The sequence below is a fragment of the Ruegeria sp. CDSA141 genome (assembly GCF_059612005.1).
In genome coordinates this window covers 1-43,231 of the sequence record NZ_JBXWPT010000024.1, presented here as the reverse complement: position 1 = coordinate 43,231, position 43,231 = coordinate 1, and the positions used below count along the sequence as shown (strand labels likewise).

42 protein-coding genes and 2 tRNA genes are annotated in these 43,231 nt (G+C 56.1%); 21 read left to right on the top strand and 23 right to left on the bottom strand.

The genetic code is table 11. From position 1 onward, the window contains the following. Positions 1-263: 263 nt before the first annotated feature. From AC2FLP_RS20445 to AC2FLP_RS20425, 5 genes are all read right to left on the bottom strand, one after another. On the bottom strand, positions 264-713 hold the full coding sequence (locus AC2FLP_RS20445) for a MarR family winged helix-turn-helix transcriptional regulator (protein WP_496685944.1): 450 nt from the start codon (positions 711-713) through the stop codon (positions 264-266). Continuing rightward, entirely contained in the window at positions 703-1,803 is a 1,101-nt protein-coding gene (locus AC2FLP_RS20440; protein WP_496685946.1) for an Acg family FMN-binding oxidoreductase, read from the bottom strand. Before AC2FLP_RS20440 ends, AC2FLP_RS20445 begins: the two co-directional genes overlap by 11 nt. Positions 1,804-2,016: 213 nt before the next feature. Continuing rightward, positions 2,017-2,694, bottom strand: a complete 678-nt coding sequence (locus AC2FLP_RS20435) for a GntR family transcriptional regulator (RefSeq protein WP_496685949.1) — start codon at positions 2,692-2,694, stop codon at positions 2,017-2,019. Then, a complete protein-coding gene (locus AC2FLP_RS20430) occupies positions 2,691-3,722 on the bottom strand; it encodes a Gfo/Idh/MocA family protein (RefSeq protein WP_496677124.1) in 1,032 nt (343 codons plus the stop codon). Before AC2FLP_RS20430 ends, AC2FLP_RS20435 begins: the two co-directional genes overlap by 4 nt. Continuing rightward, a complete protein-coding gene (locus AC2FLP_RS20425) occupies positions 3,719-4,807 on the bottom strand; it encodes an isocitrate/isopropylmalate dehydrogenase family protein (RefSeq protein WP_496685951.1) in 1,089 nt (362 codons plus the stop codon). Before AC2FLP_RS20425 ends, AC2FLP_RS20430 begins: the two co-directional genes overlap by 4 nt. A 135-nt stretch (positions 4,808-4,942) precedes the next feature. Between AC2FLP_RS20425 and AC2FLP_RS20420 the strand changes: the two genes are divergently transcribed. From AC2FLP_RS20420 to AC2FLP_RS20380, 9 genes are all read left to right on the top strand, one after another. Beyond that, positions 4,943-5,950, top strand: a complete 1,008-nt coding sequence (locus tag AC2FLP_RS20420; protein ID WP_496685953.1) for a Bug family tripartite tricarboxylate transporter substrate binding protein — start codon at positions 4,943-4,945, stop codon at positions 5,948-5,950. A 57-nt stretch (positions 5,951-6,007) separates the two neighbouring features. Beyond that, complete coding sequence (locus AC2FLP_RS20415; RefSeq protein WP_496685955.1) at positions 6,008-6,757, top strand: hypothetical protein; 750 nt, start codon at positions 6,008-6,010, stop codon at positions 6,755-6,757. Positions 6,758-6,761: 4 nt separating this feature from the next. Continuing rightward, positions 6,762-8,273: a tripartite tricarboxylate transporter permease gene (locus tag AC2FLP_RS20410; RefSeq protein ID WP_496685957.1), complete on the top strand. Its 1,512-nt coding sequence runs from the start codon at positions 6,762-6,764 to the stop codon at positions 8,271-8,273. After that, positions 8,273-8,560 (top strand): putative quinol monooxygenase, encoded by a 288-nt coding sequence (locus tag AC2FLP_RS20405; protein WP_117870790.1) that lies wholly within the window; start codon positions 8,273-8,275, stop codon positions 8,558-8,560. The genes AC2FLP_RS20410 and AC2FLP_RS20405 overlap by 1 nt, the downstream gene beginning before the upstream one ends. Continuing rightward, positions 8,557-9,354 (top strand): N-acyl homoserine lactonase family protein, encoded by a 798-nt coding sequence (locus tag AC2FLP_RS20400; protein WP_496685960.1) that lies wholly within the window; start codon positions 8,557-8,559, stop codon positions 9,352-9,354. The genes AC2FLP_RS20405 and AC2FLP_RS20400 overlap by 4 nt, the downstream gene beginning before the upstream one ends. Then, entirely contained in the window at positions 9,351-10,628 is a 1,278-nt protein-coding gene (otnK, locus tag AC2FLP_RS20395; protein WP_496685962.1) for a 3-oxo-tetronate kinase, read from the top strand. The genes AC2FLP_RS20400 and otnK overlap by 4 nt, the downstream gene beginning before the upstream one ends. Next, positions 10,625-11,266, top strand: a complete 642-nt coding sequence (gene otnC / locus AC2FLP_RS20390; RefSeq protein ID WP_496685965.1) for a 3-oxo-tetronate 4-phosphate decarboxylase — start codon at positions 10,625-10,627, stop codon at positions 11,264-11,266. Before otnK ends, otnC begins: the two co-directional genes overlap by 4 nt. 130 nt (positions 11,267-11,396) lie before the next feature. Then, positions 11,397-12,002 carry an IS1595 family transposase gene (locus AC2FLP_RS20385; RefSeq protein ID WP_117870781.1) on the top strand — a complete coding sequence of 202 codons (606 nt, stop codon included), beginning with the start codon at positions 11,397-11,399 and terminating at the stop codon, positions 12,000-12,002. Between the two features lie 19 nt (positions 12,003-12,021). Continuing rightward, entirely contained in the window at positions 12,022-12,642 is a 621-nt protein-coding gene (locus tag AC2FLP_RS20380; protein WP_496685968.1) for a class I SAM-dependent methyltransferase, read from the top strand. Positions 12,643-12,737: 95 nt separating this feature from the next. Here AC2FLP_RS20380 and AC2FLP_RS20375 read toward each other — a convergent pair. The 3 genes from AC2FLP_RS20375 to AC2FLP_RS20365 all read right to left on the bottom strand — a co-directional run bounded on the left by AC2FLP_RS20375 (position 12,738) and on the right by AC2FLP_RS20365 (position 14,528). Further along, positions 12,738-13,495 (bottom strand): IS5 family transposase gene (locus tag AC2FLP_RS20375; RefSeq protein ID WP_496685971.1). Its coding sequence is split into 2 segments (ribosomal slippage): positions 12,738-13,159 and positions 13,159-13,495, totalling 759 coding nucleotides; the frame shifts between segments, so codons are not numbered across the junction. A 47-nt stretch (positions 13,496-13,542) separates the two neighbouring features. Then, on the bottom strand, positions 13,543-14,391 hold the full coding sequence (locus AC2FLP_RS20370; RefSeq protein WP_496685973.1) for a DUF6538 domain-containing protein: 849 nt from the start codon (positions 14,389-14,391) through the stop codon (positions 13,543-13,545). Positions 14,392-14,452: 61 nt separating this feature from the next. Continuing rightward, positions 14,453-14,528, bottom strand: a tRNA-Thr gene (locus tag AC2FLP_RS20365). Between the two features lie 175 nt (positions 14,529-14,703). Between AC2FLP_RS20365 and AC2FLP_RS20360 the strand changes: the two genes are divergently transcribed. Further along, positions 14,704-15,579 carry a hypothetical protein gene (locus AC2FLP_RS20360; RefSeq protein WP_299902040.1) on the top strand — a complete coding sequence of 292 codons (876 nt, stop codon included), beginning with the start codon at positions 14,704-14,706 and terminating at the stop codon, positions 15,577-15,579. 267 nt (positions 15,580-15,846) lie between these two features. Here the strand turns inward: AC2FLP_RS20360 and AC2FLP_RS20355 are convergent, their stop codons facing one another. The 4 genes from AC2FLP_RS20355 to AC2FLP_RS20340 all read right to left on the bottom strand — a co-directional run bounded on the left by AC2FLP_RS20355 (position 15,847) and on the right by AC2FLP_RS20340 (position 20,189). Then, entirely contained in the window at positions 15,847-16,566 is a 720-nt protein-coding gene (locus AC2FLP_RS20355; protein WP_117870741.1) for an alpha/beta fold hydrolase, read from the bottom strand. Continuing rightward, entirely contained in the window at positions 16,563-18,104 is a 1,542-nt protein-coding gene (locus tag AC2FLP_RS20350) for an ABC transporter permease (protein WP_299902034.1), read from the bottom strand. Before AC2FLP_RS20350 ends, AC2FLP_RS20355 begins: the two co-directional genes overlap by 4 nt. After that, entirely contained in the window at positions 18,101-19,156 is a 1,056-nt protein-coding gene (locus tag AC2FLP_RS20345) for a quaternary amine ABC transporter ATP-binding protein (RefSeq protein ID WP_496685978.1), read from the bottom strand. Before AC2FLP_RS20345 ends, AC2FLP_RS20350 begins: the two co-directional genes overlap by 4 nt. 67 nt (positions 19,157-19,223) lie before the next feature. Next, entirely contained in the window at positions 19,224-20,189 is a 966-nt protein-coding gene (locus AC2FLP_RS20340; RefSeq protein WP_299902027.1) for an ABC transporter substrate-binding protein, read from the bottom strand. 268 nt (positions 20,190-20,457) lie between these two features. Here AC2FLP_RS20340 and AC2FLP_RS20335 point away from each other — a divergent pair, with 268 nt between their 5' ends. After that, positions 20,458-21,342, top strand: coding sequence for a LysR family transcriptional regulator (locus tag AC2FLP_RS20335; RefSeq protein WP_299902025.1), 885 nt, complete (start codon positions 20,458-20,460; stop codon positions 21,340-21,342). A gap of 51 nt (positions 21,343-21,393) precedes the next feature. Here AC2FLP_RS20335 and cuyB read toward each other — a convergent pair whose 3' ends face one another. Next, positions 21,394-22,098 (bottom strand): cysteate racemase, encoded by a 705-nt coding sequence (cuyB, locus tag AC2FLP_RS20330; RefSeq protein ID WP_496685982.1) that lies wholly within the window; start codon positions 22,096-22,098, stop codon positions 21,394-21,396. A gap of 6 nt (positions 22,099-22,104) precedes the next feature. Continuing rightward, positions 22,105-23,118, bottom strand: a complete 1,014-nt coding sequence (cuyA, locus tag AC2FLP_RS20325; protein WP_299902020.1) for a D-cysteate sulfo-lyase — start codon at positions 23,116-23,118, stop codon at positions 22,105-22,107. 122 nt (positions 23,119-23,240) lie between these two features. On the opposite strand from cuyA, the gene AC2FLP_RS20320 reads away from it, so the two are divergent. From AC2FLP_RS20320 to AC2FLP_RS20310, 3 genes are all read left to right on the top strand, one after another. Next, complete coding sequence (locus AC2FLP_RS20320; RefSeq protein ID WP_496685985.1) at positions 23,241-24,134, top strand: LysR family transcriptional regulator; 894 nt, start codon at positions 23,241-23,243, stop codon at positions 24,132-24,134. Between the two features lie 157 nt (positions 24,135-24,291). Continuing rightward, positions 24,292-25,629 carry a serine hydrolase domain-containing protein gene (locus AC2FLP_RS20315; RefSeq protein WP_496685987.1) on the top strand — a complete coding sequence of 446 codons (1,338 nt, stop codon included), beginning with the start codon at positions 24,292-24,294 and terminating at the stop codon, positions 25,627-25,629. A 181-nt stretch (positions 25,630-25,810) separates the two neighbouring features. After that, entirely contained in the window at positions 25,811-28,603 is a 2,793-nt protein-coding gene (locus AC2FLP_RS20310) for a bifunctional aconitate hydratase 2/2-methylisocitrate dehydratase (protein WP_496685990.1), read from the top strand. Positions 28,604-28,810: 207 nt separating this feature from the next. Here AC2FLP_RS20310 and AC2FLP_RS20305 read toward each other — a convergent pair whose 3' ends face one another. The 3 genes from AC2FLP_RS20305 to AC2FLP_RS20295 form a co-directional block, all read right to left on the bottom strand. After that, entirely contained in the window at positions 28,811-29,332 is a 522-nt protein-coding gene (locus tag AC2FLP_RS20305) for a GNAT family N-acetyltransferase (RefSeq protein WP_117870719.1), read from the bottom strand. After that, on the bottom strand, positions 29,329-29,883 hold the full coding sequence (locus AC2FLP_RS20300; RefSeq protein WP_496685995.1) for a helix-turn-helix domain-containing protein: 555 nt from the start codon (positions 29,881-29,883) through the stop codon (positions 29,329-29,331). The genes AC2FLP_RS20305 and AC2FLP_RS20300 overlap by 4 nt, the downstream gene beginning before the upstream one ends. 118 nt (positions 29,884-30,001) lie before the next feature. Beyond that, positions 30,002-31,018, bottom strand: coding sequence for a Fe(3+) ABC transporter substrate-binding protein (locus AC2FLP_RS20295; protein WP_299902004.1), 1,017 nt, complete (start codon positions 31,016-31,018; stop codon positions 30,002-30,004). 430 nt (positions 31,019-31,448) lie between these two features. On the opposite strand from AC2FLP_RS20295, the gene AC2FLP_RS20290 reads away from it, so the two are divergent. Then, positions 31,449-31,712 (top strand): hypothetical protein, encoded by a 264-nt coding sequence (locus AC2FLP_RS20290; protein ID WP_496710071.1) that lies wholly within the window; start codon positions 31,449-31,451, stop codon positions 31,710-31,712. A gap of 18 nt (positions 31,713-31,730) precedes the next feature. Here AC2FLP_RS20290 and ykgO read toward each other — a convergent pair whose 3' ends face one another. Both ykgO and AC2FLP_RS20280 read right to left on the bottom strand, forming a co-directional pair. After that, on the bottom strand, positions 31,731-31,856 hold the full coding sequence (gene ykgO, locus AC2FLP_RS20285) for a type B 50S ribosomal protein L36 (RefSeq protein ID WP_008755722.1): 126 nt from the start codon (positions 31,854-31,856) through the stop codon (positions 31,731-31,733). Positions 31,857-31,946: 90 nt separating this feature from the next. Then, positions 31,947-32,021, bottom strand: a tRNA-Val gene (locus AC2FLP_RS20280). Between the two features lie 148 nt (positions 32,022-32,169). Here AC2FLP_RS20280 and AC2FLP_RS20275 point away from each other — a divergent pair. Further along, positions 32,170-33,030 (top strand): N-formylglutamate amidohydrolase, encoded by an 861-nt coding sequence (locus AC2FLP_RS20275; RefSeq protein ID WP_496686000.1) that lies wholly within the window; start codon positions 32,170-32,172, stop codon positions 33,028-33,030. A 2-nt stretch (positions 33,031-33,032) separates the two neighbouring features. On the opposite strand, the gene AC2FLP_RS20270 is transcribed toward AC2FLP_RS20275, so the two are convergent. Beyond that, on the bottom strand, positions 33,033-34,286 hold the full coding sequence (locus AC2FLP_RS20270) for a DNA polymerase IV (protein ID WP_496686002.1): 1,254 nt from the start codon (positions 34,284-34,286) through the stop codon (positions 33,033-33,035). Between the two features lie 341 nt (positions 34,287-34,627). Further along, the gene (gene pyrF / locus AC2FLP_RS20265; protein WP_496686005.1) at positions 34,628-35,338 is read right to left on the bottom strand and encodes an orotidine-5'-phosphate decarboxylase; all 711 of its coding nucleotides are present in this window, start codon (positions 35,336-35,338) and stop codon (positions 34,628-34,630) included. A gap of 293 nt (positions 35,339-35,631) precedes the next feature. On the opposite strand from pyrF, the gene AC2FLP_RS20260 reads away from it, so the two are divergent. From AC2FLP_RS20260 to clpB, 3 genes are all read left to right on the top strand, one after another. Beyond that, the gene (locus AC2FLP_RS20260; RefSeq protein ID WP_496686007.1) at positions 35,632-36,462 is read left to right on the top strand and encodes a tetratricopeptide repeat protein; all 831 of its coding nucleotides are present in this window, start codon (positions 35,632-35,634) and stop codon (positions 36,460-36,462) included. Positions 36,463-36,555: 93 nt separating this feature from the next. Then, the gene (locus tag AC2FLP_RS20255) at positions 36,556-36,873 is read left to right on the top strand and encodes a hypothetical protein (protein WP_117870702.1); all 318 of its coding nucleotides are present in this window, start codon (positions 36,556-36,558) and stop codon (positions 36,871-36,873) included. A gap of 127 nt (positions 36,874-37,000) precedes the next feature. Continuing rightward, positions 37,001-39,619: an ATP-dependent chaperone ClpB gene (gene clpB / locus AC2FLP_RS20250; protein WP_496686010.1), complete on the top strand. Its 2,619-nt coding sequence runs from the start codon at positions 37,001-37,003 to the stop codon at positions 39,617-39,619. 47 nt (positions 39,620-39,666) lie between these two features. Here clpB and AC2FLP_RS20245 read toward each other — a convergent pair whose 3' ends face one another. Next, on the bottom strand, positions 39,667-40,203 hold the full coding sequence (locus AC2FLP_RS20245; protein WP_496686012.1) for a hypothetical protein: 537 nt from the start codon (positions 40,201-40,203) through the stop codon (positions 39,667-39,669). Positions 40,204-40,323: 120 nt separating this feature from the next. Beyond that, positions 40,324-41,139, bottom strand: coding sequence for a cyclase family protein (locus AC2FLP_RS20240; RefSeq protein WP_299901981.1), 816 nt, complete (start codon positions 41,137-41,139; stop codon positions 40,324-40,326). A 330-nt stretch (positions 41,140-41,469) separates the two neighbouring features. Between AC2FLP_RS20240 and msrP the strand changes: the two genes are divergently transcribed. Further along, positions 41,470-42,372 (top strand): protein-methionine-sulfoxide reductase catalytic subunit MsrP, encoded by a 903-nt coding sequence (gene msrP / locus AC2FLP_RS20235; RefSeq protein ID WP_496686015.1) that lies wholly within the window; start codon positions 41,470-41,472, stop codon positions 42,370-42,372. A gap of 4 nt (positions 42,373-42,376) precedes the next feature. Beyond that, complete coding sequence (msrQ, locus tag AC2FLP_RS20230; RefSeq protein ID WP_299901978.1) at positions 42,377-42,991, top strand: protein-methionine-sulfoxide reductase heme-binding subunit MsrQ; 615 nt, start codon at positions 42,377-42,379, stop codon at positions 42,989-42,991. The last annotated feature ends 240 nt before the right edge of the window (positions 42,992-43,231 follow it).

Below are 43,231 nucleotides of genomic sequence, written 5' to 3'. Positions count from 1 at the left end.
GAAATCAGTTTACCCCTGTCAGGCTTCAAGGCTTCAGGTGCCATGTTGCGCGCTATTCCCGTCGCTGACGAAATCACCACAGTTGGGGTCGTAGCGTAGGCCGGGATCTAACCAACTGTTCGTGGCGTTCGACGGCGGCGCGAAGATTGTGACATTTAACTACACGCCCACTTTGCCTGAAGGATCACCGTCGCTTCCCCCAGGCGGAGATTGCATGATGTTTAAGAATTTGGCTTCGTATTCTAGCTAACACCGGTTTTTGCCTAGTCCCGTTCGCTGTCCAAAGCTTCGCGTATGAGCGTCAGATTCGGCAACGAATTGTGAAACGGATCGAGCCCGAGTTGGAACAAAATTGGAACCAGGGCTTCCGAAATCCGCTCCATACAAGCTTCCAAAAACTCCGCGCCTTGCGGCGTGGACCGGACAATTTTTGAACGCTTGTCATTGGGGTTGGCTTCAAGGGTAATCAGAGCATGATTTTCAAGACTGGAGAGCATGTGCGTCATCGACGTCTTGGGCACTTGAAAAGCGTTTGATAGCTGTAGTGGAGTTTCTCCCTCGGGACGCCGGACCAGGTGGCCCAATATGCCAAATTGGGTTGCGGTCATTCTACCAGGTAAGAACGCTTCAAGCTTGGCCGAGATCAGCTGATTGATGATCCCGACCTCGGTGAAGAACCGGTAAACTTCGTTGGTCTCATCTTCAGGCTTCATTCAGAATTCGTGTCTCCAGCGGCCAGCGGGGGGTGGCAATTGGCTCGGGTCCATACCCCAAACGCAGCAACATTTGCACCGCGTGGCCCGGTGACGCAAGAAGCTCATGCGCCAGAGCGTATTCATCGGCCATCTCGGGATACTCCTGAAGTACCTGACTGACGGGGTGAACGCCCAAGCCCATTTCGGTTGTCTTTAGGTAGAAACGCATCAACTGACGTCCGGCATCGAGTTGATCGCTTCGCGTATTTGTGGCTGTCGTGAGGACTGCGTATTGTGGCGTCGCGTCTAGCATGGCGAAGTAGCCTCGCATGTGTGACTGAGTGCCTGGGTGGTCAACATTCATAAGGGTTTCATTGTCCAATAGGCCGGTAAGTCGCAGCGTTTCCAGCATGGGATCGCGTAATTCTATCCCGTCTGGGTTGGCGTTGATTTCAGCTTTCCCGATCCGCATCAGGTCGACGGATTCTTTCAGGGTCTGCGGCGTTCGCATTTCGATTTCAAAAGCGCGTTTCGTAAGGTCTCGAACACGGGCCACTAGATCCTCGTCGGAAATCAGAGTGGCATAGTTTTCAAGGACCGACGATTCCGCCTCGGACAGCCGCTGTTCAGTGTACGGTTCTTTGTTTGAATGTCGGTTAAGGATTTGATCTGAGAGTGGATCGGATGTCCCGCCAGGAACAAACAGTGCTTCTGCGATAGGTCCTTCATTCCCATCTGGCAGTAACTTGACCTCGGTATCAAATCCCTGCGCACCTGCCGCCAGGACCATGGTCTCAACAAATGCGCCGAGGCCAATAAAGAGTTGGCGGTGGTAAGGATCGGTTTCTGGGAGCTCGCGATCAGTATCACGGTGGATGCGCACTTTGTCTTGTCCAACCAACTCGACCAGCCAAGGTTGCAAGTTGTGTGGATTGGGGGCGAGAATTGCGTAGGACAAAGCGGTTTTGCGCGGGTCGTCATACGGTTTTGGCGTCCACGGAGCCAGCGCGTCATGCGGCGTGCGTGTAGCGAGGAACCCAACCGCACCAGTTGCCGCCAAAATCGTGCCTCCGCCTAGAACTTTTAGAAAACGTCTTCTGTTTGGCATTTTGACTCTCCAATAGTACGATATCGAGCTAAATAGTACGAAATCGTACTACTTCAACCCCAGTCGACGCAGTGATTGGATGAGTGATTTGAAAAAAGTAAATCAGAACAGCCGGACGCAACCGTGGCCTGCCGTGGGAGACAAGTATTCGGAGCGCCCTTAATGCCGGAAATAGGCAGTTATTTTAGTTGACTAACGACCGTCACGAGAAGATCAGAGGCTGTTGAGCCGATGTTTTTCGAGTATCCCGCAAAGCATAGCCTGTGCTTGCAGCCTGTGTTCTCGATGACGTTCACGGGCGACATCCGGTCGGCCTTCACTAATCGCTTGGAAAACAACCCGGTGATCTTCATTGGATTTGACGGGCAGGGGCCTGATGAACAACGTCGTTGCGCGCGCGCGACGTACCTGGTCGCTCATCATGGCAACAATCGCTTCGGCCCGTTTGTTGCCGCCCAACCGAACGAGCTCCTGGTGAAACAACTCGTCGGCCTTGGCCCAGGCTTCAAGGTCTTCGGCTTCGATGGCTTGGTCCATCTTTGCAATTGATCCAGCAAGTACCGCCAGTTCATCTTCTGAATAGCCCGCTTCGGCAGCGCGCTGTGCTGCGAGACTCTCGAGTTCCGTCAGTATGTCGTAAATTTCACGCATATCGTCTGATGAAACAGGCAGTATCCGCACTCCTTTGCGGGGCCGCATTTCCAGCAACCCCTTGCTTTCCAACATAAGCGCAGCTTCCCGTATCGGGGTGCGGGACATGCCAAGGGTCTCGGCGAGTTCCGATTCCAGATGGTCAGTTCCGGCTGCAAGTTCGCCGGACAGGATCATCCGCCGCAAATCTCTTACAGCGCGTTGCGTATTGGAAAGAGTTTTTGCGTCCTGATCCTTCACGGCGTCTCCAGGTTGATCTTTCGTCCCTCCGCAGCCGAGAGATAGATGTTCTCTTCGATGCGGATCACGTCCAAATAGTCTCGAGCCGTGTTTTCCAGCGGCGTGCCCTTTACAAGGCCTGAAACGACGTGACTTTGCAAGGCGTGTACGCAGTCTCCTCCAAACCCATCATGATCGCTCGGAGGTAAAATCTGCTGTCGCTCCTGTTTTCCAAAAGCGCGGAGGTCAACTGAACCGTCGCCGCTAAGAACCAGTGATCCTTCCGTTCCTTCGATGAGAGCTTCGCCCATGGTCTGACGCAGGTTTTCGGCGCTGTGGTCAAGGCACCTGTTCCCATCGAACAGAGCTTTCAAACCTTTGGGGTGGTCAAACAAGATGTAGCCTGCGTCCTCGCCCGCGATTACGGAGTTAACTTGGCGCAAGTCCGCGTAAACAGCACTGGGCGCATCGAACAGAAACCGGAACGTGTCAACCCAGTGAACCGCTGTTTCATGAACAAGGAAACGAGGCATGTCCTGAAAGTACGGCTGCCGGTCAAGGTAGGCGTGTAGACCCTGTCCGTCACCGGGTCGAAGTCTGAAAGTCGCTTGTAGAGGAGTTCCAATTCGACCCTCGGCCATCGCCTCTTTGATTGCTCGATACCAAGGCTGGAAGCGAAAGTTCTCGTGTATAACAATAGTTGCCCCAGCCGCTTCAGCCTCTGAAACAATGATCTCAGCTTCATCCAAAGACATGCAGAAAGGTTTTTGGCAGATCAACCACTTTATCCCAGAGCGCAGTGCCGTCCGGATGGTGTCGGCCTGCGCCACAGGTGGAAGGATGATGTCCACGAGATCTGGCTTTTCCGCCTCCAGCATTTTTGACAGATCATCGTAAGCCGCCAGTCCTGTTTCTTTCGCCTTGTTGATATCACGGTTGCAGGATGCAATCGGAACCGCTCCAGGCATTCGGGACCAGCTTTCGTAGTGGAACCTACTGAAATACCCCGCACCCACACACGCGACCCTGATGGCTTGTTGAGTATTCATGCCCGCAATTCTTCCAATACCGATGAGGCTGCGTCCTGCGTTCCGGCGGTGCCACCTAGGTCACGCGTCAGGTTCTGTCCGTTCGCAGTCACCTTTTCCACGGCTTCACGCAATCGTTCGCCGTCGTTGGACAGGCCTAGGTGATCATGGGTCAAACCTAACCATTCAAGCATCATTGCTGCGGACAGGATCATCGCAAAAGGGTTAGCAATACCCCGTCCCGCAATGTCCGGAGCGGAACCATGGCAGGGTTGGAAAACAGCGTGGTTCAACCCGATATCCGCTGATGGCGCAAGTCCAAGACCGCCCATGAGACCCGCACCAAGGTCGGAGAGGATATCTCCGAACATGTTCTCAGTAACCAAAACATCGAATTCCCATGGCTTTTGGACCATCCATAGAGCGGTGGCATCAACATAGGCATGGTCAGCTTTCAAATCGGGATGGCGTGCAGCCTCCACGTCAAAGATAGATCTGAAGAATGCAAAGGCCCTGAAAACATTGGCTTTGTCGACACATGTAACCCGTCCTTGGCCGCGACCGGATGCCTTGCGGTTCTTGGCGAGTTCAAACGCGAAACGGAACAGTTTTTCGGATACCTCACGAGTGATCAGCAGAGTTTCACGTGCTTCGTGTTCGGAAACTTCGCCAGCGCCTTGCGTGAAGAACAGTCCTTCTGTGCTTTCGCGTATCAAGACAAAGTCGATCTCTTTTCCGGGAGGCAGCGCCAAAGGGGTCATTTGTCCGCTGCTTACTTTTACAGGACGCACACCAGCAAAAAGTCCCAGTTGCTTTCGCAGATCAATTTGCGGTGAAATCTCGGTTCCGTCAGGATATCGAACATCCGGCAAGCCCATTGCAGACAGCAGAATTGCGTCCGCATTGCGTGCAGTTTCGAGTGATCCAGCCGGAAATGATTCTCCAGTTTTGGCGTAGTGGCCTGCGCCAGCTGGTGCGTCTGTAAACGCCAGCTCGTAGGTTGGATTTCTTAGCGAGAGTTGGTGCAGAATTTCAAGCGTAGGGGCCATAATTTCCGGGCCGATCCCGTCCCCGTGGAACACCGCAACATCGTAAATCATTTTCATTCTGGCCCGCTTCCTTCCCGTTTCGCATTCATAGCGCGATAGCAGCTTCCACTACAGTCCGTTGACAATGCATTCTTTAATGTATACGCAATTAAATGCAATAATAAACGCAAAGTTGTTTGGGAGGACTTGGAAATGAAACTAAAGCTAGGGCGGTTGGCCGCCGCAGCCGTGATGGCGACCGGGATTGCAGGGGCAGCTGCTGCGCAGGATTACCCCTATCGTGACATCACCACAGCTGTGGTCTGGGGGGCCGGTGGCGGCACGGACACGATCAACCGAATGATCATGGCCGAGATGGAAAAAAACCTTCCGGTCTCGATCAATGTGATCAATCAAACAGGTGGCGTCGCAGGTTCCAATGGCATGGTCTACGTCATGAACCAACCAGACGATGGCTATACATTGGTTGGTTTGTCAGAGTCTAACGTTACCGCCGCTGTGCAGGGCGGTTGGGACAAGAAATTTGACTTTTGGTATCCGTTTATTGTCGGTGGATCGCCTGATCTGATTTCGGTTCCGGCGGACAGCCCTTACAATACCCTGGAAGAACTGGTCGACGCTGCAAAAGCTGCTCCTGGCACTATTCCAGCCGCGGCTTCCGGCGCGGGTTCGATCCACCACTTGAACCTTCTGGCAATCGAAAAAGGGTCCGGGGCAGAATTCAAGTTTGTTCCATACAAAGGCTCGGCGCCAGGGCAGGAAGCTGCGATAGCGGGCGAGGTCGCATTGGTCGTAACCTCTCTGGCTGAGCAGGCGCCTTTGATCGAGGGCGGTCAGTTGAAACCGCTCGCGATGCTGACGCCCGAGGACGCGCAAATCGCAGGAGCTACGGTGCCATCTGCCTTTGGCATCTATGACGGTCTCGATCAGTATCTTCCACTCAAACAGGCCATCGGTTTTGCAGTTCACAGCTCAGCTGGTGACGACGTAAAGGCCGCGCTTGGCGATGCCTTTGAGCAGGCGATTGCGTCTGAAACTGTCGCTGAATGGGCTGCGGCAAATAATTACGACGTCGGTGGTCAGCACGGTGAAGCGGCTCAAGAACTGTTTGCGAACCTCGAGGCTACTTTTGCCTATACCTTGCAGGACCTTGGCGCTGCCACCGTCGATCCGGCCTCGCTGGGTATCGAGAAGCCCTAATCCGATCAATTTTGAAGGGGCGCGCTTGATTGCGCCCTTTCCCTCAGGAGGCAGGCAATGGACAAACCTGACGATACACTGATCATGCGGGCACGCGATTTCTGGGCATCGATTGGTCTGATAGCAATTTCCACCTTTTTCCTTTGGAAGACGTCGGACATCCCGCTTTGGGGTGAAAACCGCGCAGGTGTAAGTGGATCTGATTGGTACAACTCGGCTGCAATTGTACCGTTGTTCATCTTCGGTGGATTGCTTGGCTTGTCCTTCGTTTTGCTGGCAATTTCGATCCGCTCTGGTGGGGCCCAAAACGCGCTCACGGCTTTGGGGATCGGATGGGATAAGTCGGAAGCCTATCGAGCTTCAACAATAGGCCTGATCCTTCTTGCATATGTCGTCGGACTGGTTCCCAGAGTGGACTTCATTTTGTGCTCGGGGTTACTGATTACAGCTTTGACTCACGGGTACTACGGCGGCCATGCGCGGCGTTCTTTGGTGGCCTGTATCGCAGTTGTCTCTGCCGGACTTTTTGCGTTCGCCATATTTCCCGCGCAGGCGGACTGGAATGCACACGGTGATGATTGGTTTACACTGGTCCTATGGGTCTCGCTAACACTTGTGGTGTTGACCAAAGCGGCTTCAGAACGGCTTTTGCGGTTCGTACCACTGGTCGCGATACTGGCCCCTTTGATTCTCGTTTGCGCGATGGCCTTTGTTTTCCGACAGAACGTGCCCGCGCGCGGTGGGCTGATCTTCAAGCAAATCGAATACCACTACTACGTGACGCTTCGTCCGCTATGGAAAGATTGACCGGATGGATTTTATCCTTTCGCAACTGGCTGGATTTGGGACCGCATTCGTGGGCCTGGCAGTAGACCCGCTGACCTATCTGTATTTGATCGCTTCCGTGTTCCTAGGCATCACGTTTGGCGCATTGCCCGGCTTGACGGCAACCCTGGCAGTGACGATCCTGACGGGTTTCTTCGGCAACAAAATCCCGCTGGACTATTCGCTCATCGCTTTGCTCGGGGCCTACGTCGGCGCGATTTACGGCGGCTCCTACCCATCTATTCTGCTGAACATACCTGGCACAGCAGCCAGCGCCGCGACGGCCATGGATGGCTACCCTCTGGCCAAAGCAGGCCGAGGCGGCGAAGCCCTAGGGCTGACCACAACGGCCAGTTTCATTGGCACAGTTATCGGGACCATCACGCTTTTGATATTTGTCTGGGCACTGCTTTTGGTTTCAAAAAACATCGCAAGCCCGGAGAAAGCACTGCTGGCCCTCTTCGGCATTCTGCTTTCTGGCACTTTGATGAGCGAAGATTTGGTGATTAAGGGATGGATCGCCGGTTTGATCGGGCTCGCGATGTCCATGGTGGGTCTCGACCCTCTGTTGTCCGAGCCGCGCTATACCTTCGGCTGGTCTTACCTGATGAGCGGATTTCAGGTCGTGCCAGTTTTAATGGGGGCCTTTGCCATTCCCCAAATCATCGACGGTTTAAGGCACGTTGAGGCTGGGAACGTTCTGGCCCTTAAAGGCCGTATTCTTCCAAACCTTCGCTCTATTCGACGTTACTTGCCGACCATTGGCCGTTCAGGAGTGATCGGGACCGGGGTAGGAGCGCTTCCCGGCGTGGGCGAAGATGTCGCCGGTTGGGTCAGTTACGGTGTCGGCAAGACCGTATCTGCCGAGGGCGACAAGTTTGGAAAAGGCTCTTTGGAAGGTCTGCTGTGTTCTGAAACAGCAAACAACGCCTGTATTGGTGGCGCGCTGATCCCACTTTTAGTGTTAGGCATTCCCGGTTCACCACCCGCCGCGGCTTTGATGGGGGCCTTCAAGATCAACAACGTGATCCCGGGCCCCACGATAGACCCCGAGATCATTCTGCGCGTGGTTGCAATCCTGGTGCTGGCATCCCTGACAATGTTCTTGATGGGCCTGTTCACTGCTCGGGTTTTTATCAAGATACTCGCCATACCGCAGACCATCTTCTTGCCAGTCGTGATGGTTCTGACAACAATCGGGTCTTTCAGCGTCGGTGGTGGCATCAATGATCTCTACCTGATGCTTGGTGTCGGCGCCGTCGCCTATTTTATGAACCTGATGAAGTACCCAATCGCGCCGTTGGTTATTGGAGTTGTTTTAGGCAGCTTGTTTGATGAAACCTTCCGCCGGTCGCTGTTCTTGTCGGATGGGGATCTTTCGGTCTTCTTTTCGCGGCCCGGTGCGGCCATTCTGATGGTGCTCAACATTGGTTTGATCCTCAGCCAATTGCCTGTCGCAAAGCGCGCTTTCTCGCGTCTGAAAGGACTTTCCGTCTGATGTTTGTGGTTACTGTCACCTTCACTCTCATGCCCGGTACGAGAGACACCTTTTTGCCGCTGATGGTCGAAAACGCTTCAACCTCTTTACGTGAAGAATTCGGATGCCAGCAGTTTGACGTTTGCCTCGGCGACGATCCCGAGACGGTGTTCCTCTATGAGGTATACGATGACGCTGCCGCGTTTGGCGCTCACCTCGAAAGCGCGCACTTCAAGACTTTCGATGCGGCGGTTGCTGATATGATAAAAGCCAAAGTTGTTCACCAGTATACCGAGGTCATCCGATGAACAATTGGGAGATTCACGCCGTCAAGTATGCGGATCGCAATGCCCGCACTCGACGCGACAGCTTCATCTTGGATGACAATCACGACGCACCTCACGCGATGGACTATTTCGTTTGGGTATTGAAGCGCGGCAACGAAGTCATTCTGGTCGATACTGGTTACGATTCCGAAGAGGCAGCCGCCCGTGGTCGTCCAATTGCGATGGACCCACGTGAGGCTCTGCGCCCCTTGGACATCACGCCGGAAGCGGTGACAAACATCATCGTGACCCATCTTCACTATGACCACGCAGGAGGGCTGCATATGTTCCCGAACGCCAAGTTGCATATTCAATCGGCGGAAATGGCCTTTGCCACAGGTCCCTGCATGTGCCATGACCACCTGCGTGCGCCTTTCACAGCCGGCCATATCTGCGAGGTCGTAAAGCGTCTTTATTCAGGCAAGGTCGTGTTTTACGATGGAGAAGCCGAGATAGCAGATGGGGTGACCGTGCACTGTATCGGCGGGCATTCGCGTGGGTTGCAATGTGTTCGTGTAAGAACAGCAGCCGGGTGGATGGTTCTGGCCTCGGATGCCTCGCATTACTACGAGAATTTCATGGAGCGCAAAGCCTTTCCCATCGTCGTCGACCTGCAGGACATGATGGATGGTTTCGAGACACTCGAGAGGTTGGCCTCGCATCCTCGACTTATCGTGCCCGGCCATGATCCACTTGTGCGTGAGGTTTTTCCCGTCGGTGCGGCGCCGCATATCCATAGGTTGGATCCTGGGCCAAATAGGGACATCGAACTATGAAAATCGGTGTCATAGCCGATGACTTTACCGGTGCGAGTGATATCGCGAACACCTTAGCGAAGGGCGTAGAGCCGGAAGGTGGGTTACGAACGGCTCAATTTCCAGGTATTCCGACGACCCCGGCTGAGAAGGAGATCGAAGCGGGTGTAATCTCGCTCAAAAGCCGCACAGCACCTATCGAGGAAGCGGTAACGGACAGCCTGCGGGCTCTGCGGTGGCTCGCGGACCAAGGATGCCGCCAGTTCATCTTCAAGTATTGCTCGACCTTTGATTCCACGGCAGAAGGGAATATCGGCCCCGTTGCGGAAGCACTGGCCCAAGAACTGGGTGCGCAAAAGGTGGTTTTCTGCCCGGCCTTTCCGACAACGGGACGCACGGTCTATCACGGTCATCTATTTGTGCTCGGTAAGCTTTTGCACGAGTCAGGGATGGAAAATCACCCTCTTACTCCGATGACGGATGCCAATATCAGGCGATGGTTGCAGTATCAGACTGAAGAAGCGGTTGGGTTGGTGCCAATTGACACTGTGAAGCAAAGTTCAGAGGAAATTGCCGCTGCTTTGCAGAAGGCCGACGAACGATTTGTAATTGGCGATGCGATTTCGGACGAGGATTTGCTGGCCTGGGGCGAGGCACTTATGGATGCCCGGCTCATTACAGGGGGGTCCGGGATAGCATTGGGTCTACCCAGAAACTTCTTAAGAGAGGCTTCATCAAAAAGTACTGGCAGTTTGTTCACCGGTGCTGCAGGGCCTGCCGCGATCCTTGCTGGGTCGTGTTCCGGTGCGACCCGTGGGCAGATACATGTACATGCCGAATCCCATCCGAGCTTCGCCATTGATGTTCCGGGTGTCATGTCCGGGGATGTGACCACGCAAACGCTTTTGGATTTCTTTAAAGTGCATCCGGGTCAGGCGCCGCTCGCGTATTCATCGGGAAGCCCGGATGATGTGCGAGCGATCCAAAATCAATTTGGTCAGGAAGCTGTAGCAAACAGGCTGGATAATCTCTTTGCAGAAACTGCACGGGAACTTGTCCAAACGGGTTATAAGCGCCTTGTCGTGGCCGGAGGGGAGACGTCGGGAGCTGTTGCCAAGGCCGTCTCTGAGGCACTGGGGTCACCGGCTATGTCAATCGGGCCAGAGATTGACCCGGGCGTGCCAGTCCTGAGCGTTGGGAAAACAGAACCCATTGCAATGGCTCTAAAGTCTGGAAACTTCGGCGCTCCGGACTTTTTCGCTAAGGCCCTCAGAATGATGGAGGCAAGCAGATGAGCTTTGAAGAACTAGCGCTGCGACAGCAGATGTCGGAACTGTGCGCCTCGCTGTTTGCGCGTGGCTTTTCCGTCGGCACTGCGGGCAATGTCTCCGCGCGTCTACATGACGGAATCCTCATGACACCAACCAACTCCACCTTAGGGAATATCGATCCCGAGCGCATTGCCAAGATTGATTTGGACGGCAACCACGTCTCCGGAGACAAGCCGACCAAGGAGGTCTTTCTGCATCAAGCTTTCTATGAGACGCGGCCACAAGCTGGTGCGGTGGTTCATCTGCATTCGACTTGGGCGACGGCTTTGTCTTGTCTGGAAGACACCGATCCCAATGACTGTATTCCGCCGCTTACACCATACGTGGTCATGCGCGTCGGCACGGTCAAACTGGTTCCATACGTCAAGCCGGGCGACCCTGATTCCGGTGATTTGATCCGCGAACTGGGCGGCAAACATAGTGCGGTTCTGTTGGCCAATCACGGACCTGTCGTATCGGGAAAGGACCTCTTCTCGGCGGTCTGTGCAGCAGAAGAGTTGGAAGAAACAGCCAAGCTGCTCGTGGCACTGCGGGGTATGCCAATCCGGATGTTGGATGCAGAACAAGTCGCAGAACTCAAACAGACTTTCGGAAGGATGTAGTTGGACACCGATAGGGACAGTGTGCAAACTTTTGGGTAAATCGTGCAAAATTATGCGCAAATACCACGTAAACTTATGGGCAAGAACATCTGAATTTAATGAATGAAATCAATAGCAGGAATGCATAGCTATGAGCGCGCCTACATCAGGTGTAGGCGTCGCTTCCGACGATGCCTTCAGTGGCATTGTCGAGATAGACGAAACTCATCAACGGGAGAGCCGCAAAGGTTCACGGGAATGGGCTCTGCACCTGAGGAATCCGCTCCAGTATCCGCGCCCGCCCCGCCACCAGTGGTATGTCTTCAAGAGCGGAAGAGTGAAGATGCAGAGAGGGTTGTCGCGGTGGCAACTTCCGCTTCTCACAATCACCAGCCGCTCCGGCAAACAATATCTGGAGCGGATCAAAAACCGCAGTATTCCCGTCATCGACGCGGCGCTTTCGCCTGTGGTTGCGACAGATGCGATTCTTTGCACCGACGGTGCGGCGGCCTATGCCCGCTTCACCAAGAAAAACACCTTGGACCATCATGTTCTCAGCAAAAAGCCAGGCAAACGGGTCACGCAGAAAGCCTTTCACATCCAGAATGTGAACGCATTACACTCCCGCTACAAAGACTTCATGGGGCCCTTCAAAGGCCCGGCGTCGAAGTATCTGGGGCGTTACCTACGTTGGTTTCTACTCCGGTCGAAGATGGACGGCGGAGCAGTCTTTCGAAGGGTGCTTTCGCTACAATGAGTTGGGAGGGTGTAGAGACATGACGGTCGACAGAAAGGCACACTGGGACACCGTCTATGGCGAGAAGTCCGAGGCCCAGTTGAGTTGGCATCAGGATGATCCACGGGTCTCGCTCGAACTAATCGAGATGGCTGGCGCAACTGCGAATTCATCAGTCATCGACATTGGCGGGGGAACCTCCCGTCTTGCGGGCGCTCTGCTCGCGATGGGACTTCACGATATCACAGTCCTCGATCTTTCGCAGGTCGCCCTGGTTGTAGCCCGGGACCGGCTGGGACAAGCCGGTGAAACAGTGAAATGGATTTCGGCAGACATCACCACTTGGGCTCCTGATCGTCATTACGACCTGTGGCACGATAGGGCAGTGTTCCATTTCCTCGTCGATGCGGCGGAGCGGGCGGCCTATCTGGAAAGCCTCGCGCGCGGGGTGAGCATCGGCGGCAATGCGATCATTTCCACCTTTGCGCCAGACGGGCCGGAGAAGTGCAGTGGTTTCCCGGTCGCCCGATATAGTCCAAGCGACCTCGCCGAGCTACTTGGAGAAAGCTTCGAACTCGTGGCGCATCGCCACCACCTGCATCAAACTCCCTCAGGCAAAAGTCAGTCCTTCCAGTTCAGTCTTTTCCGCCGCTTCCGCTGAAGCCGCAGATGAAACTTGTCGTGAGCCGGCTTGCTTAACACGCTTTCGTAACATGGCTAAAAATTATGCACCCCAACTGGTACTAGTGTCAGGATTCATAACCAATAGATGACGATAGCCGCGAGCGCGATGGCTGATAGGAACACCTTGGGAAGGCGGTCATAGCGGGTTGCGACGCGTCTCCAGTCTTTGAGCCTGCCGAACATGATCTCGATCCGGTTGCGGCGTTTGTACCTGCGCTTATCGTATTTGACCGGGGTCTTTCGTTGCTTGCGGCCTGCGATGCAGGCGCTTATCCCTTTGTCTTTTAACGCTTCTCGGAACCAGTCGGCGTCATAGCCGCGATCCCCGAGCAGCCAGTCGACTTTTGGGAGGCTGCTGAGCAACGCCCGCGCGCCGATGTAGTCGCTGACCTGACCGGCGGTGACGAACAGGTCGAGCGGGCGCCCCTGGCTGTCACAGATGGCGTGCAGTTTGGTGTTCATGCCGCCTTTGGTTCGGCCGATCAGACGCCCGCGCCCCCTTTTTTGGCGGCCATGCTGGTCGCCGTTCGATGTGCCTTCAGGTAGGTCGCGTCGATCATCACAGTCTTCTGTTCGCCGTGCTCAGCGGCCAGACCAGCCATCAACCGTGCGAAGTTGCCTTTCTCGCTCCAGCGTTTCCAGCAGCTGTAGAGAGTTTTGTGCGGGTCATAGACTGCAGGGGCATCGCGCCACCTTAACCCATTGCGGTTGATGAAGATAATCCCGCTTAGCACCCGCTTGTCATCAACCCGAGGCTTGCCATGCGACTTCGGGAAAAAGGGTTTGAGGCGCGCAATCTGCGCGTCAGTCAACCAGAAAAGATCGCTCATGTGACCGCTCCATTTTCGGAGCCGTGAATCACGTGGCGCGGCGGAAATCAATGCATCCTGACCCTAGGATGCGTTAGGCGACGCCACGGATGGGGGCGAACCCGAGCCGTCAGCACTCCGTCCTCTCCACGAACAAAGTCCGCTCTTGTCATCCCGGCGGCTTCGGCCAAGCGCATTCCTGTATCTGACACCAACGCCACGAGCCAGCGAAGATCGTCATCCAGCTCTCTGCACTTATCTTGAACTACAACCAAGGCGTCAGCAGGAACAGAAGTGCGATCGGAGACGCCAGCCGATCTGTCGTAGTAGACGCCTGCAAAGGGGTTGTTCAGGGTGAGGCCCTGTTCGCTTGCAGCGAAGTTCGTTACGGCCCTGACGGTACCGAAGACCCGCGTCATGCTGCTGCCAGCAAGACCACGAGCAATTAGAGCATCTCGGAATGCGTTGGCGTCTGCTTTGGTGTAGGCATCGAGGTGCTTGTCTCCACAGGCGTCAATGACGTAGCCACAGGCCCTCTCAGCAGCTCGACGAAAGGTTACGGGGCGACCATTCCCCTTCAGCTGAAGATAAATCCCCACCGCCTCCGACAAAAGAACAGATGACGAAGAGACAGAAAGCGGCTGGTCAACGACTGATGCGTCAGTTGTGCGTTGTAGCCTCAGCATGTGCTTGCCGGGTAGGTTTGCGTCACGACAACGCAGGTGATACCAGTACTCGTCCAGCTGATCAGCTGCTCTTCTGGCTCTGGCTTCAGCGATCTTGGGCGACTTTGTCCGCAGCGAATACGCGATCCGAGGCGACGTGTAGTGGTTTCTCAATTCTTTCGGGATGCGGCGGCTGAAGTAGAAAACACCGTCTTTTACGAAGGTGAAAGGGCGCGAAACGGTCTCCGACATGGTCTACGGCTCCTAGCAGTGGCTAAAATTTGGAGCTATACCAATGAGTTATCTGATTCTATGGTGCCCCCACACGGACTCGAACCGCGGACCTACTGATTACAAATCAGTTGCTCTACCAGCTGAGCTATAGGGGCACTGGCTGTCGATTACTTCCTCTGGCGGTGGACTGCAAGTCTGAATTTTACCCCTAACTTAGACATTGCCCGATTTCCTGAGAACGTGCAAAAACGCTGGGCTCATTCGCAGCAGAGATCTCGCGAGAGGTGGCGAACGCGGCTATACAGAAAAGCCAGGGTTAAGGGAAACAAGATGCAGGTTGCTATCCACGCTGGTGTTGCCTTTTCGGATGAAGGGCTGGTGATGTCCTCGCTTGGCGCGAACAGGCGGATATTGGCGGATTACCGAACGGCTGTTCTGGGGCCGCGTCGGTCCCGGCAATTCGTCAAAGTTGTGTCTGACTCGATCTTGCAAGGTCAACCTGATGCAGAAACACCAAACAGCTTGGCGGAGCTTGTAACCGGCAATCCCAACCTGGACCGCGTGATTTTGTCGAGCGACAAATTCTTTGGCCCCAGACGCACCGCGCTGCAACACGGGCAGATCTATCCGTTTGCGGGGAAAAGAACGGCTTACACAGAATCTCTGCTGGACGGCGCGCAGGTTGAAGTATTTGCAGGGCTGGTAAATCCCGTGGTTTTTATTCCAAAGATCCTTGCGTCGATCCATGAAGATCATCGTCAGGACATACTGGCCAGCACCGATTTAAGCTGCCTCAGTTGGCTTGGTATGGTCGAAGACCTGCTGGATCTTGCCCCGCAGGTTCAACTCACCTTGTGGGAACACGAGAATTCCCCGCTTATTTGGGGAGATATCATCCGCGCTATATCCGGATTGCCTGATGAGGCTCCACTTCATGAAGAATATGCATTCCTGTCTTCACTTTTGACGGAGGCCGGTCAACGACATGTATTGGACATCGTGAGAAAAGGGGACGCCCTTGACCGGACCAGCCGACGTGAAGAGATGGCAAATATTTTGGACGAATACGCCCGTCTGGAGCAGGTCGAAGAAGAGCTCGATATGCCGGGTTGGAATGCCGACATAGTTGAAGCGTTTACAGATCTTTACGAGCAGGATCTGGCCACGATCCGGTCCATGCAGGACGTTCGTGTATTACAAATCTGATTGCCTGCGCAATGCTGTCGGCTTTGTTGCACAAATGGCGCGAAGGAAACTCTTTCCACCAACCCTGCGTGACGGCAGGAACGCATGCGTATTTGGGCCCTGCTGAATACAGGGTCGCGAACTGGTGGTCTTGCAGCGACGCGCTGATACGGAAAAGCCTGCCGATCAATGGACTGATCTGACAGACCATGGCGTTCGACCATATAAATCAATCGGTTATCCGCAGGATGGTGTCAACTGTCCGGTTCATTTGATTGGCGCAATTCATCAGGCATCAAGGAAATCCCGCAATACCCCGTTAAACAGTTCGACTTTCTCCAGATGCGTCGCATGAGCAGAGTTCGGAATCACCGCGAGATTTGCATTCGGAATAGATTGCCACAACTGTTCTGTCTGACTCCATGGGTAGGTACGATCCCGATCCCCCCACATAACCAGTGTCGGGGTCTTGATTGCTGACAGGTTTTCAGCGCCGCTCCAGGAATTCATCGCGTCCAAACCAGTGAGCATGGCTTTCAGATTGCTTTTCTGCGCTATCGTGGCGCAAAGTTCATATTCCATCGCCTTTTCGCGCTCTAGAAACCAGGTTGCCGCAATTCGCCGCGCCGTCACTTTCGGTCCGTCTGCACAGGCACGGGTTTTCGAGGTATCAATGGTCTCAAACCGCCCGGGCAGCACTCCTACGGACCCGGTGCCATAAAGAACCAAACGGTCAACACGCTTGGGCGCACGGGCAACCATTTCCTGCGCGACCATTCCACCCATCGAGTGACCAACCAGATGGAATTTCTCGATGTTGCGCAACTTCAATTCATTCAACGCCCAGTCCGCGAAGCCCGAGATACTGCAGAATGCATCGCGGTGAGTATTTTCACCAAAACCCGGCAAATCCAGCGTGATCACATCGTAACCTTCCAGGGCCTCGACCTGCCGCTGCCATTGCCGACTGCCGCCCAGAAACCCATGGACAAATACTATGGGTGTCATTTCCGGCCGCCCTGCACAATCCGATCCAGAATCATCGCACAGAACAGAATTGAGAACCCTGCAAGGATACCCTGGCCAACATTCGCGTACTGCAACGCCTCCAGAACGTCTTCGCCCAGCCCTTTGGCACCGATCAGCGACGCGACCACAACCATTGCCAATGACAGCATGATTGTCTGGTTGATCCCCGCCCGGATCGACGGGCTTGCCAGCGGCAAGTCGACCTTGGTGAGCAGATACCATTTGTTGGCGCCAAAACTGATCGCTGCTTCACGCACACTTTCGGGTACTCCGCGCAAGCCCAGAACGGTCAGGCGCACCACTGGTGTGCCGCCGAAAATCATCGTGACCACGACCGCCGCTGGTTTGCCAACACCAAAAAACGCGATCACGGGGACCATGAAAACAAAGGCGGGCATGGTTTGCATGAAGTCCATGATCGGCTGGATGAAAGCGTAAAACCGTGGCCGACGCGCCGCGAACATGCCCAATGGAATTCCGATGACAATCGACAGGCACGCCGCTGTCCCCAACAAGGCCAGTGTGGTCATTGCGCCCTCCCAGAAGCCCAACAGCCCCATATAGGCCAGAAATGCGCCCGAGTAGATTGCCGTGCTGACGCCCGCAGTCAGCCATGTCAGCAGAATGATGAGACTGGCGATCACGATCCACGGAGTCTGTACCAATATAACCTCAAGCGCGTCCAGCAGGGTACGGATACCGAATGTCAGCCCGTCAAAGAACGCTTCGCTGTTGCGCACGCACCAGGCGATGAAGTCTTCCACCCAAGTGATGCTGGTCAGGCGGATGTTGGGGTCCGTCGGGAAATGGCTGAGCAACGAGAAACGCCCCGGAAAGCTGTAATGCATCATCGCCGCAGCAACGATCAGCGCCATGAATACCGCGCTGAACACGATCTGCGATACCGGCATTGCTGATCGGATTGAGCGATCTGACAACCATTCCGAGAAACGCGCCTCGAGCGCCCAGTTTGCCACCTGTGACTGAACAAGCTTGACGATGATTAGAATGATCAGGCCGGTCAAAACAATGTACGGGCCCTCGGCGGCCATCGCCTCGGCTTCAGCGCGGATGCCGCCTATGTTTTCCTCAAGCGAATCCACCGTTCGCTGATAGACATCGATCTTGTCCGAATTGTTTTCAATGGCAGCGGCCAACTGCTGACGGCGCAGTTCAAGCGTCCCTTCAATTGAAGCGATGCGTTCCATAGCCTCGGCCGCCAGATCGCCGAACATCCCTCGCGCGATTTGCACATAGGCTATTGTTTCGAGGATCAGAAATGGAAGCGCCCATGACCACAAGCCCCGGGCACCGAACCAGACCGGACCAAATAATCCGGCCATCAGATTGAAGGTTGGTGTAAAGCGGGACGACGCGCCGATCTTGTCGAAGTTTCGGATGTAGTAGTCGGGGCTGGTGCGTACAAATGCCCGAATGTTCTTGCGCCGCTCTTCGGCATACGCCAAAGCAGCTTCGCTTTCGGTATCTTCCAGCGGGTTCACATCAGATGTGCTCATGACACTTCGGTCCCTTCGATCACGGTGCGCAACAGATCGGCACGGGTTATGACGCCAACATCCACGCCGCCGTCCTCCACTAGGATTGCGCTGTCGTTGTCGATTGCCAGATTGATCAGCGTGCTCAGGTTCTCACTCTCATCTACACGTGGGGCATCTGCCGATAGCGGCCCATGGGTCGCAACATGCTCTGGTATGGGCCGCATGACCGCATGGGCGCGCACCACTTTGAGCCGCGATATGCCCGCAACGAAATCGGCCACATAGTCGTCGGCGGGGTTCATGACGATATCTTCGGCCGTCCCGATCTGCACCACCTTGCCGTCGCGCATGATCGCGATCCGGTTCCCGATGCGAACTGCTTCATCCAGGTCGTGGGTGATGAAGATCGTCGTCTTTTTCAAGATTTTGCTCAGTCGGATGAACTCATCCTGCAACTGCCGCCGGATCAACGGGTCCAGCGCCGAGAACGGTTCGTCCATTAACAACACATCCGGGTTCGCCGCCAGTGCCCGGGCAAGGCCCACACGTTGCTGCATACCACCGGACAGCTCGTGTGCGAATTTCGATCCCCAGGCTCCGAGTTCGACGATATCCAGAATAGCGGCGGCCTGACGCATGCGTTCATTCTTGCTGACCTGCCGGATTTCCAGCGGCATCGCGACATTGTCCAGCACAGATCGATGCGGCATCAGCGCAAAGTTCTGAAAAACCATACCGATCTTGTTGTTGCGAAACTGCTGGAGCTCTTTCGGACCCAGAGCCATCACGTCAGTGCCCTCGATTTCGATCTTGCCGGCGGTAGGCTCCAACAACCGGTTGAAGTGGCGGACCAGAGTGGATTTTCCGCTGCCTGACAGGCCCATGATGCAGAATATCTCGCCCCGATTGACCGACAGACTGACATCCGCCACGCCGACAACGCAGTTGTATTCAGCCAGCACTTGGGCCTTGTCCAACCCGCGGTCGCGGATCGCCTGCAGCGCCACCTCGGGCTTGCTCCCGAATATCTTCCAGACATTCGAGATTTCAATAACGGTATCGTCGCTCATAGGTCCCCCAAAGGTACGCATTTGGGCAGCGCCGCCAATCGCCGCCACCCTGTTTCTGGACGTGAGATCAGAGACCCAGCCAGGCGTCGACACGATCCGGGTTCGCTTCGACCCATTCACGGGCAACCTCTGCCGGATCCCGGCCCTTGCCGCTGATCTCATAGGCGAACCCGCTCACATCATCTGCTGTCAACGCGAAATTCGCGAAGAAATCAGCAATCGCCGGAGAGCGCTCTGGCAGCGTGTTGGACCAAGCAATCTGCACGTTCTTGAGCGCGTCCTTGGTCGCAACACTGGATTTGTTGTACCAGTCCGGATCATCAGACGGCTGGACCATCACGTATTTTGCCGGGTCAAATGTCGGCTCGGTCAACATCTGAACGTCGAACATGTACCAGACCGCATGCGGCTTGTAGCAATAGAAGGCGTACCCTTCACCCTTGGCTATGCTGTCCTTGATCCGCGCGGTCTTCACGCTTTCCTCGGCACGTACCGGCTCGATGAAATCAAGCAGACCATAGTCGCGGGTTTTGACTTCGTTCACATTGGCCGAAGCCCAACCCGGCGCGCCAATCCACATTTCACCTTTGCCATTGCCGTCACTGTCCATCAATGCGGCTACATCCGGGCGACCCAGATCAGCGATGTCGGTGATGTTGTTGGCTTCACCAAAGTCTTTGCTGACGCAAAAGCCCTGATTGCCCTCGTAGGGGTTCGACGACAAGGTAACGGTGCCGGCTTCGTCCACATACTTCTTGGTGAAGCTTTCCTGGTTGGGCAGCCAAACGTCGGGATGCACATCGATATCGCCCTTGCCCTGATCCATCGCCTGAAAGATCGTGGCGTTGTTGCCGGGCACATATTCCACTTTGCCACCGATGCGCATTTCCACGACCGCGCCCAGCAGATGGGCAATGGCCTGTGCGCCGGTCCAGGATGGCACGCCGATCTTCACTTCTTCGGCTGCGAATGCAGGCACGGCGCAGATGCTGACCGCAGCAGCCATCCCCAGCGTTTTTAGATTGGTTCTCATGGTCTTCTCCTCTGTTGAAATGCGCCGTGGTTCGGCGTCGTTTGTTCCGTCGTTCGACTTTCCTAATGCGCAATAGGGTCGTGCCAACATGCATTTGGCCGCAACTTCGGACGGAAGGCTGAAAAGAGGACCAACCGCCAGACCCTACCCAGAAGTCTAGAACAGGAACTTTTCCGAGAGCCAATTCGAACATTTCATCAAACTATTCTGTTTCTGCATAGTTCCTGTATGCTTGTTGAAAACGTTCGTTAACAAGCGGGGATACTCATTGGATCTGAATTGGCTACGCGACTTTGAATGCCTCGCCCGGACCTTGAACTTCACCCGTGCATCCGATGAGCGTAACATCACGCAATCCGCATTCAGTCGCAGAATCAAGGCGTTGGAGAGCTGGGTTGGGCTGCCCTTGGTCAATCGGGCAACGTATCCGGTGCAACTGACAGAAGCCGGCAAACAATTCCTGCCTGTTGCTCAGGCGGCAATTTCACAGCTGTCAGAATCCCGCCAATCCCTGCGGGACGCCGACCGGGGCGACAGTCGGTTCATCCGTTTTTCGGTTCTACACACCATCGCGGTAAATTTTTTGGCGGTCCGCATAGAGGAATTGCAGAAGCAAATCCCGGATCTGCGAACACGCGTTCTGTCTGATTCTCTGAGCACCTGCTGTGATCTCTTGGTCGAGGGCGCGGTGGATATCCTGCTGTGCTACTATCACCACTCTGTCTCGCCCATGATCGACGAAACCGCGTTTGAGCGTAAGGATCTGCTGAAGGATCGTCTGATACCCGTAGCTGCCGTTGAGCCGGTACGGACAATGGGATGGGATTTATCCAGACAGGATGGCCCGCCGATCCCCTACCTGGCCTATGACCGATCGTCGTTTTTGGGCATGGTCGTCGAAAACACCGTTGACCGGAAACCCCAGAATACCGAAACGATATATGTCGATAGTCTGGTCGAAACGATCAAACGACGATTGATGACAGGCAGCGGATTTGCCTGGATGCCCGAAACGGCGATTGCCGAGGAACTTGATCAGGGGGTATTGGTGCCGGTCGGCGATGATACATGGTGCGCGACGTTGACGATTTCAGCCTTTTCCAATCCAGTCAGCTTGGATCAGATTGCGTACCAGCTTTGGCAGCGTTTGTGACCAAACAAAACCATTTTGGGCCCACCGACTGCCGTTGAAAAAAGCCCTACGCTAACTCGCAGAGCAGCCCGTCTGAGAAAAACCGACGATCGCGCGGACCAGTAGATCGACCGTGTCCACTGCTTTGGCGTCGTCCGCGACGCTGTCAGCAATGAGAGAAAACTCGGAGCAAGCGATAAGTTGCAAGTCCGCCTCCGCCTTGACCAGTGCCTTTGAAGAAGCTCGCAGTGTTTCGCGCGCTTTGTCACTTGGGCCGTTGACCTTAATCTCGCGGATCGCCGCGAGCATCATGTCATCATCCGCTGGCCAAACAGGTGATAGCCCGCGCGCCTGCAGTGCTGTATCGAAAAGACAAGTACGGCGCACTGCAGGAGAAGCGAGCATACCAACGCAACCGCCGGCCCCCAGTTCACGGAGGGCATTATCCGCTGCCAGATCAACCATATTCAATAGCGGAACAGTCACGGCATCGGTGATCGCCTTGGCATAGTGATGCGCTGTGTTGCAGGGCATTGCCAGCGCCACGGCGCCGGCATCCTGAAGGCGTCGCGCCATTGCTGCCAGTGTTGGCCCCGGATCTTCACCCGACCCTTCGATCAGATGAGTGATCCGCGATGGCACCTGTGTGTTCATGTCGATCAGAAGCGGAATGTGGTCCCGATCATCGCGCACCGGTACAGCCTCCACCAGCTTACGCTGGAGGAGGATCGTTGCCTCGGGGCCCATGCCGCCAAGAATGCCGATGGGGTGCAGCATCATTGCTCAGATATTCACCCAGCGGTTTTTGTGATCGAACGCAAAGTCATACCCCGCTAAAGCCGCGGCGCCGCCCGTGTGAAGGAAAACGACCCGCTGATCTTTGAACTCGCCTTTGCGCGCCAGATCGATCAGACCCGCAGCGCCCTTGGCCGAGTAACAGGGATCCAGAAGAATACCTTCCAATTCAGCAAACATCTGAATCGCTTCGATACCGCTTTCAGTGGGCAGTCCATAGCCTTCACCGACATAGTCGGTATTGGCCATGACATCTTCGCGCTTTACCACGCCTGCGCACCCCAGTTTTTCGGCTGTCTTGCAGGCGAGGTCGTAAACCATCTGTTCCTGCTTTGGCTGAGGTGCCCTTGTCCCGATGCCAAGCACCGGCACCTGCGCATTCATGGCGCACATTCCTGTCACCAAACCTGCCTGCGTACCGGATGACCCGGTTGCATGTACCAGACGGTCAATCTGCAATCCGCTGTCATTGGCCTGCCCCAACAGTTCAAAGGCCGCGTTTACGTAGCCAAGCGCCCCGGTCGGGCTCGAGCCGCCGCCGGGAATGACATAGACGTTGCGGCCTTCTGCCCGTTTCTTCTCGGCAGCCTTTTCCATTTCGCCCGGCATATCGTGACCTCCGGGAAACTTCTCGGTCGTCGCGCCGTGCAAGTGGTCCAGCAGGACATTGCCGTTTGTATTGTAGTTGCCATCTTGATAGCCGGTGCGGTCTTCCAGAAGAATATGGCATTCAAGGCCCAGTTTGGCGGCAAATGCTGCGGTTTGTCGACCGTGGTTGGTTTGAGTGGCACCTTGCGTCATCACCATGTCCGCGCCCTGCGCTTCCGCTTCGGCCATCAGGAATTCCAGCTTACGGGTCTTGTTGCCGCCGGTTGACATGCCGGTGCAATCGTCGCGCTTGATCCATATTTCCACACCCAGCTCTTTGGAAAGCCGCTTCATCGGTTCAAGTGGTGTCGGAAGATGAGCGAGGTGAAGGCGGGGGAAGCGGGCGAGATGCATATCACAATTCCTAATATTGATTTTCGTCAATTTACACTTTGAATTACCGCGCTGCTAATTCGAAATTCAGCAAATATGTTGCAACAATTGCATGTTAATCGGGGCTGCGGTATCTGGTACACATGCGCCTGGAATGGATCGATGACATATTGGCCGTGTTGGACAGCGGATCGCTGACACGCGCCGCGGAAAAACGGCTGCTGACCCAATCTGCCTTTACCCGTCGGGTGCGGCTCATCGAAGGCAGTATCGGTGCGACCCTGTTTGATCGTCGCCGCAAGCCCGTATCCCTGATGCCGGGTGTGCAGGCGTTGGAACCGGAATTGCGCGAGCTGAGTGCGCGTCTGCACAAACTTCGACATACTCTGAAAACCGAGAGTGATCAGGCCAGCCAGTCTCTGTCTTTTGTGTGCCAACATGCTCTTACGACAACCGTTTCACCGAAAGTGGTCCGCACTTTGACCGCAGATGACGACATCTCGGTTCGAGTGCGATCAGGGAATCAGGACGAGTGTCTGTTGCAACTGATCTCAAAAGAAGTCGATTTCGCGATCATGTACGCGATCTCGGACGGCAGGATGCAAAACCTCGAAAATGCATTTGAGGCAAAGACGCTTGGCGCTGATACTTTGATCCCGGTATGCACACCTGCAATGCGCAGGGAATTGGATGGTGAGACTGTTCCCGCGATTATCTATCCGCCTGATGTATTTCTTGGGCAGGTGTTTTCCCGACTGATTGCACCGCGTTTGCCCGACAAAACCAGAATCATGGCCAAAGCCGAGACGGCCCTGACGTTGGCGATGCTGCAATATGCCGTAAATGAAATCGGCGTTGCATGGCTACCCCACTCTTTGGTCGCCACGCCGCTTGCTCAGGGGCAGCTTGTAAGCGTTGAAGAAGCTCTGCCTGCACAGGCGCTGACAATAAGAATGGTCCGTTTGGCTGGACCGCAGTCGGAGTACAGTGAACAGATTTGGCAACGTCTTGCCGGGCAATTGCAAAGATTTTGGTAGTCGCAAGATCAAAGCAACGCGGCGACCGGCGCAGTTCGAAGATAAAGACGCCGGGTCTGCCGATCGACATCGGAAGAATACGCAACGGAATGGTAGCAAAACCGAGTTGGTTGTATCTAACCTGAGCTGAAAAGACAGCAACAGGGCAGGTCTGCGGATGTTCACGAAGGTATTGAAAACGGGTCTAGGTGTCGTGGTTCTGGGCATCGTGGGTTTGCTTGGTTATCTGCTGATCGCCCCCCCGGACTTGCTGAAAGTGGGCACGAATTACTCGGCCAAGATTGTCTGTTCGAACGTTTTCATTGCCGGACGTGATCCGGACGAGGTCCTTACGGTGGATGTGCAGGCCCCGGGGCATCCGCTGCTCAAACACGTTTCGATTGAAGTCGATCGAGAGGCGCAGACTGTTCGCGCGCGACTCTTTCGGTTCTTCGCGCCCGCCACGTCGCAGTTCCGACAGGGGCTTGGTTGCACCAACGTCCATGGTACATCCCTGAGTGAGCAGCGGCTTGAGGCCGCCAAGTCCGCGCCGACAGGTCTCTGGCCAAGTGGAACCGACGTTGCGCTGTCTGATGATCCGAAAGTTCGGGCTGTATTGTCGGATGACAAGCTGCTTGGCGAAGGATACCGCGCCGTAGTGGTGGTTCAAGGCGGGCGCATCGTGGCCGAACGCTATGCCGAAGGGTTTGACGCCGACACACCGTTGCTGGGCTGGTCCATGACCAAGACGGTCACTGCGGGGCTGATCGGAACGTTGATTGACGCGGGCCGGATGAACGTATCGGACACCCTCGTGGACAGCTTTCCCGAATGGGCAGAAGATGCAAGGCGAGACATCACTGTTGCCGACATGCTGGCCATGACAAGCGGTCTGCAATGGAATGAAGAATACGGAGACGTGTCGGACGTGACCAGGATGCTGTATCTCAGCGATGACATGGCCAGTTTCGCTGCTGACCGTGCACTGGAAGCCGGCATTGGAACCGACTTCAACTATTCCTCTGGTACATCCACCGCATTGTCCCGGGTGTGGCAGGACAAGCTGCCCGATGGCGGTTTGAGCTATCCTCGGGGTGCGCTTTTTGAACCGCTCGGCATGACTTCGGCGATCATCGAGACAGATGTCGCCGATACATTCATCGGGTCCAGCTATATGTACGCCACGGCCCGTGACTGGGCGAGGTATGGCCAGTTTCTGCTGCAAAAGGGGGTGTGGGACGGCACGCGGATCTTGCCCGCAGGTTTTGTGGACTGGATGTTCGAACCCGTTGCGGTTTCTGACGGGAAATATGCCAAAGGTCATCTTTGGCTGAAGTCGCCGGGCGACCTGCCATCCTTTGAGGACGCGGTTTGGTTACAAGGGCATGATGGTCAGTCCATCGGAATCTTCCCGTCGCATGACATGGTTGTCGTACGGATGGGGCTTACACCTTCACGGTTGGGCTATTCTTCTTTGCCGCTGGCGAAGAAGCTTGTTTCGGCTTTCGGGGGGTAAGGGATCGAGCCCTGTGATCGACGCTGCTCCGACCATTTCGGCGGACGTTGCATGTGGGCAGGACACCGGGTCGCAGATCGATATCTTGCATCTCGGCAAGTTTTGGTATACCGCCGCATACAAACATAAGGTGCCGGTCCTTTTGTCGGCTCGGTGCATCAGCTAAATGGTCGGAACCCTCATGAGCCTTTACACAGAATACCTGAACGAAATCGAAACGCGCAAAGAACAGGGTCTGCACCCCAAACCCATCGAGGACGGCGCCCTTTTGCAGGAAATCATCGGGCAGATCAAAGATGCGGATAACGCGCATCGCGCCGATTCACTGAACCACCTAATCTACAACACGCTGCCGGGCACAACCAGTGCCGCAGGTGAAAAGGCACGCTTTCTGAAAGAGATCATCTTGGGTGACGCGATGGTCGAAGAAATCTCGCAGGATTTCGCGTTTGAATTGCTGTCGCATATGAAGGGCGGCCCATCAGTGGAGGTTCTGCTTGATCTGGCGCTGGGCGACGATGCAGACATTGCGCAGAAGGCGGCGGCAGTTCTGAAAACACAGGTATTCCTGTACGACGCAGACACGGACCGTTTGAAAGCGGCGTTTGAGGCCGGGAACGCCGTCGCCAAGGACATTCTGGAAAGCTATGCCAAGGCCGAGTTCCTTATCCGGCTTCCCGACATCGAAGAAGAAATCAAGGTTGTGACCTATGTGGCGGCTGAAGGGGACATCTCGACTGACCTTCTGTCGCCCGGCAATCAGGCGCATTCGCGGTCGGACCGTGAATTGCACGGCAAGTGCATGATCTCACCTGAAGCACAGGCCGAGATTCAGAACTTGCAAAAGCAGCATCCGGATAAACGCGTCATGCTGGTGGCTGAAAAAGGGACGATGGGCGTTGGATCGTCGCGCATGTCCGGAGTCAACAACGTCGCATTGTGGACCGGAAAGCCAGCCAGCCCCTATGTGCCTTTCGTGAACATCGCGCCGGTTGTTGCTGGTACAAACGGGATTTCACCGATCTTTCTGACCACCGTTGGCGTGACCGGTGGGATCGGCATCGATCTCAAGAACTGGGTCAAAAAAGTGGATGCCGACGGCAATCCGATCCTGAACAATGACGGTAATCCAATCCTTGAGCAGAAATATTCCGTCGAGACCGGAACGGTGCTGACCATCAACACCAAGGACAAAAAGCTGTACAATGACAAAGGCGACAAGGAGCTTGTCGACCTGTCATCGTCCTTCACGCCGCAAAAGATCGAATTCATAAAGGCCGGAGGATCTTATGCCATTGTCTTTGGCAAAAAGCTCCAGACATTCGCAGCCGCGACGCTCGGTATCGAGCTGAAATCCGCTTTCGCACCGTCCAAGGAGATCTCGCATGAAGGGCAGGGCCTGACGGCGGTTGAAAAGATATTCAACAAGAACGCGGTTGGCGTGGCCGACGGCAAAGTTCTGCATGCGGGCTCGGACGTTCGGGTGAAGGTCAACATCGTCGGTTCGCAGGACACCACCGGTCTGATGACGTCGCAGGAACTGGAAGCGATGGCGGCGACAGTGATATCGCCCACCGTTGACGGTGCCTATCAGTCTGGCTGTCATACTGCTTCGGTTTGGGATTCCAAAGCGCAGGCAAATATCCCAAAATTGATGAAATTCATGAACAACTTCGGCCTGATCACCGCGCGTGACCCCAAAGGTGTTTATCACTCGATGACAGACGTGATTCACAAGGTCTTGAACGACATCACTGTGGATGACTGGGCAATCATCATCGGTGGGGACTCGCATACACGTATGTCCAAAGGCGTCGCATTTGGTGCGGATTCGGGTACTGTTGCACTGGCGCTGGCCACTGGCGAAGCCACCATGCCGATCCCGGAATCGGTCAAGGTGACCTTCAAGGGCCAGATGGCGGATCACATGGATTTCCGCGATGTGGTTCACGCCACCCAGGCGCAGATGCTCAAGAAATTCGGTGACAACGTGTTCCAGGGCCGGATCATCGAAGTTCATATCGGAACGTTGCTGGCGGATCAGGCATTTACCTTCACCGACTGGACAGCCGAAATGAAGGCCAAGGCATCGATCTGCATCTCTGCGGATGACACGTTGATCGAATCTCTGGAAATTGCAAAAAACCGTATCCAGATCATGATCGACAAAGGAATGGATAACGAAGCCCGGACACTGCAAGGTCTGATCGACAAGGCCAACGCGCGGATCGCGGAAATCAAGTCGGGTGAAAAGCAGGCCCTGAAACCGGATGAGAACGCCAAGTACTTTGCCGAGCTGGTGGTTGATCTGGATGAGATTAGCGAACCCATGATTGCCGACCCGGATGTCAACAACGCGGATGTATCCAAGCGTTATACCCATGACACGATCCGGCCGGTTTCCCACTACAAGGGGGAAAAGAAGGTCGATCTGGGATTTGTTGGATCTTGCATGGTGCACAAGGGCGATCTGGTCATCGTCTCGCAGATGCTGAAAAACATCGAGCAGGAGACGGGCACAGTAGAGTTCAAGGCCCCGCTGGTCGTCGCAGCGCCGACCTACAATATCATTGATGAGCTGAAAGAAGAAGGCGAGTGGAGCATTCTTCAGAAGTATTCAGGCTTTGAATTCGACGATCTGTTCCCAAAGAGCAAAGCGCGGACGGAATACGAGAACATCCTGTATCTGGAGCGTCCGGGATGTAACCTTTGCATGGGCAACCAGGAAAAAGCCGCAAAGGGCGACACTGTCCTGGCCACGTCCACACGTCTGTTCCAGGGGCGTGTTGTTGAGGACGCGTCGGAGAAGAAAGGCGAATCCCTTCTGGCATCGACCCCGGTGGTGGTGCTGTCGGCTGTTTTGGGCCGGATGCCGACCGCCGAGGAATACAAGTCGGCCGTTAAAGGTATCGACCTGACCAAATTTGCGCCTCCGATGGAAAAGCCAGCAGGCACGAAGTCAGCGCATTTCTAAACGCAAGGCACTTCATTGATTGCCCGGCCACCCCTTCAGGTGGCCGGGTGATTGAATTTCGGTGCGTTCAGGCTTGGTTGCAGCGTGTGCCGCGATGACTCTAATCCAAAAGCGCGGCATGAGAATGCCCCCGGACCATTCGCACGACTTCGCGTGGACCACTCGGAAAAAATCCATGATCCACGGTCAAACGGTCGCTGTTCGGCGTCAGGCTGACAGCTCTTTATACATGTAAGTTGTGGGTTCCAATTTGGTTTCGAACGGGTTCCGGCAGTAGTTCGGAATTTCCCCTGCGATCTGAAACCCAAGGTCCAGATAGAGCATTCGAGAAGGATCGGTACTGCGCGTATCAAGAACCAGCATCGTACGCTCCAACTCTTTTGTTCGCTGAAAGAGGGCTTCCATCAGGGCGCGGCCCAAACCACGCCGTCTGGCGTTCGGGTGTACCAGAAGCTTCGCGACATCAGCGCGGTGTGGCTGATTTGGCATGATCGCGGGGATCAGTTGCACCGTGCCCTGAATGCTCCGATTGTCATGGGTGACAAACACCTCCAATGCACCGGATTTCAGTCCAGGCTGAACGTTCTGCAACCAGTACGTCCGTGCATCGTCCAAGGTAAACGGAAGGACAAAGCCGATGCTGGCCCCGTCATGTACACAGGCGTGGAGGATTTCCGCCAGATCATCAACTGCCGCGCTGAAATCGAGATCGGTCAGACGCGAGATCATGTCAGCACCAAGAGATAACGCGCACCGCGAGATGCGCCGGTTTCGAACCGGGTTGGGCCTGACAGGTGATAGCGCAGGCAATCTCCGGCGCTCAGCGCATGGGGCGTTCCGTCAACAGTCAGTGTCAGCGCGCCATCGATCAGGATCAGATGGTGTTCCTGTCCTGATTTTGGTGGCGTCTCGTAAGTGATGACCGTGTCACGCGGCAGGTGGCATTCCACGACCTCGGCGTTCAGACCGTTTGCTGGGGGTGAAACTGAACGGCGGGTAAAGCCCGTCGCGGGATCGCGCCATTCGGTCTGGCGTTCAAATGGCACTTTGGGGTCAAAGCTGTCTTCGACCATCATCAAAAGTCGTGACATTGGCAGGTCAAAAGCGGCACAGAGACGGCCAAGATTCTCTGCGGTGGGGCTGACCTCTCCTTTCTCCATGCGGGACAGTGTGGCCCGACTGATTCCGCTGTGAGCGGCCAGTTGATCCAGCGACCATCCGCGCCCGTGGCGGAGTTCGTTCAGACGTGCGGCGAGGCGGTTCGAAAGGTTATCAAGCATGGCTCAAAAGAGAGAGGAAATTTCAATTGCGAGAAAAATAATAAAAAAATATGAATTTGTAAACGAGAAAGGACGCGGAATCTCCGCGCCCTTGGTAAATCGCTGACGATGTTGCGGATTATTTCCAGCCAACTTCGTTGAAGATTTTCTGTGCTTCCGGGATGTTCTTGGCGACGTCTGACAGGTTCACGTCGTCAGCTTTGAAGTCACCCAGTGCTTTTACCGAATCTGCCAGCTCAACGCTCTGTACTGCCGGGAATTCGTCATTTCCTGCCGAAAAGTACTCCTGCGCCTGATCGCTTGCCAGATACTCAAGGAACAGGATTGCGTTTTCCTTGTTCGGTGCATGCGCCGCGACGCCACCGCCCGACAGGTTCATATGCGCACCATAGCTGTCCTGATTGGGGAAGACCCAGCCGATCATGTCGAGGTCAGAGGAAAGACCTTTGACGTCTTTGCGGATGGCCCGTGCATAGTAGTAAGTGTTCGACACAGCGATATCGCATTCACCCGAAACGATGCCACGCAGCTGGTCGGTGTCACCCCCTTGCGGGTCTCGCGCCATGTTGGCGACAACGCCTTCCGCCCAGGACTTTGCAGCTTCTGCGCCTTCATGTGTGATGATCGAGGCGAGCAGTGTCTGGTTGTAGGTGTTGGTCGAGGACCGGATGCAGATCAAGTCCTTGTACTCCGGCTTGGCCAGGTCTGCGTAAGTGGCTGGCGGGTTGGTGACGTTTTCTTTGTTGTAAAAGATGATCCGACCGCGCTGTGAGAAGCCGAACCACTGGTTGTCTTCGTCCTGAAGGTTGGCGGGGATGCGCTCTTCCATGGTTTCGCTGTCGATTACTTGCAGAATGCCCGCATCTTTGGCACGCGCCAGACGAGAAGTGTCGACGGTCAGCATAACGTCGGCAGGAGAGTTCGCGCCTTCTGCTTCCATGCGCGCGATCAACTCGTCTGCCTTGCCTTCGATCCGGTTGATCTTGATACCAGTCGCATCTTCGAAGTCCGTGTACAGACGTTCGTCGGTGTCATAGTGGCGCGACGAATAAAGGTTCAGCTCGCCTTCAGCCGCGGCGGATGTTGCGATCAATGCCGACAGAGCGGCGGCCAGGCAGGTTGTGGATTTCAGCATAGTTTGCCCCAACAATTGAATTTCGTGTCGGTCGATAACCCGACTGATTTGCTCAATTATACGATTCTCGGCGGGATGCAAGAAAAACTGACAAATTTACTTGGTCATATAATGTCGCAGCGCTTACTGGGGCTTTTTCATTTGTTAACCATGTCGGGATCAGTTGGTAGGGCCGCCGCCGGACACCGGCAAGTGCTCAGGTGTCAGGTGGGCTCGGTGCAAATGGCGGGAGGGCTGTCGAAATGGTCGAGGTGTTACTGGATGCCGTGACGCTGCTGTTGCTTCTCGGGCTGGTCGCGGGACCGGTCTGGCTTTGCGTCAGGCAGCCCGATTTTCCGTCCGGGTTCACCTGGAGCTTCGTGGTCATCGTCGGTCTGACCATCCTGTTTTCGGGTGGCGCGACTACGCGCTTGGTCTGGAGTTGTTTGCAATGGGGGTCGATCTTGACGGTTTTACGACCGATGAGCGGATGCGCGGCGTCGCGCCACATTTGCGAGACCAGGCGGAGCGCGTGGTCTTTTCCCCCGAACGGTTGGGTGTCGGCTGGCCGATAAAGACAGGATTCGCCCTGTTCGATTCAGTTCCCGCCGCGATGGCGGTCTGTTCTATTCCATGGATGGTGCGGATGGTTCTCAGACGGCGCCGCGGGGTCGAGATAACACAAAAAACCGCGCCCGAAGGCGCGGCTCTTTAAAGCGGTGTTTCGCCGTTCTCAGCCCTGACGAGCTTTGAACTTGCGCTGCGTCTTGTTGATAACGTAGACGCGGCCTTTGCGACGCACAATACGGCAGTCACGGTGCCGGTTCTTGAGCGAGCGGAGCGAGTTCTTGACCTTCATGGTCTGTCTCCAATCTGCGGCGCCTTCATCAAGGACGTGGCCAGCGCCTGGGTTACTCGGGTGTCCCGGATATCCGGAACAGTGAAATCATGGTGGGCGGTACAAGGATCGAACTTGTGACCCCTTCGATGTCAACGAAGTGCTCTACCGCTGAGCTAACCGCCCACTTTCCCTTTGCGTGCCCTGCCCCATAACGAAATGGGGCGCGGATCCCCGCGCCGGTAGCGGGGTCTATAAAAGGAGTCGCAAAGGGGTTCAAGGGGTTTGGAAGAACTATTTTCCGGTCTATGTTGATTGCGAAGAGGGAGGGATCATGCAGAACGCAGCCTTTGTATTGGATATGCCGGAAAACCGCAGTTCATGTGTGGTTTTTTCATCCCCACATAGCGGGCGGGACTATCCCGAAGCGTTTCTGAAGCGGTCCGTTCTGAACCAAAGCGTGATTCGGTCCTCGGAAGACGCATTTGTCGATCAATTGTTTGCGGCAGCAGCCGAGAATGGCGCGCCTTTGATCAAAGCAACCATGCCGCGCGCCTATCTGGACCTGAATCGCAGTCTGGACGAATTGGACCCGGCGTTGATCACAGGCGCCCGCAGGCACGGGCATAACCCAAGGGTCGCATCGGGGTTAGGAGTGATTCCCCGCGTTGTGGCCAATGGACGAGCAATTTACAGCGGCAAGCTGACCATGGACGAAGCGCGGCTGCGCTTAGATACCTATTGGCGTCCTTATCATGCACGATTGAAGTCCCTGTTGGCCGAATCGCATGAGAAGTTCGGGCAGGCCATTCTGGTGGATTGCCACTCGATGCCGCATGAGGCGGTGTCCATGGCTGGTACGACCCGAAACAAACGGCCCGAAATCGTGCTGGGTGATAGGTTCGGTGCTTCGGCCTCGTCCGAGATTGTGGACCTCATCGAATCGGCGTTTTCTGCGGCAGGATTGAATGTGGCGCGCAATGCCCCGTTTGCCGGGGCCTACGTAACGCAGACATATGGCCGCCCGACCCGCCAGCAACACGCGATTCAGATCGAAATTGACCGCGCCCTGTATATGAACGAAGAGAAGATTGCGCCGAACGCCAATTTCATGACGTTTTCGAAACTTCTCCGGCAAGTGGTTCGCGAGATATGCAGCATCGGTTCCAAGCCGGTCCGTCTGGCTGCGGAATGAGCCTAGCGCAAAGCGCGGCCCTTCACGATTGCGTCTGCGCCGAATCTCTGACGGATTTCGTCGGTGGCCCGCTCGGCCCTCGATCTGCGGACGGCGCCGGGATCAAGCAGGTCGCCGGAAATGTCGGCCAGATCCGCCGGGCACAGGTCAGACAGACCACACCCCAACAGGCGGTACGGCCCCTGATCCCCCACCTGATCGAAAAGCCCCCTTGCCGTGCGATAAATCCGGTCTGCGATCTGCGTTGCGTCCCGCAATGACACGCGCCGTGTCAGAATCTTATGATTGGCTTTCTTCAGCTTCAGCGTAACGACCCGGCCAGCTAGATCCTTGGCCTTGGCCCGGTCCGAGACCTTCAGGGCCATGCGCCACAAATGCCCGTCCAGAACGTCAATATTGGCGGTGTCCTCGAAAAATGTGGTCTCATTGCTGATCGATTTCATCGGCTCATGAGTTGAAACGCGTCGTTTGTCTTGACCCCGTGCCAAATGCCACAGGCGATACCCCATCGAGCCGAAACGCGCAGTCAAAGCCTCCTGATTCCAACGCAGCAGGTCGTTGAAGGTTCGAATCCCTGCACGGTCCAGTGATTCCTGCGCGGCGGGGCCAATGCCCCAGATCAACCGTACGGGTTTGTCATTCAAAAACTCTGCCGTCTCGGCCTTGCCAATCACCGAAAACCCGCGGGGCTTATCGAGGTCCGAGGCAACCTTGGCCAGGAACTTGTTGTGACTCAGCCCGATAGATCCGGTCACACCCAGTTCATCTTTCATGCGTTTGACGAGGCGCGCCAACATGGCGGCAGGAGGTGCCCCGTGCAGGCGTTGGGTACCGGACAAGTCCATGAAGGCTTCGTCCAGGGACAGAGGTTCGACCACTGGTGTCAGTTCATCCATCATGGCTCGGATGTCGCGTGACACTTGGGCATACACAGACATGCGTGGTTTGATCACGACGGCATCAGGGCACAGTTGCAGCGCTTTGAACATGGGCATGGCGGATCGTACACCCCGAATTCGGGCCACGTAGCATGCCGTGGAAACAACGCCGCGTTTGCCGCCGCCGATGATGACAGGTTTGTCTGCCAGTTCCGGATTGTCCCGCTTTTCCACCGAAGCATAAAAGGCATCGCAATCCATATGAGCGATGGTCAAGTCAAGGAGTTCGGGGTGTGACTTTACCCTGGGGCTACCGCAGCCCGTGCAGCGCCGTTCGTTTGTCAAAAGGGTCAGGCAATCTCGGCAAAGACCGGGCATCTGCGTCCTCGTGTGTTCCGCAGTTGGCTTGGGAGTTCTTTATATCATGCAGTGATATCGATCAAAGATCATATAGATAAAAGAAAACCCCCCGCAGCATCGCGGGGGGAAGTAACGAACCTCAGGAAGAAAAGGTTCGTTGGGGAGTTAATCCCCTTAAGAATCGCCAAGATTTCCCTACGGAGATAGAGTGAAGGCTGCTTTGGAAAAACTCACTTTCTGAATGTGTGTTTTCTGGCACAGGGACGATTTGGCGCGGATTCGTCAAAAATTGACGTGAGGTCAACCTGTTGCGGCGGTTTTTTCAGTACGAATACCGGCTGAAACGATGATTCCGGTCATCACGTTTTCAGAGAACTTAGCTCGGTCAAAACGGCTGCGGCTGCGGATTTCGGGTCATTCGCCTGATAAATGGGACGGCCAACAACGATATGATCCGCTCCGTCCTGGATGGCGCTGGCTGGTGTGGCCACACGTTTTTGATCTCCAAGTGCCGCGCCAGCCGGACGCACGCCGGGGGTTACGATCAGTCGGCCCCTTGCCTGGGGCAAGGCGCGGATCAGGGCGGCCTCCTGCGGGCTTGCGATCACCCCGTCGGCTCCGGCCTCAAAGGCGCGGGCGGCGCGTTCCACCACCATGTCCTGCATGGCTCCGGTCTTCATCAAACCCGCATCCAGATCGTCGCGGTTCAGCGAAGTCAGGATGGTCACCGCCAGGATCTTCAGATCCTTGCCCGCCGCCCCTTCCTTGGCGGCGCGCACCACGTGCGGGTCACCATGCACGGTCAGGAAATCCAGATCAAACTGCGCCAGCCCCCGCACCGCGTTTTCCACCGTGTTGCCGATGTCGAACAGCTTCATGTCCAGAAAGATTCGCTTGCCGTGTTCCTGCTTCAGCTCATTGGCCAAGGCCAGCCCGCCGCCGGTCAGCATGCCCAGGCCGATCTTGTAGAACGAAACGACGTCGCCCAGCGTCTCGGCCAGCTTCAACCCCTCCAGTGCGTTGGGGACATCGAGGGCTACGATCAGGCGGTCATCGGCGGTTTGGGGCATTGTTTCGACCTTTCAGGCTTGGCGGGATCGGCGCTTCTGTAGAGCGTCTGGCGCATTGAGACAAGAAAAGACGCAGGAGAATTCGGGATGATACGGTTGGGTGTGGTGGCCTCGGCGGCATTTTAGGCCGGGGCGGGCGCGGTCTGGGCCGGTGCGACGGATTGCGACGAGGCCCGACTGGTCTGGGCAGACGTCAAGGACAGCGGGTCAGCGACGGCCATCGAGAATTTGCACAAATCTACGCCGACTGCCCGATCTATGCCCAACTGGCGCGCAATCTGCTGGCGGGGCTGATGGGTGACGCTCCCGCGCCGGCAAAGGCTGACGCCCCCAAGGGACCGCAACGGTGCCTGCAGGTCTCCGACCTTCGCCCTCGGCCGGAAACCGCCTCCGACGATCCACCGCAGGACCCCGACTATTCGGACGGAGAGTACGACTGCCCGATGGCTGCCGCCGCTCCGGGCCAGTCGCCCTATTTCGACGGGGTAAAATGGGCCGACATGGACGCCGAGAACGCGATGGCGATCTGCGCCGATCTCCTGCTGAAAGACCAGGATGTCGACGCCGAGGTCGTGGCGGCGTTTGGCCGCTCGCTGGTGAAGGGCGGCAGGCTGGAAATGGCGCTCGAGTTTTCGGAACTGGCCGCGATGGAGGGCAGCGGGCTGGCGATGAACACGCTGGCCACGCTCTATAACGATGGCGAGATCGTTCCCGAGGACGACGAAACCGCGTTTGCCTGGTACATGGCGGCCGCCGAATCCGGTCTGTCGATGGGGATGCATATCGTTGCGTATGGCTACGAGAACGAGGACGGTGTGGCGCGCGACATCGACAAGGCGCTGGACTATTGTTTCCAGGCCGCCGAGCAGGACGATGTCGTCGCACTGCACAACCTTGGTTCTCTGACCTATCACGGGCGGGAGGGTGTGCCTCAGGACACCCAAGCAGCCTCTGTTTTCTGGGGCAGGGCTGCGAAAATCGGCGATATGAAGTCGCAGCGCAAGTTCGGCCGGTTGCTGTACGAATCCGGCGATGTCGCGGGGGCGTTGAAGTTTTATCGCCTCGCGGCCGGGCAGGGGGACGACGTGGCGCAACAACTGATCCGGCAGATCGAAGGCGATTGAGACCTGAGGCCGGGGGACGTGGTTTCCCCGCACTGTCTCAACTGTGCTATGGTGCGGCCGTTCAGAAACGGAATTGCACCAAAGGGACAGACCATGAAGCACCTCATTCCGCTGGCTGCGGCAGCGGCCATAGCGGCCTGCACCGACACGCCGCCGAGCGCACCCGAAACCGGTGCCGCCCCGGCCCCCACCAATGACGACCTTTACCTCGTCCGCGGTTATCGGTCCGAGGATGACTGGTGCCAGTTGACCGGCGAAACCGCCTTTACAGGCAATTTCCTTGACCACACCGCCGATCTTGTATCCTGCCCCACAGGCAGCGCCGCCGCGCAGTCTCTGGTCGAGATGCACGATGCCCAGCAGGTGGCCGAAACCGGAGGCTACACAGTCTATACAATTTCGCGCGGCTGACGGCATTTTTTCACTCTCCAGCCTCTTGAAGCGGTGGGGATATTTCCCAGATTGAGGACAAGGCCCGGACCACTGCGTGCTGCCAAGCGGGCGCAAATCCACCGGGCGCTTGGAAAAGGAGAATACCATGGACTTGAACAAGTTCACCGAACGGGCACGGGGGTTCGTGCAGGCGGCGCAGACCATTGCGTTGCGCGAGGGGCACCAGAGGCTGGAGCCCACACATATACTCAAGGCATTGATGGATGACGATCAGGGGCTGGCGAGCAATCTGATCACGCGCGCGGGCGGTGCGCCGGACCGCGTAGTTGAGGCGCTCGACGCTGCAATGGGCAAGATCCCGAAAGTCAGCGGCGATGCGAGCCAGATTTACATGGACGGCCAGACTGCCAAGGTTCTGGACGAGGCCGAGAAGATCGCAACCAAAGCGGGCGACAGCTTTGTGCCTGTCGAACGCGTGTTGATGGCGTTGTGCATGGTCAAATCCAAAGCCAAAGAGGCACTGGAAGCCGGTGCCGTATCTGCGCAAAAACTCAATGAAGCCATCAACGACATCCGCAAAGGTCGCACTGCTGACACCGCATCGGCGGAAGAGGGCTATGATGCACTCAAGAAATATGCCCGCGACCTGACCGAGGCCGCGCGCGAGGGCAAGATCGACCCGATCATCGGGCGGGATGAGGAAATCCGCCGCGCGATGCAGGTCCTGTCGCGCCGCACCAAAAACAACCCGGTTCTGATCGGTGAACCCGGCGTCGGTAAAACCGCGATTGCCGAGGGCATGGCCCTGCGCATCGTCAACGGAGACGTGCCGGAATCGCTGAAGGACAAGAAACTGCTTGCGCTCGACATGGGCGCGCTGATCGCAGGTGCGAAGTACCGTGGGGAATTCGAAGAACGCCTCAAGGCCGTTCTGACCGAGGTCACCGAGGCCGCAGGTGAGATCATTTTGTTCATCGACGAAATGCACACGCTGGTTGGTGCGGGTAAATCCGACGGTGCCATGGATGCTGCCAACCTGATCAAGCCTGCGCTTGCTCGGGGTGAGCTGCATTGTATCGGCGCGACCACGCTGGACGAGTACCGCAAATACGTCGAAAAAGATGCGGCCCTCGCGCGGCGGTTCCAGCCCGTGATAGTGCAGGAGCCGACGGTCGAGGATACGATCAGCATCCTGCGCGGTATCAAGGAAAAGTACGAGCTGCACCACGGAGTCCGTATTTCGGATTCGGCGTTGGTATCGGCCGCGACCCTGTCGCATCGGTACATCACCGACCGCTTCCTGCCGGACAAGGCTATCGACCTCGTCGACGAGGCCGCCGCGCGTCTGCGCATGGAAGTGGACAGCAAGCCTGAAGAACTGGACCAGTTGGATCGCCAGATCCTGCAGTTGCAGATCGAGGAAGAAGCGTTGAAACTTGAAGATGACGCGGCCTCCAAGGATCGGCTTGAAACGTTGCAAAAGGAATTGGCCGACCTCAAGGAGAAATCCGCCGAGATGACCGCTCAGTGGCAGGCCGAACGCGACAAGCTGGCGGGCGCGCGGGAGTTGAAGGAACAGCTCGACAAGGCGCGGGCTGATCTGGAAATCGCCAAGCGCGAAGGCAACCTCGCCAAGGCGGGTGAGCTGTCTTATGGCATCATCCCCGAGCTTGAGAAAAAGCTGTCCGAGGCCGAGAATGCCGAAAGCAACGCCATGATGGCCGAGGAAACGGTGCGTCCGGAACAGATCGCCAGCGTTGTCGAACGCTGGACGGGCATCCCGACCGCAAAAATGCTCGAAGGCGAACGCGACAAGCTGCTGCGCATGGAAGAAGCGCTGCACGCCCGCGTGGTCGGCCAGGACGAGGCCGTTACAGCTGTGGCCAACGCCGTGCGCCGGGCCCGCGCCGGTCTGAATGATGAAGGGCGGCCGCTGGGTTCGTTCCTGTTCCTTGGGCCAACCGGTGTCGGTAAGACCGAGCTGACCAAAGCCGTCGCCGAATTTCTGTTCGACGATGAAAACGCGATGGTGCGGATCGACATGTCGGAATTCATGGAGAAACACGCGGTTGCCCGTCTGATCGGTGCCCCTCCGGGTTATGTCGGCTATGACGAAGGCGGCGTTCTGACCGAAGCAGTCCGGCGCAGGCCGTATCAGGTTGTCCTGTTCGACGAGGTCGAAAAGGCTCATCCGGACGTGTTCAACGTGCTGTTGCAGGTGCTGGATGACGGTGTCCTGACCGACGGTCAGGGTCGTACGGTTGATTTCAAACAGACGCTGATCATTCTGACCTCGAACCTTGGTAGCCAGGCACTCAGCCAATTGCCTGAGGGTGCCGATAGTGCGCAGGCCAAGCATGACGTGATGGATGCCGTAAGAGCCCATTTCCGGCCCGAATTCCTGAACCGTCTGGACGAAACGATCATCTTCGACCGGCTGAAACGGTCGGATATGGCTGCGATTGTTGACATCCAGCTGGGTCGTCTTCTCAAACGCCTGGCCGCGCGCAAGATCGACTTGGTACTGGACGATGCCGCCAAGGAGTGGTTGGCAAACGAAGGCTATGACCCGGTCTTCGGTGCCCGCCCGCTGAAACGCGTCATCCAGCGCGCCTTGCAGAACCCGTTGGCAGAAGCTCTGCTGGCCGGTGAGATCAAGGACGGCGAGACTGTTCCTGTGACCGTTGGGACCGATGGTCTGATCATCGGTGACCGGTTGGGAACTTCAAAACGACCCCGCCCGGATGATGCTGTGGTGCATTGATCTGACACCGGAAACTGGAAAGGCCCGCCTTAAAGGCGGGCCTTTTTTCATGTCGGCTTTCCATAGCCTTTGTTCAGATACTCGTTGAGCGTTTTCATCCAGACCTGCGCTTCCTCCAATGGAAACTGGGCTGTAAACCTAAGCTTCATAAAACAATTGTCCACGACGCCAGCCGCCAGAAACTCGGACAGGCCATCTGATGCTTTGGCCTCGGCCCGAAATGGCAACACCTGCGACGGATCACGCAACTGATAGGAGTTGATTTCGCCGAGTTCAGCACCGCGCCGCGCAGCTATTGCAGCGATATCGCGTGCGGCTTGTTTAAAGCTTTCAAGGGCCATTTCGGATGAGACGACACTTTGTTGGTGGTCATAGAAGAAAACTGTGATCTTGGAGGATGGGTCTGCAAACGTGGCGGAATAGCCAAGGCCCGGGTGGCTGTCTTCATAAACTTCAGACCCGATCTGGTTCAGATCGCTCAGGACCTGCGGCGCGCGCTCAAACAGCTTTTTGCAGGATTGCACATCAGCCAATGCCGATCCGCACAGTAAAGACAGAGAAATAACCAGTGGTCTGAGCAACATGGAGGCAGGGTGTCCCGAACAGTTCAAGAAAGCACAAAGTCTTGGTTTGCAACTGTGGCGGAAATTTGGCCCTGCCGGAAAGATGGCCGGGCGGGCGTTGGTCAGCCGCCCGGGAATTTGTCAGATCAACGCAAAGATCCGGGCCGGCCCGCCGGTGCCGCCTTGGTGCTTGGGCGCGCCGATCACCAGCGTTGCACCAGACGCAGGCACGCGATCCAACCCAGCCAGGCATTCGATCCCGAACCGGCCTGACGGCAACCACGCGTAATGCGTCGCGAAATCTGCGGACATGCCGTGATCCAGGGACAGGGTATCAACGGCAATTGATCGTGCTCCGGTCTCCTCCATCAGCATCTGCGCTGCTTCAACGTGGAAGCCCGGGTAATGCTGCGCCTCGCCGTCGAAATTGCGGAACTCATCCGTGGCGGTTTTGCCTGCCCATCCGGAATGCATCGCCACGCAGGCACCATCAGGGATATCACCATTGGCCGCAATCCAGGCTTTCAGATCATCCGGGGTGACGCGCGTGTCAGCATCCTCGGCAGCTCGGGCAGCGATGTCCACGACGCACAAGGAGGCGACCAGATCCGTGACAGGGATTTCGTCAACTGATGTCCCATCCGCCGAGAAGTGAAGCGGTGCATCGATATGCGTACCCGTATGTTCGTTGATTGACAGGTTGAACAGATTGAAGCCGTGATCAGTAAAGTTGAAAGCTTGCTCGGCCGAGATGCCGGGCTCGCCGCCCCATGTCGGGAAATCCGGGCTTAGCGTGTGGGTCATATCCTCGACACCGCCATGCCCAGCCGCCAATGCTGCCGGCGCGACGGCCCCGGTTGCGGCTGCTGCAACACCCGAAGCGGCAGCAGCTTTGAAGAATCCGCGACGAGACAGCATCTTGTCTTTGACGGCATTCATTACACAAATATCACACATTTTCTTCCTCCCATTGCGGCCAAAAGGCTGCAACCGCAGCCTTGCCTCGCGTTCGGCTTGGCGTGGCGCCCGTATAACAGAGTGCAGCTTTGCGTCAGCAGTTGTAAAGTTTTGTGCCCGTGTATTGTTTGTAATCCAAGAAAAACCCGGTTTTCTGCCGGGCGTTAAAGGTTTTCGCGTCTATGGTTTTCGTTGCTGACACCGTTCCCCGAAGGTCCGGCCACACCGGAACGTTACAATCACTTCGCTCAATCGTTACGCCTGTTTCTGTGGCTCTGTGCTATCAGCACACTACGTCAACACTGACTGTTGCACATGACGGAGACCCATATGGCGCATCGCTGGACCAACACTTTGACACATGCCGACGTCACCCCCCGGGCGGCGTTTCTCAACCGGAGGCAGGTTATGGCCGGGCTGGCAGGTGTCGGCCTGACTGCGATGGCCAAACCGGCGGCAGCACAGGATGGGTTGGAGCCGAACACCTGGGAAGAGATCACCACGTACAACAACTACTATGAGTTCGGGACCGGAAAAGATGACCCGGCAAAATATGCTCACACGCTGGTGACCGAACCCTGGAGCGTGCAGATCGACGGTCTGGTTGACCGCCCGGGCGACTATGATTTCCACAGTATCCTGTCCGAGATGACGATCGAGGAACGGATCTATCGCTTCCGCTGTGTAGAAGCGTGGTCGATGGTCGTTCCATGGAACGGCTTCGAGCTGGCTGACCTTCTGAACCTGGCAGGTGTGCAGGAGGGTGCAAAATATGCGGCATTCGAAACGGCCTATCGCCCAGACGAGATGCCGGGAACGCGGTTTCCCATTCTCGAATGGCCGTACCGGGAGGGCTTGCGCCTGGACGAGGCGATGCACCCTCTGACAATCATGGCAACCGGAATCTACGACCGACCGCTTCCCAACCAGAACGGCGCGCCTTTGCGTTTGGTCGTTCCGTGGAAATATGGTTTCAAATCGATCAAGTCGATCGTTCGGATCACTCTGACCGAGGAGGAACCGCCCACCAGCTGGAACATGTCCAATCCGCGCGAATACGGGTTCTATAGTAATGTGAACCCGAATGTGGACCATCCACGTTGGTCTCAGGCTTCCGAACGCGAGATCGGGGGCGGGTTTTTCGCGTCACGTAAGCCGACCCTGATGTTCAACGGGTATGAAGAAGAGGTCGCCAGCCTTTACGAGGGCATGGATTTGGCCAAGAACTATTAGAATCATGCAGTCGATTAACCAGACACTCCGCCGTATTCCGGTATGGGCGATATATCTGCTGGGGGCGTTGCCTGCGCCCTGGCTGTTTTATCTTGGCCTTACCGGTGGTCTGGGGGTCGAACCGATTGAGGCGTTGGAGCATAGATATGGTGAACTGGCCCTGCAGTTGCTGATTGCCGGTCTGGCCGTCACGCCTCTGCGCCGGCATGTCGGTTTGAACCTGATGAAGTATCGCCGAGCGATCGGAGTGCTCACTTTTGTATACGTCTCGTTGCATCTTCTTGTGTGGCTGGTTCTGGACGTGCAGCTTCCCAGCCAGATCTGGGCGGATATCCTCAAGCGCCCGTACATAACGGTCGGCATGGGGGCGTTCCTTCTCCTGCTTCCGTTGGCGTTGACGTCCAATAATTGGTCGGTGCGCCGACTGGGATCACGCTGGCGCAAGCTGCACTGCCTTGTGTACGCGGCTGCGCTGTTGGGGGGCGTGCATTACGTCATGCTGGCAAAAGGATTTCAGATCGAGCCGCTTGCTTATCTGGCAACCATCATCGCCCTGCTTGCCCTGCGTCTTCAGATTCCAATCCTGTCTTTGTGGTCCAACAGGGCAGATTCCGCCTGACTCGGAGGTGAGTCTGTGGGTAATCATGTACATAACGCGTTGAGCCGCGAATTCCGACCTGCATTTTCTTGGATTTCGGCGGCGACGCGCCTGATAAAATGTTCTTAAGATGCTGTAATTAATTGATAAAATATCTTTATGAGAATTTCTTCTGTTTTTGTGAATTTTCCACTTGCGGCTTTGTCGGGTTATACTTAGAACCCCCTTCACCGGCGCTGCTGAGGCGGTGCTGACGGGCTG

Coding starts and splice junctions, on each gene's coding strand:
- AC2FLP_RS20445 (WP_496685944.1), bottom strand. CDS start 713: ATGAAGCCTGAAGATGAGACCAACGAAGTTTACCGGTTCTTCACCGAG.
- AC2FLP_RS20440 (WP_496685946.1), bottom strand. CDS start 1,803: ATGCCAAACAGAAGACGTTTTCTAAAAGTTCTAGGCGGAGGCACGATT.
- AC2FLP_RS20430 (WP_496677124.1), bottom strand. CDS start 3,722: ATGAATACTCAACAAGCCATCAGGGTCGCGTGTGTGGGTGCGGGGTAT.
- AC2FLP_RS20425 (WP_496685951.1), bottom strand. CDS start 4,807: ATGAAAATGATTTACGATGTTGCGGTGTTCCACGGGGACGGGATCGGC.
- AC2FLP_RS20420 (WP_496685953.1), top strand. CDS start 4,943: ATGAAACTAAAGCTAGGGCGGTTGGCCGCCGCAGCCGTGATGGCGACC.
- AC2FLP_RS20415 (WP_496685955.1), top strand. CDS start 6,008: ATGGACAAACCTGACGATACACTGATCATGCGGGCACGCGATTTCTGG.
- AC2FLP_RS20410 (WP_496685957.1), top strand. CDS start 6,762: ATGGATTTTATCCTTTCGCAACTGGCTGGATTTGGGACCGCATTCGTG.
- AC2FLP_RS20405 (WP_117870790.1), top strand. CDS start 8,273: ATGTTTGTGGTTACTGTCACCTTCACTCTCATGCCCGGTACGAGAGAC.
- AC2FLP_RS20400 (WP_496685960.1), top strand. CDS start 8,557: ATGAACAATTGGGAGATTCACGCCGTCAAGTATGCGGATCGCAATGCC.
- otnK (WP_496685962.1), top strand. CDS start 9,351: ATGAAAATCGGTGTCATAGCCGATGACTTTACCGGTGCGAGTGATATC.
- otnC (WP_496685965.1), top strand. CDS start 10,625: ATGAGCTTTGAAGAACTAGCGCTGCGACAGCAGATGTCGGAACTGTGC.
- AC2FLP_RS20385 (WP_117870781.1), top strand. CDS start 11,397: ATGAGCGCGCCTACATCAGGTGTAGGCGTCGCTTCCGACGATGCCTTC.
- AC2FLP_RS20380 (WP_496685968.1), top strand. CDS start 12,022: ATGACGGTCGACAGAAAGGCACACTGGGACACCGTCTATGGCGAGAAG.
- AC2FLP_RS20370 (WP_496685973.1), bottom strand. CDS start 14,391: ATGTCGGAGACCGTTTCGCGCCCTTTCACCTTCGTAAAAGACGGTGTT.
- AC2FLP_RS20360 (WP_299902040.1), top strand. CDS start 14,704: ATGCAGGTTGCTATCCACGCTGGTGTTGCCTTTTCGGATGAAGGGCTG.
- AC2FLP_RS20355 (WP_117870741.1), bottom strand. CDS start 16,566: ATGACACCCATAGTATTTGTCCATGGGTTTCTGGGCGGCAGTCGGCAA.
- AC2FLP_RS20350 (WP_299902034.1), bottom strand. CDS start 18,104: ATGAGCACATCTGATGTGAACCCGCTGGAAGATACCGAAAGCGAAGCT.
- AC2FLP_RS20345 (WP_496685978.1), bottom strand. CDS start 19,156: ATGAGCGACGATACCGTTATTGAAATCTCGAATGTCTGGAAGATATTC.
- AC2FLP_RS20340 (WP_299902027.1), bottom strand. CDS start 20,189: ATGAGAACCAATCTAAAAACGCTGGGGATGGCTGCTGCGGTCAGCATC.
- cuyB (WP_496685982.1), bottom strand. CDS start 22,098: ATGCTGCACCCCATCGGCATTCTTGGCGGCATGGGCCCCGAGGCAACG.
- cuyA (WP_299902020.1), bottom strand. CDS start 23,118: ATGCATCTCGCCCGCTTCCCCCGCCTTCACCTCGCTCATCTTCCGACA.
- AC2FLP_RS20320 (WP_496685985.1), top strand. CDS start 23,241: ATGCGCCTGGAATGGATCGATGACATATTGGCCGTGTTGGACAGCGGA.
- AC2FLP_RS20315 (WP_496685987.1), top strand. CDS start 24,292: ATGTTCACGAAGGTATTGAAAACGGGTCTAGGTGTCGTGGTTCTGGGC.
- AC2FLP_RS20310 (WP_496685990.1), top strand. CDS start 25,811: ATGAGCCTTTACACAGAATACCTGAACGAAATCGAAACGCGCAAAGAA.
- AC2FLP_RS20305 (WP_117870719.1), bottom strand. CDS start 29,332: ATGATCTCGCGTCTGACCGATCTCGATTTCAGCGCGGCAGTTGATGAT.
- AC2FLP_RS20300 (WP_496685995.1), bottom strand. CDS start 29,883: ATGCTTGATAACCTTTCGAACCGCCTCGCCGCACGTCTGAACGAACTC.
- AC2FLP_RS20295 (WP_299902004.1), bottom strand. CDS start 31,018: ATGCTGAAATCCACAACCTGCCTGGCCGCCGCTCTGTCGGCATTGATC.
- AC2FLP_RS20290 (WP_496710071.1), top strand. CDS start 31,449: ATGGGGGTCGATCTTGACGGTTTTACGACCGATGAGCGGATGCGCGGC.
- ykgO (WP_008755722.1), bottom strand. CDS start 31,856: ATGAAGGTCAAGAACTCGCTCCGCTCGCTCAAGAACCGGCACCGTGAC.
- AC2FLP_RS20275 (WP_496686000.1), top strand. CDS start 32,170: ATGCAGAACGCAGCCTTTGTATTGGATATGCCGGAAAACCGCAGTTCA.
- AC2FLP_RS20270 (WP_496686002.1), bottom strand. CDS start 34,286: ATGCCCGGTCTTTGCCGAGATTGCCTGACCCTTTTGACAAACGAACGG.
- pyrF (WP_496686005.1), bottom strand. CDS start 35,338: ATGCCCCAAACCGCCGATGACCGCCTGATCGTAGCCCTCGATGTCCCC.
- AC2FLP_RS20260 (WP_496686007.1), top strand. CDS start 35,632: ATGGGTGACGCTCCCGCGCCGGCAAAGGCTGACGCCCCCAAGGGACCG.
- AC2FLP_RS20255 (WP_117870702.1), top strand. CDS start 36,556: ATGAAGCACCTCATTCCGCTGGCTGCGGCAGCGGCCATAGCGGCCTGC.
- clpB (WP_496686010.1), top strand. CDS start 37,001: ATGGACTTGAACAAGTTCACCGAACGGGCACGGGGGTTCGTGCAGGCG.
- AC2FLP_RS20245 (WP_496686012.1), bottom strand. CDS start 40,203: ATGTTGCTCAGACCACTGGTTATTTCTCTGTCTTTACTGTGCGGATCG.
- AC2FLP_RS20240 (WP_299901981.1), bottom strand. CDS start 41,139: ATGTGTGATATTTGTGTAATGAATGCCGTCAAAGACAAGATGCTGTCT.
- msrP (WP_496686015.1), top strand. CDS start 41,470: ATGGCGCATCGCTGGACCAACACTTTGACACATGCCGACGTCACCCCC.
- msrQ (WP_299901978.1), top strand. CDS start 42,377: ATGCAGTCGATTAACCAGACACTCCGCCGTATTCCGGTATGGGCGATA.